We start from the raw sequence: 44337 nt of genomic DNA on the forward strand, positions 1-44337 counted from the left end.
TACGCTTCGGGCCATGAGCACCACCGCACCCACCGGGCCCCTGCTGGGCGCCCACGTCGACCAGACCGACCCGATCGCCGAGGCCGCCGCGCGCGGCACCACGCTGGTGCAGATGTTCCTGGGCGACCCGCAGTCCTACAAGGGCCCCGTCGTGGAGTACCCCGGCGGCGCCGAGGCGCTCCGGGCGGCCGCGCAGGAGTCCGGCGTGCAGGTGGTGGTGCACGCCCCCTACATCGTCAACGTGGCCACCACGAACAACCGGATCCGCATCCCCAGCCGCAAGCTGCTCCAGCAGCACGTGGACGCCGCGGCCGAGATCGGGGCGATCGGTGTCGTGGTGCACGGCGGGCACGTGAACAAGACCGACGACCCGGCGAAGGGCTTCGACAACTGGCGCAAGGCGATCGAGGCCACCGACCTCAAGGTCCCGGTCTGGATCGAGAACACCGCCGGCGGCGACCACGCCATGGCCCGGCGGCTCGACCGCATCGCGGGCGTGTGGGAGGCGGTCAGCAAGGCCGAGGGGTTCGAGCAGGTCGGCTTCTGCCTCGACACCTGCCACGCGCACGCCGGCGGCATCGATCTGGGCGACGTGGTCGAGCAGGTGAAGGCGCTGACCGGCCGCATCGACCTGGTGCACTGCAACGACTCGCGCGACGAGTTCGACTCCGGCGCCGACCGGCACGCCAACGTCGGGGCCGGGGCCATCGGTGCCGACGTGCTCGCCGACGTGCTGCGGGCCGCCGGCGCCCCCGTCGTCCTCGAGACCCCGGGCGGCGCCGCCGAGCACCTGGCGGACTTCGAGGCCCTGCGCGCCCGGCTGTAACGTCACCGCCGTGCCCGCCGAGACCCTTCCCCCGCCGACGCTGCGCGTCGCCGAGATCGACCCCGCGGACCACCTCGCCTTCCTCGAGTCCCGCCCCGCGGCCAGCTTCCTCCAGACCCCGGCCTGGGGCCGGGTCAAGGCGGAGTGGCGCCGCGAGTCCGTCGGGTTCCTCGAGCAGGGCCCGGACGGCGGCGAGCGACTCGTCGGCGTCGCGCTGGTCCTCTACCGGCAGCTGCCCAAGGTGCGCCGCTACCTGGCCTACGTGCCGGAGGGGCCCGTCCTCGACGACTGGGACCGCGACCTGCGCTCGGTGCTGCCGCCCCTGGCCGCGCACCTGAAGGGTCGCGGCGCGTTCGCCGTGCGGATCGGCCCGCCGGTGGTGCTCTCGCGCTGGGACGCCAAGCAGGTCAAGGAGGGCGTCGCGGACGAGGCGGTGCGCCGCCTGCACGACATGGCACCGAGCGAGCGCAGCGCCGAGGGCGCCCGCGTGGTCTCCCAGCTCACCGAGCTGGGCTGGCGCGCCCAGGTGGCGGAGGGCGGCTTCGCCGCCGGCCAGCCGCAGTACGTGTTCCAGGTGCCGCTGACCGGCGCCGACGGCACCCCCCGCAGCGAGGACGAGGTCCTCAAGGGCATGAACCAGCTGTGGCGGCGCAACATCAAGAAGGCCGACAAGCTGGGCGTCGAGGTCGCCTGCACCTCCGGGGTCGCGGAGACCCTCGAGGCCCTGGCCGACTTCCACCCGCTCTACGTGCACACGGCCGAGCGCGACCACTTCACCCCGCGTCCCCTCTCCTACTTCCGCACCATGGTCGAGGCGCTGGCCGGCGAGGGCGAGGCGCTCGGTCAGGACGACCGGCTGCGGATCTGGACCGCCCGGCACGAGGGCGACCTGGTCGCCTCCACGATCTCGGTGCGGGTCGGCACCCACGCCTGGTACTCCTACGGCGCCTCCTCCACCGAGAAGCGGGACGTGCGCGGCTCCAACGCGATCCAGTGGGCGATGATCCGCGACGCGCTCGCCCACGGCGCGCACGTCTACGACCTGCGCGGCATCACCGACACCCTGGACGCCGACGACAGCCACGTCGGCCTCATCCAGTTCAAGGTCGGCACCGGCGGCGAGGCCGTGGAGCTGGCCGGCGAGTGGGACCTGCCGCTGAACCCGCTGCTCTACAAGGCGTTCGACCTCTACATGGGTCGGCGGTGACCCGGCCGTGAGCCTCTCCCTCACCGTGGACGGCGCCCGCTGGCGCACGCACCTGCTCGACGTCGCCGCGGCACTGCCCGGGCTCGTGCCCGTGGCCAAGGGCAACGGCTACGGCTTCGGCCTCGGCCGGCTCGCCCGCCGGGCCCAGTGGCTGCACGAGCGCGCCGTGGCGGGCGACGCCGGCAGCGCCGGCACCCCGCTGGACCCGGGCGTCGCGGACACGCTGGCCGTCGGCACCTACGAGGAGCTGGGCGAGGTCGCCTCCCGCTTCGACGGGGACCTGCTCGTGCTCACCCCCTGGCGCCCGTTCGGTGCCGCGCTGGACGTGCTCGAGCACGAGCGCCTCGGCCGCCGCGTCATCCACACCCTGGGTCGCCTCGAGGACGTGGAGGACCTGCTCACCCGCCGTCCCGACGCCCGCGTCGTGCTCGAGCGGAGCACCACCATGCTGCGCCACGGGTTCAGCGCCCGCGACCTGTGGGAGGCCTCCGCCGCCCTGCGTCGCCACCCCGCGGCCCGGCTGGAGGGCGTGGCGCTGCACCTGCCGCTCGCCCAGGGCGACCACTTCTCCCAGGTCAACCGCCTGCTCACCGACGTCGTCGGCGCGGACCTGCCCGGGGCGGCCGACGGGCACGCCGGCGCGCACCGCGTGTGGGTCAGCCACCTCACCGACTCCGAGCTCGGGCGGCTGCGGCACGACTGGCCCGACCTCACCTTCCGCCCGCGCACCGGCACCCGGCTGTGGCTCGGCGACCGCGACGCCCTGCGCGTGCGCGCGCACGTCCTCGACGTGCACCCGCTCGAGCGCGGCGACGTCTACGGCTACCGCGGTCGCACGGCGCCACGCTCCGGCCACCTGCTCGTCGTCTCCGGCGGCACCGCCCACGGCATCGGCCTGGAGGCGCCCACCGGCTCCCTCGACCTGCGCGGCCGCGCCGGCACCCTGGCCCGCGGCGGGCTGGACGCGCTCGGCCTGGTGCGCAGCCCGTTCAGCATCGACGGCACGCAGCGGCTCTTCGCGGAGCCGCCGCACATGCAGGCCTCGATGCTGTTCGTGCCCACCGGCTCCCGCGTCCCGGCGGTGGGCGACACCGTCGACGTGCGGGTCCGGTTCACCACCACGTCCTTCGACGAGGTCGTGATCGAGGGCTGAGGCCCTGACCCTCTGACGCCCGGCCCGCCGGGTCTCAGGCCCGGACGGGCAGCAGCGAGCGCAGCCGCGGCGCGGCGAGCCGGCCGGCCACGGGCCCGCGCACCGGGTCGTGACGCGGGCTGAGCACGTCGCGGACGACGAGGCTCACGAGGTAGACCTCGCCCAGCACCCGCAGCACGATCGCGAGCCAGTAGAAGCCGGCGTCCCCGCCGCCCGCGGGGGCCAGGAAGCCGCCGAGGTACCACCAGACGAAGGCGAAGTAGAGCACCTCGGTGCCCTGCCACACGACCTGGTCGCGCCACCGCGGCCGGGCCAGCGCCGCCAGCGGCAGCAGCCAGAGCACGTACTGGGGCGAGTAGACCTTGTTGACCAGCAGGAAGCCGGCCACGAGCAGGAACCCGAGCTGGGCCAGGCGCGGCGGCTCGGGCGCCACCAGCCCGAGCACCAGCACCCCCACGCACCAGGCCGCGAAGAAGACCAGCGAGACGTCGTTGATCAGGCCGATGTCGATCGTCGTGCCCGAGGCCTGCTGGGCGACCAGCCACAGGGAACCGAGGTCGGCGCCCCGGTCGTCGTTGAAGGACCAGAAGACGGTCCACGGGCCGGTGCCGCCGAGCAGGGCCGGCACCTGCGCTACGACCCAGGCCGCGACCGCGGCCAACGTGGTCAGACCGAAGCCGGCGAGGTCGCGCCGGGGCACCGCGGCCGGGTCGATCGTGCCGCGGGGGCCGGGGCGCCGGTCGCGTCGCAGCGCGAGCACCAGCACCGCACCGAGCAGGAACAGCGGGTACAGCTTGGTCGCCGTGCCCAGCCCGATCATCAGGCCGGTGAGCACCGGTCGGCCCCGCGCGTGCGCCCACAGCGCGCCGGCGACGAGCACGACCGCCACGAGGTCCCAGTTGACCAGCGCCGTGAGCAGCAGCGCCGGGCTCGCGGCCATGAAGACCGCGTCCCAGGGCCGCCCCGGCGAGACCCCGGCCAGCAGCCAGACCGCGAGGAGCGTCAGCAGCGCGAACCCGGCCGCGTTGACGATGACGTAGCCGCGGATCTCCCGCTGCACGTCGAGGTCGCCGAAGAGCTGGTCGACGGAGAGCGCTGACCGCGCGTCCAGGTCCGGTGCGTCGCCGGTGGCCCCGGCCAGCCACTGCGCGGCCACGGCCGTGCCCCACGCCCAGTAGGAGATCCCGACCGGGTACTCCATCACCTGCGGGTAGCGGTCACGGACGTCCTCGTCGGTGGAGTACGGCCAGGCCAGCTCCGCGAGGCCGCGGCCGGTGTAGAGGTAGGGCAGGTCCGAGTAGCACATGTGCGTGTAGCGCGTCGTGCCGTCGGTCCAGGTGTTCTCGTAGCAGGGCGCCTTCTGGAGCATCCCCAGCGCGAACGTGATCGCGGTGATCGCGAGCAGCACGCGCACCGGCGTCCACCAGGGGTGCCGCCCGGCCCGGGAGCCGACCGGGCCACCGAGGCCCTCGCTCAGCCGACCGGCGACCGGGTCGTCCTGGGTGGGGTGGACGTGCGCGTCGCCGCGCTCCTGGCTACCGGGCACGGGACCCACCCCACCAGAGTCGCTCACGCGGTGCCAGTGCTCATGCGGCCGCACCCGCGCGGCCACCGGTCCGGCGGCGACCGGAGCGGCGGCGCTGACGACGACGGCGCTCGGCCGTGGTCCGCCCCTGCTGGCCCGCGGCCGAGGCGCTGCCGCTGGGCTGCGTGGTCTGCGAGGGGCTGGAGCCGTCGCTGGGGCACAGGACCAGGCCGCACGAGTCGCTCGCGGTCGGGTCCGTCGGGCTCGGCGAGGACGTGGGCGTCTCGCTGGCAGTCGCCGACGGGGTCTGCGACGGCGTCGGGGTCTCGCTCGCGCTCTCGGACGGCGACGCGCTCGGCGACTCGCTGGCCGACTCGGTCTCCGTCGGGGTCGGCGCGGACGTCGTGGGCTCGTGGCCGTCGGGCGCGTCGCCGTCGACGTAGGCGGGCTCCGGGAAGTCCTCGACCTCGACGCCCTCCATCAGCCGCTCCATGACCGCCTCCCAGGTGGAGGCCGGGTAGGCGGAGCCGAAGTAGGAGGGCAGCCAGCCGTCCAGCTGGTCGTCGCCGTCACCGCGGACGTACATGACGGCCGTGGCCATGTTCGGGGTCATGCCCACGAACCACGCGGAGGAGACCTGGTCCTTGTCGTTGGTGGCCGTGCCGGTCTTGCCGCCGACCGGGCGGCCCAGCGCCAGGGCGGTGCGGCCGGTGCCGTTGTTGACGACCTGCTGCATGGCGTAGGCGGTGTCGGCGGCGACGTCCGCGCTCATGGCACGCGTGGTGTCGTCGGCGTCGTAGCGGTAGTCGACGCTGCCGTCGGCGAGCTCGACCTTCTGCACGACGTGCACGTTCGCCCGGACGCCGCCGTTGGCGATGGTCGCGTAGGCGTTGGCCATGTTGATCGCGCTGATCCGCGCCTTGCCCAGCGTCAGGAGCGTGTCGTCGCTGTTGAAGTCGCGGCTGGTGCTCGGCATGCCGGGGTAGCGCTGGTCGGCCTCGTTCGGCGGGATGCCCATCTTCTCGGCCATCCGGTAGATCTTCTGCGGGCCGTTGTCCATCGCGGCGGACATGTCGACGAAGGCGGTGTTGACCGACTGCTCGAGGGCGTAGATCGCGTTGATGGCCGAGCCGTAGTCGTTGCCCAGGCCGTCGTAGCCGGTGCCCTCGTTGCGCACCTCGAGGCCGTCGGGGAACTCGAACGGGCTGTTGCCGTCGAAGGTGTCCTTCAGCGAGAAGCCCTGGCTCAGCGCCGTGGCGAGGGTGATCGGCTTCATCGTGGAGCCGACCATGCCGCCGGCGGTGGCCCAGTTGATCTGGGACTCCAGGTAGTCCTGGCCGCCGTAGAAGCCGCGCAGCGCGCCGGTGCCGGGCTCGACGCTGGCGACCGCGACGTGCAGCTTCTTGTTCTTCTTCATGCCCTCCGGCTTGGCCTCGCGCACCCCGCGCTCGGCGGCGCGCATGGCCTTCTGCGTGAGGGTGGTGGTGACCCGCAGGCCGCCGCCGTCGATCTGGTCCTCGGTGTAGCCGAGCTGGAGCAGCTCCTTCTTCACCAGGGTGAGCATGTGGCCGCGCTGGCCGCCGTAGGTGCTCTCGCCCTCGATCTTCGGGAAGGCGGGCAGTCGCTTCTTGGCCTGATCGGCCTGCTGCTGGGTGATGGAGCCGAGCTTGGCCATCGAGTTCAGCGTGTACTCGTAGCGGCCGATCAGCGCCTGCCGGTTCTCCTTGCCGTTGGCGGGGTCGAACCGGGTCGGGTTGTTGATCACCGAGGCGAGCACGGCGGACTCGCGCAGCGTCAGGTCCGCCGCGTCCTTGGCGAAGAAGGCCTGGGCGGCCGCCTGCACGCCGTAGGCGCCGCGACCGAAGTAGATGGTGTTGAGGTAGTTGGCCAGCAGCTCGGACTTGCTGACCTGGCGCTGCAGCTTCAGCGCGAGCAGGGCCTCCTTCAGCTTGCGGCTGTAGGACTGCTCCTGGGTCAGGTACATGATCTTGATGTACTGCTGGGTGATCGTGGACGCGCCCTGGGTGTCGTTCCCGGCCGCGTTGTTGACCACCGCGCGCAGGATGCCCTTGAAGTCGATGCCCGAGTCGGTCCAGAAGGTCTGGTTCTCGGCCGCGACCACCGCGTCCTTCATGTTCTGCGGCATCTCGTCGTAGGAGATCGAGGTGCGGTCCTGGGTGGCGAACTGACCGATCTGCGAGGAGCCGTCGGCGTAGTAGACGAACGACGTCTGCGTCTCGAAGTCCTCGTTCGGGTCGGGCAGCTCGGTGACCTGGTAGAGGTAGACGAGCGAGCCGACGCCGACCAGCGCCAGCACCAGCCCGGCCACGAGGCCCCACTTGACGACGCTCAGCAGGCGCCGCTTCCACGAGCGCTTCGGCTTCGGCGGCTTCGGCGCCTTGGTGACCGGGGGCCCCTCGGCCCGTCGCTTGCCACTCACTTCGTCGTGCTCCGTCGTTCGGGGACAGGGTGGGTCGGGGCCGGGAAGGGCCCCGAGGACGCTCCAGAACGGGCGCGCCTCGCCGGGGCGCTGACCCCGGACCGTCGTTCAGGGTACGCACACGCACCCGGGACTCCCCCCTCCGCGAGGGCGACGAGCCTCACGTCCGCGGAGCCTGCGGATCTCGGCAGATTCTCAGGACGGGTGACTAGCGCCACACGGATATATCAATACGATACGTCGTGTGACACGCCGTGCGGAGACCATCGAGCTGGCGGTCCTCGGGCTGCTGCACGAGGGCCCGATGCACGGCTACGAGCTGCGCAAGCGGCTCAACCTCATGCTGGGCTGGGGTCGCGTCCTCTCCTACGGGTCGCTCTACCCCACGCTCAAGAAGATGCTGCGCACCGGCCTCATCGAGGAGGCCGAGCTCGGGAGCGTCCGCCCGAGCCGCCGACCCCGCATCACGTACCAGCTCACGGACGACGGCCATCACAGGTTCGAGCACCTGATGACCGAGGTAGGACCGACCGCCTGGGAGGACGAGACCTTTGGCGTGCGGTTCGCATTCTTCGGCCGGACGGACATGGAGAGCCGACTGCGGGTCCTCGAGGGACGACGCAGCCGGCTCCAGGAGCGCCTGCACCGCGTGCAGGCCGACCTCGCGCGCACCCAGAAGGAGGTCGACCGCTACGCGGCCGAGCTCCAGCGGCACGGCGTGGAGTCGGTCGAGCGCGAGGTGGACTGGCTCTCCCGGCTCATCGACGCCGAGCGGCGCGGTGGGCAGCCCGGACCCGTGGATGGCGCCCACCTGCCGGCGGGCACCCCGGACGGGGGCCCGCCGGACCGCACCTGAGAAAGGACACCCACATGGGTTCTGTTCGCGTCGCCATCGCGGGAGTCGGCAACTGTGCCAGCTCCCTCGTCCAGGGCGTGACCTACTACGCCGACGCCGACCCGCGGACCACGGTCCCGGGCCTCATGCACGTCGAGCTCGGCCCGTACCACGTCGGTGACGTGGAGTTCGTGGCTGCGTTCGACGTCGACGACCTCAAGGTCGGCAAGGACCTCTCGGAGGCCATCGGCGCCTCGCAGAACAACACGATCACCTTCGCGCAGGTGCCGACCCTCGGCGTCGAGGTGCAGCGCGGCCCGACCATGGACGGCCTGGGCAAGTACTACCGCCAGACCATCGACGAGTCGCCGGCCGAGCCGGTCGACGTCGTGCAGGCGCTGAAGGACTCCGGTGCCGACGTCCTCGTCTCCTACCTGCCCGTGGGCTCGGAGGAGGCCGACAAGTTCTACGCCCAGTGCGCCATCGACGCGGGTGTCGCGTTCGTCAACGCGCTGCCCGTGTTCATCGCCTCCGACCCGGTGTGGGCCAAGAAGTTCACGGACGCGGGGGTGCCGATCGTCGGTGACGACATCAAGTCCCAGGTCGGCGCCACCATCACCCACCGCGTGATGGCCAAGCTGTTCGAGGACCGTGGCGTCGCGCTGGACCGCACCTACCAGCTCAACGTGGGCGGCAACATGGACTTCAAGAACATGCTCGAGCGCGAGCGCCTGGAGTCGAAGAAGACCTCCAAGACCCAGGCGGTCACCTCGAACCTCACCGGCGAGCTGGCCGGCAAGATCAGCGACCGCAACGTCCACATCGGCCCCTCGGACCACGTGGAGTGGCTCGACGACCGCAAGTGGGCCTACGTGCGCCTGGAGGGTCGGGCGTTCGGCGACGTGCCGCTGAACCTGGAGTACAAGCTGGAGGTCTGGGACTCCCCGAACTCCGCCGGCATCATCATCGACGCCGTGCGCGCCGCGAAGATCGCCAAGGACCGCGGCATCGGCGGCCCGATCGTCTCGGCGTCCTCGTACCTGATGAAGTCGCCCCCGGTGCAGCTGCCGGACGACGAGGGACGCCGTCGGGTCGAGGCGTTCATCGCGGACGCCGAGTAGGTAGTACTGCCCGTCATGCCCCGCCGGCCCGGACCGGTGGCCTCGAGACAGGACCTCGTCCTTCCTCGACCTCCGGTCCGGGCTCACGCCCCATCTCTGGCCTTCCGCTCAGTGAGAGCATGAGGGCATGGCCGGCAACACCTCGACCCCCGGCGCCACGGTCACCTCCCGCGTGATGGCGCTGCTGAGCGCGTTCGACGAGCACCACCGCCGGCTGGGGCTGACCGAGCTCGCCCGGCGTGCCGGGGTGCCGGTGCCCACCGCGCACCGGCTCGTCGGGGAGCTCACCGCGCACGGGGCGCTCGCCCGGGACGCCGAGGGCCGGTACACGATCGGCCGGCGGGTCTGGGACCTCGGGCACCTCGCGCCCGTGCAGTCGGGCCTCGTCGAGACCGCCTCGCCGTTCCTGCACGACCTGTACGCCGCCACGCTCGTCACCGTCCACCTGGCGGTGCGCGACGGCGAGGAGTGCCTCTACCTCGACCGGCTGCGCGGCCACGCCTCGGTGCCGGTGGTCAGCCAGGTCGGCTCGCGGCTGCCGCTGCACGCCACCGGCGTGGGCAAGGTGCTGCTCGCCCACGCGCCGGCCGAGGTGCAGGAGCGGGTGCTCGCCCGGCCGCTGCGCCGCTCCACGCCGCACACGGTGGTCAACGCGCGGGTCCTGCGCACGCAGCTGGAGGCCGTCGTCCGGGACGGGTGGGCGACCACGTCCGAGGAGATGACGCTCGGGGCGGCCTCCGTCGCCGTGCCCGTGCTCCGCCGCACGGAGCAGGGTCCCGACGTCGTCGCCGCCCTCGGGGTGGTCGTGCCGCCCAAGCGGCTCCAGCGCAGCCGGCTGGTGGCGGGGCTCCAGGTGGCCGCGCAGGGCATCGGCCGCGCGCTCGGCCCGGGCTGAGGCTCAGCCCCGCGCGGCCCACCAGGCGAGCAGCTTCTCCCGGGCGACCTCGGGCTCCTGCGGGCCCTCGTCCATGCGCAGCTCGAGGAGCCACGTGTAGGCCTCGCCGACCTCGCGGCCGGGTGCGATGCCCAGGATCTCCATGATCTGGTTGCCGTCGAGGTCGGGGCGGATCGAGTCCAGCTCCTCGCGCTCGCGCAGGTCGGCGATGCGCCGCTCCAGGTCGTCGTAGGTGCGCTGGAGCCGCTCGGCCTTGCGCTTGTTGCGCGTGGTCGAGTCGGCGCGGGTCAGCACGTGCAGACGCTCCAGCTGGTCGCCGGCGTCGCGGACGTAGCGGCGCACCGCGGAGTCGGTCCACTCACCGGTGCCGTAGCCGTGGAACCGCAGGTGCTGCTCGACGAGCTGGCTGACCTGCTCGGTCTCCTCGTTGGAGAACCGCAGTGCCTTCATCCGCTTGCGGGTCATCTTGGCGCCGACGACGTCGTGGTGGTGGAACGTCACCGAGCCGTCGTCCAGGAACTTGCGGGTGCGCGGCTTGCCGACGTCGTGCATGAGCGCGGCGAAGCGCGCGACGAAGTCGGGGCCCTCGAGCCGCTCGGCCTCCAGATCGATCGCCTGCTCGAGCACGGTGAGGGTGTGCTCGTAGACGTCCTTGTGCCGGTGGTGCTCATCGCGCTCCAGCGCCAGCGCCGGCAGCTCGGGCAGGACGCGCTCGGCCAGCCCGGTCTGCACGAGCAGCGTGAGGCCGCGCCGCGGCCAGCGGGCGCACACCAGCTTCACCAGCTCGTCGCGGACCCGCTCGGCGGAGATGATCTCGATCCGGTCGGCCATCGCGGTCATGGCGGCCACGACCTCGGGAGCGACGTCGAAGCCGAGCTGGGCGGCGAACCGGGCCGCGCGCATCATCCGCAGCGGGTCGTCGGAGAAGGACGCCTCGGGGGTGCCGGGGGTGCGCAGCAGCCCCTGGGCCAGGTCGAGCACGCCGCCGAAGGGGTCCTCGACGGTGCGAGCGGGCAGCCGCACGGCCATCGCGTTGACGGTGAAGTCACGGCGGCCGAGGTCGCCGGCGAGGCTGTCGCCGAAGTCGACGTCGGGCTTGCGGGACGACGGGTCGTAGGACTCCGAGCGGTAGGTGGTGACCTCGATCTGGAAGTCGCCCTTGCGGCAGCCGATCGTGCCGAACTCGCGGCCCATGTCCCACATGCCCTCGGCCCAGCCCTTGAGCACCCGCTCGGTCTCCTCGGGGCGTGCCGAGGTGGTGAGGTCGAGGTCGTTGTGGCGGCGGCCGAGCATGGCGTCGCGCACCGGACCACCGACGAGGGCGATCTCGTGGCCGGCCTCGGTGAACAGGCGACCCAGGTCGTCGATCACCGGGCCCAGCCGGTCCAGCTCCGCCGTCACGGCGCGCTGCACCTCGACGATGCTCACGGGGGTGGGGTCGGTCTCCGGCACGGCGGACCACTCTAGTGAAGACACCGCCCGCACGCCGCATGCGCGAGCACCCGCCCCGGTGCGGGTGGCCGCACGGGCCCGTCCGCCGTCCCGGGTGACGATCCTCTCCCCGCCTGGCGGGGCTGGGCGTCAGGGCGTGCCCGCCCCTCTATCCTGCGCACGTGCCTCGCCTGCCCGGACCCGTCGTCGCGCCCCTGCCCGGGCGCCCCGACCGGCGGCGTCCGGACGCGCCGCGGGTGGTCCGGCTGCTCGTGGGGCTGGTGCTGGCCCTCACCGTCCTGCCCGTGCTGGGCGTCACCCCGGCCACCGCGGCCGACGAGGCCGCCGAGCCGCTCACCCTCACCCTCGACGAGGTCTCCCCGCAGATCCCGGCCCGCGGGTCGGTGCGGGTCTCCGGCACGATCACGAACACCGACGACGTCACCTGGACGACGATCAACCTCTACCCGTTCGTGGGCACCGAGCCGATCACGACCGCCGCCGGCCTGGCCGCGGCCTCGGAGACCGCGCTCGACGAGGTCGTCGGCGAGCGGGAGGCCAGCCGGGGGCCGTACCAGGTGATCGACCGGCTCGACCCGGGCGACACCGTCTCCTACTCCTTCCGCGTGCCCGTGCGCCGCCTCGCGCTGACCGGCCAGGGCGTCTACTGGTTCGGGGTGCACGCCCTCGGCCAGGACGACGTCGGCCGCGACGACGTGGCCGACGGCCGGGTGCGCACCTTCCTGCCGCGCGTGGTCGACGACACCGCCTCGGTGCCGGTGGCCGTCGTGCTCCAGCTGCGCCGCCGCGTCCGCTACGACACCGACGGCTCCGTGGCCCGGCTCGACACCTGGACCAGCTCGCTGGACCCCGACGGCCGGCTCGGTCGGCTGCTGCGGATGGCCGAGGGGGCCGGCTCCAGCGGCGTGACCTGGGTGGTCGACCCGGCCGTCACCGACGCCCTCACCCGCCTCGCCGCCGGCAACCCTCCGCGCTCGACCGCCCCCACGCTCACCCCCGAGGAGCTGGACGAGGCGACGGAGAGCCCCGACGCCTCCGCGAGCCCCACCCCCGCGCAGCCGCAGCCCACGGACGAGGACGACGTCGCCCAGGAGGAGCCCTCGGGCAGCGCCTCCCCCTCCGACGAGGACAGCGCGCCCGAGGAGGACGAGCCCGAGCTGGACGCGGCCACCCAGGCCGCGGCCGACGCCGCCGCCGACTACCTCGCCCGGCTCCAGGTGCTCGCCGACCAGGGGCAGGAGTTCCTGTCGCTGCCCTACGGCGACCTGGACGTGGCGGCCGCCGCCCTGCGCGGCCGACCCGGCAACCGGACCGTCGCCGACCCGCGGCAGAGCACCGCGGCCGACCCCTCGGCCTCCGTGTCCCCCTCGGCGTCCGCCTCCGCCTCGTCCAGCTCTTCCTCGAGCGCCACCAGCACCCCCGAGCCCGGGGAGACGGTGACGGTGGAGCCCGACGAGGACGCCACCGACGAGCCCACCGACGGGCCCAGCGACGAGCCGACCGACGACCCGGCGGCCCGCACCGCCGCCTCCTACGTCCCGACGACGGGGCAGGACTGGTTCGACGCCGCCCGCTTTCGCGCCGGCAACCTGCTGGCCGGCACCACCACCCGGACGATGCCGGTGGTGGCGCCCCCCGGCGGCTACCTCTCCGGCCGCGCCCTGCGACTGCTCGGCAACCGCGAGACCGTGCTGCTGACCGACGACGCCGTGCGCGACGAGGGCCTGCGCACCGACGGCGTCGCGCCCACCACCGTCTCGGTCGCCGGCAACCGCGTCGTGCTCAGCGCCTCGGCGGTGCTGGACGGCGGCCCCGACTCCGACGACCGGCCCTCCACCCTCTCGCTGCGCCAGCGGCTGCTCTCCGAGGCCGCCGTGCGCTCCGCGACGGTCGCCGGCGAGGACAGCGAGGCCGTGCAGCCGCTGGTCGTCGTGCTGCCCGCGTGGTTCACCCCGGAGGACCCGGACACGTTCCTGGCCCAGCTCGACCTCCCCTGGACCGACCCCGACGCCCTCACCGAGGCCACCGTGGGCGGCGGCGGCACCGCGCTGCGGCGCAGCGCGCTGGTCTACGGCCGCGCCGCCGCGTCCGCCCAGATCGAGGCCGGCGTCTTCACCTACGCCCAGCGGCTCGCGGCCGCGGGCGCCGGGCTCCAGGACCTGCTGACCTACAACGACCAGGTGGGCTCCGACGTCCTGGACGAGGCGCTCACCGACCTCGGGTACGGCTGGCGCCGCCGACAGACCGCCATCAGCCGCGCCGCCTTCGCGAGCACCGTCAGGCTGCGCAGCAGCATCGGCGGCGTCACCATCAGCGGGCCACCGGGCGTGACCCTCTCCAGCGCCACGGGCAGGTTCTCCGCCACCGTGGAGAACACGCTGGACGAGGCGGTCACCGTGCAGGTCACGGCGTCGACCGACGCCGACCTCGCCGTCGACCAGCCCGACGCGGTGACCGTGGCCGCCGGTGGCTCCGCGACGATCCTGCTCGACGCCACCGCCCTCACCCAGGGCGTGCACACCGTGCGGCTGGTGCTGGTCGACGCGGCCGGCACCCCCACGGGCGCCACCGTCACGGTGCCGGTGCGCGCCGCGGCCGTCAGCGACGTCATCTGGCTGGTGATGGGCTCCGGCGTCGTGCTGCTCTTCGGCGCGATCGCGGTGCGGCTGTTCCGCCGCGTCCGCCGTGCCCGGGCCACCGCCCGCGAGGCGCGGGCCGCCGGCGCCGCCCCGGCCGGGACGGACCACGCGAGCCAGGACCGGGCGGACGAGGCGGACCAGGACCAGACGGACGAGCACGACCAGCAGGACGGACCCGCATGAGCGACCCGCAGGAGCCGAACCCCGACCAGGATCGCCGCTCGCTCCTCTCCAGCTCGGCGGTGATGGCCGCCGGCACGACGTTCTCCCGGCTCTCGGGCCTGATCCGCTCGGTGCTGCTCGCCGCGGCGCTGGGCAACCTGGCGCACGCCGACGCGTTCAACGTCGCCAACACCGTGCCGAACATGCTCTACATCCTGCTGGCCGGCGGCGTGTTCAACGCCGTGCTCGTGCCGCAGCTGGTGCGGGCGATGAAGAACGACGCCGACCGGGGCGAGGCCTACACCAACCGGATCATGACCCTCGCGGTGCTGTTCCTCGGCGCCGTGACGGTGGCGCTGGTCGTGGCGGCGCCGTGGGTCGTGGCGCTCTACTCCGACCCCGACTGGCCGCCCGCGGTCACCGAGGCCACCGTCGACCTGGCCCGCTACTGCCTGCCGCAGGTGTTCTTCTACGGGGCGTTCGTGCTGGTCGGCCAGGTGCTCAACGCCCGCGGCCGGTTCGGCCCGATGATGTGGGCACCGATCGCCAACAACGTGGTCTCCGTGGCTGTCCTGCTGGTCTACCTGGGTGTCTTCGGCGCGGCAGACGCGGCTGAGCAGGTAGGTGGCTACACGCCGGGCCAGGAGGCGCTGCTGGGTCTCGGCTCGACGCTGGGCATCGCGGTGCAGCTGCTGGTGCTGCTGCCGTACCTGCGCGAGGCCGGCTTCGTGTTCCGGCCCCGGTTCGACTTCCGCGGCTCCGGGCTCGGCCACACCCTGCGACTCGGCATCTGGACCGTCGGCTTCGTCATCGTCAACCAGGCCGCCTACACCGTCGTCGTCCGCCTCGCGACGTCCGGCACTGCGGGCGGCACGACCGAGGGCACCGGCTACTCGGTCTACTCCGCAGCCTTCCTCATCGTGATGGTGCCGCACTCCGTGGTCACCGTCTCGCTGGCCACGGCCGTCCTGCCCCGGCTCTCGGCCCGGGCGGAGGACGGCGACCGCGCCGGCGTCGCCGACGTCCTCTCCTCGGTGATGCGGACGTCGCTGGCGGTCATCGTCCCGTTCGCGCTGCTGCTGCCGGCGCTCGCCGACCCGCTCGCCCGGGTGCTGCTCGGCTGGGGCGCCGCCGAGGGCACCGTCGAGAACTACGTGCCCACCATCGCCGTGTTCGGCCCCGGCGTCGCCCTGTTCACGCTGCACTACCTCGTGCTGCGCGGGTTCTACGCGCTGGAGATGACCCGGACCGTGTTCTGGATCCAGTGCGTCGTCGGCGCGGTCAACGTCGCCGTCGCCGTCGCCCTGGTGAGCGCCACCGGCGTCGAGGCCACCGCGCCCTCGCTCGCGATCGCCTACGCCTGCGCGTACGCCGCGGGCTCCGCGGTCTCCTTCGTCGTCCTCGGGCGACGCCTGGGCGGCCTGGGCGGACGACGGCTCGCCGGCTACGGCCTGCACCTGGTGCTCCTCAGCGCGGTGACCGCGGGCGTCGGGTGGGGCGTGGCCCGCCTCGTCGGCGTGGGGCTGGACGACCGGCTGCCCGACAAGCTGTCGGCCCTGGCCGAGCTGGCCGCGGTCGGCGTCGCCGCCGTCGCGGTGTACCTGGTGCTGGCTCGCCTCACCCGCCTGCGCGAGGTCGCCGAGGTGCTCGACACGGTCGGCGTCGGCCGGGTGCTCGCCAAGCTCCGGCGTTGACCCGCCACGCAGCCTGCCCACCTCGTACGGTGGCCCCACCGGGCCTACGATGAGGCCCACGTGACCGGTGCCGTGCACGGAGGTACCGGTCGCACCCCGCGACCACCCCCACGGCGAACGGAGCGCAGCGTGCCCCTGTCCAACCGCCCCGGCGACGAGCTGGTCGGGCGGTACCGGCTCGTGGACCTGCTCAGCGAGAGCAGGGGCGGTCGGTTCTGGCGGGCGCACGACCGGGTGCTGGAGCGACAGGTCGCGGTGCACGTCATCAGCGAGGACGACGACCGCGCCGATGCGCTGCTCGACGCCGCCCGACGCTCGGCCACCGTGCTCGACCCCCACATCCTGCGGGTGCTCGACGCCGCCCGCGCCGACGGCCTCTGCTTCGTGGTCAACGAGTGGGGCAGCGGCACGTCGCTGGACACCATGCTCTCCGCCGGCGGCCCGCTGCCGCCGCGCCAGGCCGCCTGGCTGGCCGGGGAGGTCGCCCAGGCCACCCGCACCGCGCACCGCGCCGGGGTGCCGCACGGGCGCCTGGTGCCCGAGAGCGTGCTGGTCGACTCCTCCGGCTCGGTGCGGATCATCGGCTGGTGCGTCGACGCGGCGCTGCACGGCCGCGGCGCCGGCTCCACCGAGGACGACCTCGCCGACCTGGCCGGCCTGCTCTACGCCGGGCTCACCGCCCGCTGGGGCGGCCCGTCCTCCTCGTCCGTGCCCGCGGCCCCCCGCGACCACGACCGGGTGCTGCGGCCGCGGCAGGTCCGCGCCGGCATCCCCCGCCCCCTCGACAGCCTCTGCGACGCGCTGCTCAACCCCGACGGGGACGAGGCCCGCAGCGCCGAGGACGTGGTGGAGGAGCTGGAGGACTTCGTCGGCGACGACACCGGCCTGCGACGCTCCATCATCGGCCGGCTGGTGACCCCCGAGCCCCGCGTCTCCCTGCCCGCCGTGCCGGACTTCTCCGTGCGCGAGACCGCCGTGGAGCAGCCCACCCAGGCCTGGACGCCGCCCGCGGACCTGGGGGCCCCCTCCGACGACTCCGTGGACACCGGCGACACGGTCGCGGTCGCGGCCGCCGGGGCTGCTGCTGGGGCCGGGGCTGCTGCTGTGGCCGCCGGAGCGCACGCGGCGGCCGTCGGGGACAGCGACGACCAGCCCGACGACCAGCCCGACGACCCGGGCGACCCGGGCGAGGACCTCAGCGGGGGCCAGGGCGAGGCCGCGACCGCCGAGCACGCCGCTGTCCCGGCCGCGGACGACCCCCTCTTCGGCGACGTCCCGCCCGCGAGCGGCGAGGTCCCCGACGACGCCGACGCCGACGACGCCGAGAGCACTCCCGGGGACGAGGCGGACGACCCGGCCGAGGACGAGCCCGACCTGGGCCCCGCCACCGTGGCCACCCTCCCGCCCCAGCCGGCAGCCGCCCCGGGCAGGGAGACGGGCGTGGAGACGGGCGAGGAGAAGGGCAGCCAGGGCCACCACCGCCCCGCCCCCGGCCCACCGCCCGAGCCGCTCGCACCCGTGCCTGCGCGTCCGCTGTTCGCCCCGGACCCCGAGGACGGTGGGCCCGCCCGCCGCACGCGCCACCCCGCGCCCACCGGGCCCGAGCCGGACCCCGAGTACTGGCCGTGGGAGACCGGCACCGGCACGGTGCCGCCGATGCTCCCGCCCGAGGACGACGACGTCCCGCCGCCGCGCAGCCCGGGTCGGCGCACCCTCACGGTCGCCGCCGTCCTGCTCGTGCTGCTGGGGCTCTTCGTCGCGCTCACCGTGGCGTGGAACGTCGGTCGGGGCCGCACCCCGCTCGGCGCCGAGCCGACCACGCAGGAGACCTCGGCCTCGGCGACCGACGGCACCTCCGCGTCCGCCGAGCCCACGCCCCTGACCGGGCTGACCGCCACGGACCTGGACCCCCTGGCCGACCCGCCCGAGGAGAACCCGGAGCTCGCGCCGAACGCGGTCGACGGCGACGCCTCCACCTCCTGGGTCACCTCCACCTACATCCAGGACCTGGGGCCGTCGGGCCTCAAGACCGGCGTGGGCCTCGTGGTCGACCTCCAGGACGTGACGAGCGTCGACAGCGTCCGGGTGCAGCTGCGTGGCCGCCCCACCGGCTTCTCGCTCTACCTGACCGACGACGAGGTCACCACCGACCCCGCCGCCGTCGACGGCCTGGAGCCGGTCGCCTCGCGCGGTCGGGCCGGCACGGACGTCACCGTCGACCTGGACGGGGCCCAGGGCCGCTACCTCACCCTGTGGCTCACCTCGCTGCCCACCGTCGACGGCGGCTTCCGCGGCGAGGTCCGCGAGATCACCGTGCTGGCGGCCGAGGACGGCTCGTGAGCCACCCGGACGCGCCCGGCGACGTCCCCCTCGAGGAGCTCGACGACAAGGAGCTCGTGCGTCGTCACGTGGCCGGCGAGCCCGGGGCCTTCGGCGAGCTGTTCCGCCGGCACCGGGACCGCCTGTGGGCCGTCGCCCTGCGCACCTGCGGCAACCCCGAGGACGCCGCGGACGGCCTCCAGGACGGCATGGTGGCCGCCTACCGCCGCGCCGGCAGCTACCAGGGCCGGGCCGCCGTCACTACCTGGCTGCACCGCGTCGTCGTCAACGCCTGCCTCGACCGGCTCCGCGCCCAGCAGGTCCGCCGGGCCGAGCCGCTGCCCGACGTCCTGCCCGTGCACCTGGAGGAGTACGGGCCCCGCGGCGCCGACGGGCCGCCGCCGACGGACCCGGCCGCGGAGGTCGTGCGCGGCGAGACGCGACGGGCGGTGCTCGAGGCGCTCGCCGAGCTGCCCCTGGAGCAGCGGGCCGCCCTCGTCCTCGTGGACATGGAGGGCCACTCCGTGGCCGAGGCCGCCGACATCCTGCGCTGTGCCGTGGGCACCGTGAAGTCGCGCTGCTCCCGCGGGCGCGCCCGCCTCGCCGTGCTCCTGGCCGACCTGCTCGAGAACGCCGAGACACCCGTCACGCCCCCGCCGGGGAACCCCGAGGGGCGGCGGGCCGTCCCACCCGTGGAGCCACGCGGCCCACCCACCGCCTGACCCCCCCTTCTGACCACCCCCCTGACCACCCCGCTGCCCACCACCCGAGAGGAGCCCCGTGACCACCCCGACCCCGCGCGAGCGCGACGACCAGGTGCGCGCGCTCCTCGCCGGCGTCCGCGAGGACGAGGGCACCCCCACCGAGGTCGCCTCCCGGCTCGACGACGTGCTCGCCCGGCTCGAGGCCGGCGAGGACGTGCCCGGGCCCGCCTCGCCCGCGGCCGTCGTGGAGCTGGCCGCGGTGCGCCGTCGCCGGGTCGTCCGGCTGCTCGCCGGTGCTGCCGCGGTCGTGGTGCTCGGCGTCGGCGTCGGCAACGGCGTCCAGTACCTGTCGGGCGGCTCCTCGGGCAACGACTCCGCCTCCTCGGCGGCCTCCTCGCTCACGCAGGGCGACGCCGCGGACTCCTCCGCCGGCCGCACCAGCGAGGACGACGGCGGCGCCGCCGAGAGCGGGAACGACACCTTCTCCGACCAGTCCGGCCGGGTGCAGGTGCCGGTGCAGCAGGTCCTCTCGCTCGACGGCACCCTCCAGCCCGTCTCCGAGGCCGCGTTCGCGGACGACGCGCGCCGCCTGCGCTTCCGCCTGCGCGCCGGCGAGGGCTCCCGGGCGGCCGGCGCCGGGCTCGGCGCCGACTGGCAGGCCTGCACCCCCGCCGACTGGGGCCGGGGCCGACTCCTGGCCGTCGAGTACGACGGCCGCGCCGCCGTCCTCGCCTACCGCCCGTCGGAGGGCGAGACGCAGGTGGTCGACGTGCTCCAGTGCGGGTCCGGCGACGTCCTGCGCTCGGCCACCCTCACCGGCCGCTGAGCGTGACGTCCACCCGCGGCATCGCGGACCGGGGTGGGGGAATGGCGCTCGCCTACGATGCGTTCGCAACGATGCACCGAGCAGCAGAGGCATCGACCGGCGAGGGACGAGTCCCCCGGTCGTCGAGAGCCCCACGAGGGCTGGAACGAGGAGCGATCCAGGCATGACCCTGAACGAGCAGGAGACGGCCGCGCAGGACACGGCTGTCCGCAACGTCATCATCATCGGCTCGGGTCCGTCCGGGTACACCGCAGCCGTCTACGCGGCCCGCGCGAACCTGAGCCCGCTGGTCTTCGAGGGCTCCGTCACCGCCGGTGGCGCGCTCATGAACACCACCGAGGTCGAGAACTTCCCCGGCTTCCGCGACGGCATCATGGGCCCGGCCCTGATGGACGAGATGCGTGCCCAGGCCGAGCGCTTCGGCGCCGAGCTGGTGGCCGACGACGTCGTCGAGGTCGACCTCACCGGCGACGTGAAGGTCGTCAAGACCGCCACCGACACCCACCGGGCGCACTCCGTCATCCTCGCCACCGGCTCCGGCTACCGGAAGCTCGGCCTGGAGAAGGAGAACACCCTCTCGGGCCGCGGCGTCTCCTGGTGCGCGACCTGCGACGGCTTCTTCTTCCGCGACCAGCACATCGCCGTCGTCGGCGGCGGCGACTCCGCCGTCGAGGAGGCCACCTTCCTCACGCGCTTCGCCTCGAAGGTCTCCATGATCGTGCGCCGCGACGAGCTCCGCGCCTCCAAGATCATGCAGGAGCGGGCCCTCAACGACCCCAAGCTCGAGATCGTCTGGAACTCGGCCGTCAGCGACATCCACGGCGAGGACAAGGTCTCCGGCATCACGCTGACCGACACCGTGACCGGCCAGACTCGCGACCTGGACGCCACGGGCCTCTTCGTCGCCATCGGCCACGACCCGCGCAGCGAGCTGCTGAAGGGCCAGGTCGACCTCGACAGCGAGGGCTACGTCCTGGTCAAGCACCCCTCGACCGCGACGAACCTCGCCGGCGTCTTCGCCTGCGGCGACCTCGTCGACCACCACTACCGCCAGGCGATCACCGCGGCCGGCACCGGCTGCTCCGCGGCCCTGGACGCCGAGCGCTTCCTCGCCGAGCTCGAGACCACCGCCACGTCCCCCGCCGACGCCGAGGCCCGCGCCGAGGCCGAGCTGGGGGTCTGAGACCCGCACCGGGGTCCCCACCAGGGGCTTCCCCACCGCCGGTCGGGGCGGAACAATCGAGGCCCCCGACCGTGTTGAACCCACATCCGACGCCGCGTGAGCAGCGTCGCCCAGGCGCACACCGCTGCGCGACCAGATCAGAAAGGGACATCCTCGTGGCCAAGATGGATGCAGTCACCGACGCCGAGTTCGACACCTCGGTCCTCCTGTCCGAGAAGCCCGTCCTCGTCGACTTCTGGGCCGAGTGGTGCGGCCCGTGCCGCCAGGTCTCCCCGATCCTGGAGGAGCTGAACGGCGAGCACGGCGACAAGGTCACCTTCCTCAAGATGAACGTGGACGAGAACCCGGTCACCCCGGCCTCCTACCGCGTCACCGGCATCCCGACCATCAACGTCTACTCCAAGGGCGAGGTCGTGAAGTCCATCGTGGGTGCGCGCCCCAAGGCCGTGCTGCTCAAGGAGCTCGCCGAGTTCATCTGAGTCCCCGCCCTCCCCGGAAGGCCGCGCTCAGTCCGCGTCCCCGTCGTCCCTGCGGACGGCGGGGACGCGCCGTTCCGGAGCCGGTGCCGGGGCCGGGCGCACGACCCCGGCGAGCCTGCCCAGCGCCGCCTCCACCTCCTCGCGCCAGGTCAGCGCGGTGCGCAGGTCCATCCGCATCCGCGGGGCCACCGGGTGCGGTCGCACGGTGCGGAAGCCCACCCGGGCCAGGAACTCGGCCGGCGCGGCGCAGCCCGGCGCGCTGCCGTGCGAGCCGAACGCCTCCAGGGCCCGCACGCCACGACCGACGAGGTCGCGGGCCGCCTGCTGCACGAGCATCCGGCCGAGTCCCCCGCCGCGGTGGTCGGGGTGCACCCAGAGGCCGGCCAGGAGCACGGCGTCCTCGCCCGCGGGGGCCGTCGGGAAGGCGCCGGCGCCCGGCAGGTGCCCGGCCGGGGCGTAGAGCACGTGGGCCACCTCGACGCCGTCGACCAGCAGCACCCTCCCGCACGACCCCCACTCGCGCAGGCGCTCGGAGACGAGCGCCTGCTTCTCCTCGGCGCGCTCGTCCTCGGGAACCCGGTCGCGACGCACCGGGTCGAGCTCCCAGAACAGGCACCGGGCGCAGGGCGAGCCGGTGGCCTCCAACCGGTCCAGCGTGAGCGGGACTCCTCGTCGTGCCACGTGCCACCTCCGTGTGGGCCGCGACTGACCAGCACCTGACCGGCGCGTGCGATGGCGGGCCTCATCGTTCATGCTAGGGGGACCATGGAGTCCACGCCTGCCCGCACCAGCACCCGCCTCGACTCGTTCGTCGACCGGTACGCCGCCCGCACCAGCGGGATGACGGCGTCCGAGATCCGTGCGCTCTTCGCCGTGGCCTCCCGCCCGGAGGTGGTCTCCCTCGCCGGCGGCATGCCGAACATCTCCGGCCTCCCGCTCGACGTCGTCGGCGACGCCATCGGCAACCTGGTCGCCGAGCACGGTGCCGTCGCGATGCAGTACGGCTCCGGTCAGGGCGTCCCGTTCCTGCGCGAGCAGATCACCGACGTGATGCGCCTGGAGGGCATCGAGGCGCACCCGGACGACGTCGTGGTGACCGTGGGCTCGCAGCAGGCGGTCGACCTGGTGACCCGCATCTTCTGCGACCCGGGCGACGTGGTGATCTGCGAGGCGCCGTCCTACGTGGGGGCGCTCGGCGTCTTCCGTGCCTACCAGGCCGACGTGGTGCACGCCGAGATGGACGCCCAGGGCCTGGTGCCCGAGGCCCTCGAGCAGGCCATCGCCTCCTGCAAGCGCGCCGGGCGCAAGATCAAGTTCCTCTACACGATCCCCAACTTCCACAACCCTGCCGGCGTGACGCTGAGCGCGGAGCGTCGCACGCGGATCATCGAGATCTGCCGCCGCGAGGGCGTCCTCGTCCTGGAGGACAACCCCTACGGCCTGCTCGGGTTCGACGAGGCCCCCATGCGGGCCATGCGCGCCGACGACCCGGACAACGTCATCTACCTGGGCTCCTTCTCCAAGACCTTCGCCCCGGGCTTCCGGGTGGGCTGGGCGCTGTGCCCGCCGCCGGTGCGCGAGAAGATGGTGCTCGCGCAGGAGTCCGCCACGCTGTGCCCGCCGCAGTTCTCGCAGATGGCGGTCTCGGCCTACCTCTCCAACCACGACTGGCAGGGCCAGATCAAGCAGTTCCGCGAGATGTACCGCGAGCGTCGGGACGCGATGATCTCCAGCCTCGCCGACCTGATGCCGGCCGGCACCCACTGGAACGTCCCGGACGGCGGATTCTACGTGTGGCTCACGCTGCCCGACGGGGTGGATGCCAAGGCGATGCTCCCGCGCGCCGTGACCGCACGCGTGGCCTACGTGCCCGGCACCGCGTTCTTCGCCGACGGCTTCGGCTCCCGCTCGATGCGGCTCTCCTTCTGCTACCCGACCCCGGAGCGCATCCGCGAGGGCGTGCGGCGGCTGGCCGGTGTCGTCGAGGCGGAGCTGGAGCTGCGCACCATGTTCGGCGCCACCATCTCCGCGCCGGGCCTCTCCACCGGGTACGACAACCCGAGCGTCGACCTGTCCTGAGGTCGTCCCGGGCCCATCCGCGGTCGTCGGGGTGCCCACGCGGGTTCCCTCGGATGTGGGAGAGTCACCGCATGCGTGACATCACCTACCCGGCGATCATCGTCGCCGCCAAGACGGCGTTCAGGCTGCTGGGTCAGCGGTTCCAGATGACCGGCACGGAGAACGTGCCGCGTGAGGGCGGCGTCATGCTGGCCTACAACCACATCGGCTACGTGGACTTCGTCTACGGCGGCCTGGGGGCCAACCCGTCCGGGCGCCTGGTGCGGTTCATGGCCAAGCGCGAGATCTTCGACCACCCGGTGGGCGGTCCCCTCATGCGCTCGTTCCACCACATCGAGGTCGACCGCGCCGAGGGGCAGGGCTCCTACCTCAAGGCCGTCGACTACCTGCGCAAGGGCGAGGCCGTGGGCATCTTCCCCGAGGCCACCATCTCGCGCTCCTTCGAGCTGAAGGAGTTCAAGAGCGGCGTGGTGCGGATCGCTGCGGCCGCCGGCGTCCCGATCGTCCCCGTCGTCCTGTGGGGCACGCAGCGGATGATGACCAAGGGTCACCCGAAGGACTTCTCCCGGGGCAAGACGATCGCGATCCGCGTGGGCGAGCCGATCCCCACGACCGGGGACCACGACGCCGACCTCGCCGCCCTGCACGCGGCCATGGCGCAGATGCTCGAGGACGCGATCGCGGCCTACCCGGCCGACGAGCAGCCTCCGGGTTCCTGGTGGCTGCCGGCACGTCTCGGGGGCTCCGCACCCACGCCGGACGAGGCGGAGAAGCTCGACCAGGCGGAGAAGAGAGAGCGAGCAGCCCGTCGCGCGGCCAAGCGCGCGAAGAAGTAGCGCTCAGATCGCTTCCTGACGAACTCCCAGGACGCCGAAAGGGCCCGATCCGCACGGATCGGGCCCTCTCTGTGTCTGTAGACCGACAAGTCATTTTGTCGACTTATCGTCTTGTTGCTTAGTCGCTGGATGGATCTGTGGACTCCTGATCGGTGTCCAGGATGCCGAGGATGCGCTGCAGGTCCTCCATCGAGGCGAACTCCACGGTGATCTTGCCCTTGTGCTTGCCGAGGTCGACCTTGACGCGGGTCTCGAACCGGTCGCTCAGCCGGTCGGCGATCTCCGTGAGGCCCGGTGCCTGCGGCTTGCGACGAGCCGTGCGGCGCGGAGCGTCCTCGTCGCCGGAGCCCAGCGCCACGATCTCCTCCAGGCCGCGCACGCTGATGCCCTCGGCGACCACGCGCTGGGCCAGCCGGTCCTGGGAGTCCGCGTCGCCCACCGCGAGCAGAGAGCGGGCGTGCCCCGCCGACAGGACGCCGGCCGCCACCCGTCGCTGCACCGCGGGGCTCAGCCGCAGCAGGCGCAGCGTGTTGCTGATCTGGGGGCGCGACCGACCGATCCGCTGCGCCAGCTCCTCGTGCGTGCAGCCGAAGTCCTCGAGCAGCTGGGCGTAGGCCGAGGCCTCCTCCAGCGGGTTGAGCTGCGAGCGGTGCAGGTTCTCCAGGAGCGCGTCCCGCAGCATGGCGGTGTCGTCGGTCTGGCGGACGATCGCCGGGATGACCTCCAGGCCCGCCTCCTGCGCGGCCCGCCACCGCCGCTCGCCCATGACGAGCTCGTACCCGTCACCCGCGTCACGGACGACGACGGGCTGGAGCAGCCCGATCTCGCGCAGGGAGTGCACCAGCTCCGCCATCGCGTCCTCGTCGAAGACCTGACGCGGTTGGTGGGCGTTCGGCCGGATGCGCTCCAGCGGGAGCTCGGCGAAGTACGCACCCTCGACCGGCGCCAGCGACGTCGTGCCCGGGGACGCGGACTCGACGGACCCCGACCGGGAGGACGAGTCCGCCGCGGTACGCCCCGATGCAGGAGAGCTGCTCACACCCGACGCGTCGGTCGCGCCGGCATCCTCCGTGGCGGGCGGCGCGGTCGGGATGAGTGATCCGAGGCCCCGACCGAGACCGCGCCGCGTGCCGGGACGCTGACCGCCGCTCATCGCTCGACCCCGCGGAAGGCGAACTCACGAGCCGCCTCCAGGTAGGAGAGCGCCCCCGGGGAGGCCGGGTCGTACGTCATGACGGTCTGCGCGTAGGAGGGTGCCTCGGAGACGCGGACGGAGCGGGGGATCGTCGTGCCGAGGACCTGGTCGCCGAAGTGTGCCCGGACCTCGTCGGCGACACCGGAGCTCAGGCGCGTGCGTGCGTCGTACATGGTGATGAGGATGGCGGAGATCCTCAGGTGCTGGTTGAGGTTCGCCCGCACCAGCTCGACGGTCTCCAGCAGCTGACCGAGCCCCTCCAGGGCGTAGTACTCCGCCTGGATGGGGATGAGCATCTCCTCGCCGGCGACCAGGGCGTTCAACGTGAGCAAGCCCAGCGACGGCGGGCAGTCGACGATGACGTAGTCGTACCGGTTCTCGCCCGCCTCCGCGCCGCCCACCCAGGGGTGCGCCTGGATCGCCTTGCGCAGACGGCTCTCGCGCGCGACGACCGACACGAGCTCGATCTCCGCGCCCGCCAGGTCGATCGTGGCCGGGCAGACCCACAGGAGGTCGTGCTCCGGGCTCTGGGTGACGACCTCCTCGAGGGGGACACCGTCCACGAGCATGTCGTACGTCGAGGGCGTGCCCCGACGGTGGTCCACGTTCAGGGCGGTGGAGGCGTTGCCCTGCGGGTCGAGGTCGATGACCAGCACCCGCTGTCCGAGCTGGGCCAGGGACGCGGCCAGGTTCACCGACGACGTGGTCTTGCCGACGCCGCCCTTCTGGTTCGCGATCACCACGACACGCGTCCCGCGAGGCCGTTCCACCGGGGGCCGCGAGCCCGCCTGCCCTCGTGCGAGCAGCGTGCTCTCCGCGGCGCGGGCGAGGGGCGTGTCCTCGTCCGCCATGGCGACGTCGTAGCCGGCCATGTCGGCTGCGGTCCTCACGCGGTAGCCGGTGGGCGTTTCACGTGAAACGTCGGCCTCCGCCGCTTGCTCGGCACCGACCTCGTCGGGCCCCTGACCGCTCTCGCCCTGTGGAAAAATCTCACTCACCTGTGGAATCTCACGCTCAGGGTGCTTCTCGCACCGGTGGATAACTCCCGAGACCGCTGCCGTGGTCACCGACCCTGACGGCCCCGCTTGCGACGACGAGACGTGTCCTGGCGGCGCTTCGCTCCTCCGACGGAGCCCCGAGGGGGCCACGTTACCGACCCGGGATCGGCCCAGGGAACTCGGCACAGCGTCGTGGGGGTGTCGAGGACCTCCTCACCCACGACCAGCACCTCCGGTCTACCCCAGCCGGCGCGCTCGAGAGCGGGGCCGGCCTCCACGATCTCGTCGTCGACCGAGGAACCCTTCATCGCCAGGACGTGCCCCTGTGGCCGCACCAGCGGCATGCACCACTCCAGCAGCGTGCTCAGCCCTGCCACAGCACGAGAGGTGACCACATCGAAGCCACCGAGGTCCACCGCACTGTCCGCACGGCCACGGTGCACCGTGACGTTGGTGAGCCCCAGCTCGTCGACGACCTCCTGCAGGAACGTCGTGCGACGGAGGAGCGGCTCGATCAGGGTCACGGAGAGATCAGGCCGCCGGATGGCCAACACCATGCCCGGCAGGCCGGCACCGGTGCCCACGTCGGCCACGTCGACGCCCTCCGCGATGGCATCGGCCACGACAGCCGAGTTCAGGAGGTGCCGCTCCCACAGACGCGGGGCCTCACGCGGACCGATCAGGCCGCGCACCACCCCGTCCGTGGCCAGCAGCTCCGCGTAACGCTCTGCCAGCGCCACTCGCTCGATGCCGAACACCCCCTGCGCCGCAGCGGGCACAGGGGGTGTTTCACGTGAAACCTCAGGGGGCTCGACGTCACTCAGGGCGGATCACCACGTACCGACGGGGCTCCACGCCCTCGGACTCCGACACCAGACCAGCGGCGGCCACGACGTCGTGCACGACCTTCCGCTCGAAGGGGCTCATGGGCTCCAGCCGCACGGCCTCGCCGGACGACTTCGCCTCCTCCACGGCCGCGGCGCCCTGCGCCTCGAGCACCTCGCGGCGACGGGCACGGTGGCCCGCAACGTCCAGCATGAGGCGGGAACGCTCACCGGTCGACCGCAGCACGGCCAGCCGCGTCAGCTCCTGCAGGGCCTCCAGCACCTCGCCGTCCTTGCCCACGAGCTGACCCAGGTCACCGCCGATGATCGACACGGCGGCGCGGTCACCCTCGACGTCCATGTCCAGGTCGCCGTCCAGGTCGGCGATGTCGAGGAGCTCCTCGAGGTAGTCAGCGGCGATCTCGCCCTCGTTCTCGAGTGCCTCGACGCGGCTCTTCTGGTCGCTCATCGGGACCCTCCGTCCTTCTTCTCGACACCGGCGTCTCCGGTGCTCTTCGCCTGGTTGCCCTGCTTGGACTGGTTGGGCTGGTTGGGCTGGCCCTTGCGGCGCTGGTCACGCGACTGACGCTTGGGCTGCTGCCGCTGGGCCGGCCGACGCTCCTCGGTGGTCTCCTCGACGGCGGCCGTGGCCGTGGCCGTGGCACCACCGTGACGGGCCGCCTTCGCCGCGTCCCGCTTCTCCTTGGCCGCGAACGCCGGAGTCCCGGGCGCGGGGTTGTTGCGGATGACGTAGAACTGCTGGCCCATCGTCCACAGGTTCGACGTGGTCCAGTACAGGAGCACGCCGATCGGGAAGGCCACGCCACCGACACCGAAGGCCACGGGCAGGATGTAGAGCAGCATCTTCTGCTGCTGGGCGTACGGCCCGCTCATGGCGTCGGCCGGCATGTTCTTGCTCATCAGCTGGCGCTGCGTGACGAACGTGGTCGCCGTCATCGCGAGCACCAGGAACAGCGCGAGCAGCATGACGCCCAGCTGGCCGCCGTCCGCGCGCCACACGCCCGCGCCCCAGAAGCTCTCGGCCAGGGGGATGCGCCCGAAGATCAGGGCCGAGCCGAAGGACTCCGCCATGTTCACGTTCAGGAACCCGTGCGGGGTGGAGTCCCGCGCCGCCTCGTTCAGCAGGTGGAACAGGGTGATGAAGATGGGCATCTGCACGAGCAGCGGCAGGCAGGCGGCGAACGGGTTGGTACCGGTGTCCCGGTACAGGTTCATCGTCTCCGCGGCCAGCTTCTCGCGGTCGTGCTTGTACTTCTCCTGCAGCGCGCGCACCTTGGGCTGCAGCAGCTGCATGTTGCGGCTCGACTTGATCTGCTTCACGAAGAGCGGGATCAGCAGCGCGCGGATCACGACCGTGAGGCCGATGATCGACAACGCCCAGGTCGAGCCACCGTCGGGGTCCATCCCGAGGGTGGTGAAGAGCTTGTGCCAACCCACCAGCACGGCCGAGATGGCGTAGTACAGCGGCGTGGCGATCAGGCTCAGCAGGTCACCGAGTGCACCCACGGGTCAGACTCCTTGCTCGTGCGGCGCGGCGTCGTCTGCGCCGCGGTACGTGGTCATGGTGCCGGACGCCTCCGCGTCCACCGGCACCGGTGGGCCGTCGACGTGCCCCGGGACGGGGTCGTAGCCGCCGGGGGCCCAGGGATGACAGCGGGCCAGCCTGCGTGCCCCCAGCCACGACCCCTTCACCGAGCCGTGCAGCTGCACGGCCTCCAGCGTGTAGGCCGAGCAGGAGGGGTAGTACCGGCACACCTGCCCGTAGATCGGGCTGATGAACAGGCGGTAGCCCCGCAGCAGGACGATCAGCACGTACTTCACGACATCACCCGATCAAGGCAACGTGCGAGGTCCGCGCCGAGTTCCGCCGACGAGGCCGACGCCGCGGCGGGCAGCGCCCGCACCACCAACGTGCAACGGCCCGGGAGCAGAGAGATCTGCTCCCGGGCCAGATGACGAAGCCGGCGCTTCACCCGGTTGCGGACGACCGCGACGCCCACCGCCTTGCTGACGACCAGGCCCACCCGGGACTCCCCGGGCAGCCCGCCGTCCTCGGCGAGGTGGACGACCATCGTCCGCGACCCCGCCCGGCGACCACGACGCACCGCCTCACGGAAGGAGGCGGAGTCGGTCAGCCGGTTCGGGGCGGCGAGCACCGGTGGGTGCCCGCGACTCAGACGGCCAGGCTCTTGCGGCCCTTGCGGCGGCGACCGTTCAGGATCGCCCGGCCGGCACGGGTCCGCATGCGGAGGCGGAAGCCGTGGACCTTGTGGCGACGACGGTTGTTCGGCTGGAAGGTGCGCTTGCTCATCGTGAGCTCCTCGTTGTTGGACGTCGGCGGCGTGGTCTCCCCACACCAGGGCCGTCACCCGACCCGATCGGCAGCGCCCCGGCCACGGCGTGCGAGAGTGCTCGCACCCCGTCCCAGGGTTCCCGGACCGCCCTTCGGCCGGCACCGCCCACCCACGCGAGGGCCCGTCTGGTGCGGACCAGCCCCGTGGACATGCGGCACCCGTCGACCTCGGGTGACCGGCCAACGGTACGCGCGGCGCGAGACCAGGGTCAAACCACGCGCGACCCCCCGCCGCACCCCTGTGGATGACGGCTTGCCCGCACCTCCACCACGGGGCTACGTTCGCCCGCATCCCCCACGGCCTGCCGGCCCCGGACCCGTCCGGGGATCTCGCAGTTCGTGGGACGTACCGCCACCGCGCACCTATCCTCTGACCTGCAACGGAGCAGCCGAGGTCGACACGCGGCGGCACTCGGGCCCCTCGCCACGAGTGCCCGGCGGGCATTTCCCACAACCTGTGGACAACGTTGTGGAACACGCATCCTCAGGAAGGCCCCACCTCACCGTGACGGACGAGCCCAGCACCTCGCTCTCGGACGCCTGGAGCGCCGTGCTCGCCGACCTGCAGCCGAACCAGCGCGCGTGGCTGACGGCCTCCGAGCCGGTGACGCTGCACGGCACCACCGCCATCGTCGCGGTGCCCAACGACTTCACCCGGCAGCAGCTCGAGGGGCGTCTGCGCGCCCAGCTCGAGGACGCGCTCTCGGTCACCTACGGCACCGAGATCCGCCTCGCCGTCACCGTCAACCCCGACCTCGACGCCGCCGAGAGTCCCGCGCCTGCGCCGGTGGCGGACCTCGCCCCCGTGGACGCCCCGCCGCCCGCACCCCGGGTCGACGCCCAGGTCACCCTGCCGCCGCCGAGCACCGGCCCGGCCGCGGCACCGCCGGCCGCCGAGAAGGACCGTGGAGCCCCCGAGACCCGGCTGAACCCGAAGTACACCTTCGAGACGTTCGTCATCGGCTCGTCCAACCGGTTCCCGCACGCCGCCGCGGTGGCGGTGGCCGAGGCACCGGGCAAGGCCTACAACCCGCTGCTGGTCTACGGCGACTCCGGGCTGGGCAAGACCCACCTCCTGCACGCCATCGGCCACTACGTGCGCTCGCTCTACACGACCGCCCGCGTGCGCTACGTGTCCAGCGAGGAGTTCACCAACGAGTTCATCAACGCGATCCGCGACGACCGGCAGGACCGGTTCAAGCGTCGGTACCGCGACGTGGACGTGCTCCTGATCGACGACATCCAGTTCCTGGAGGGCAAGACCCAGACCCAGGAGGAGTTCTTCCACACCTTCAACACGCTGCACAACGCCAACAAGCAGATCGTGCTCACCTCGGACCGGCCCCCCAAGCGCCTGGAGGCGCTGGAGGACCGCCTGCGCAACCGGTTCGAGTGGGGCCTGATCACCGACGTGCAGCCGCCGGACCTCGAGACGCGCATCGCCATCCTCCGCAAGAAGGCCGCGATGGACCGGCTCACGGCCCCGCCCGACGTGCTGGAGTTCATCGCCTCGAAGATCCAGACGAACATCCGTGAGCTCGAGGGTGCCCTCATCCGCGTCACGGCCTTCGCGAACCTCAACCGCCAGGAGGTCGACATGACCCTGGCCGAGATCGTGCTGAAGGACCTGATCCCCGACGGCGGCGAGCCCGAGATCACCGCCGGGCTGATCATCGCCCAGACCGCCGCGTACTTCGGCCTGAGCATCGACGAGCTCACCGGCCCCAGCCGGGGCCGGCACCTCGTGATGGCGCGCCAGATCGCCATGTACCTGTGCCGCGAGCTCACGGACCTGTCGCTGCCCAAGATCGGCGCCGAGTTCGGCAACCGCGACCACACGACGGTCATGTACGCCGACCGCAAGATCAACCAGCTGCTCGCGGAGCGCCGCGCGGTCTTCAACCAGGTCAGCGAGCTGACCAACCGCGTGAAGATGCAGGCCCGCCAGGCCTGAGCCCGCGACGGCGCCTCAGCCGTCCAGGTGCGCCAGGAGCCGGCCGAGGTCCGCGCGCAGCCGCTCCGCCTCGTCCCGCTCCAGGCCCATGGCCCCGGCCAGGCGGAGGGGGACGTCGGCCACCTGCTCGCGCAGCGCCCAGCCCTCCTGCGTGCAGGAGACCAGCACCCGACGCTCGTCGGCCGGGTCGCGCCGGCGCACGATCCGCCCCGCCGCCTCCAGTCGCTTCAGCAGGGGCGTGAGCGTCCCGGAGTCCAGGTGCAGGCGCGACCCGAGGGCGGAGACGGACACGGGGGAGTCGGCGTCCCACAGCGCCAGCATCGTCAGGTACTGCGGGTAGGTCAGCCCCGACGGCTCCAGCAGGTCGGCGTACGTCCTGGTCACCGCGCGCGTCGCCGCGTAGAGCGGGAAGCAGAGCTGGGCGTCGAGCGCGAGCTGCGGGTGCTGTGGAGCCACGTCCCCAGGGTAGACGCTTGACAATTAGATTGTGCGCAATACATTTGTGGACATGGAAACTGTGTACACCGCCACCGCACTCGCCACCGGCGACGGCCGCAACGGCCACGTCGCCTCCTCCGACGGCCTCGTCGACACCGACGTCCGCATCCCGAAGGAGATGGGTGGCCCCGGCGGCGCCACCAACCCCGAGCAGCTCTTCGCCGCCGGCTACGCGGCCTGCTTCCACTCGGCGCTCAAGGTGGTCGCCCGCGGCACGGGCGCGGACCTGGGGGAGACCGAGGTCGTCGCCGACGTCTCCATCGGCACGCTCGAGGGCGGCGGCTTCGGCCTCGCCGTCGGGCTCGAGGTCACCATCCCCCGCCTCGACCGCGACCAGGCCCAGCAGCTGGTCGAGCAGGCCCACCAGGTCTGCCCGTACTCCAACGCGACCCGCGGCAACATCGAGGTCACGCTCACGGTCGCCTGACCGCACAGCAGCACCCAGGGCCGGCAACGGCCCGTCTCGAGGCCCCCGACGCCGGCTCGGTGTCGGGGTCCTGTGCCGTCCGGACGCTCCCGCCGGCCGTCCTCGACCCTGTGGAGAACCGGCCCGCCGGAGATGAACTACACGGTGGTGACTTGAGGATCCCGTGGCAGAGCCCTCCACACGGACGAGGATCCCCACACGGACGCCAGGATCCCCACGACGTCCTCCACACCCCCTGTGCACCTCGATCGAGCGTGGCGACCAGGCATTACCCACGTCGTCCACAGGATCCACCGGACCTATGACCACTCTGGATCCATCACCGACTCGATTCCCGGTGCACTTCTGCACCGACCCCTTCCTGGGGACAAACCCTCTCCGCCCCCGGGGGCGACCTGCCGGAACCACCTGGCCCACCCCGACCCCTCGCTGTCGAAGGTGGCAGGTTGCTGCCACAGACGGACAGCCGCACGACCACGACCAGGATCACAAAAGTCCGTGGGATCACCCGCGGCGTGCCGGTGCGCCGACGCGCGTGGCAGGATTCGACTTCCGCGAGGCCGGCCCGCCGCCGGCCCACCACGAGGAGAGGGACGCCAACAGTGAAGTTCCGCGTCGAACGCGACGTGCTCGCCGACGCCGTCGCCTGGGCGGCACGCAGCCTGCCCGCACGGCCGAGCGTCCCCGTCCTCGCAGGTCTGCTGATCCAGGCCGGCGACTCCGGCCTCGTCCTCTCCGCCTTCGACTACGAGACCTCCGCCCGCGCGACGCTCGCGGCCGACGTCTCCGAGGACGGTCGGGCCCTGGTCAGCGGTCGTCTGCTCGCCGACATCTGCCGCAGCCTCCCCGCCAAGCCGGTGGAGATGACCCTCGAGGGCGCTCGCGTCTCCCTCACCTGCGGCAGCGCGCGGTTCAGCCTCCAGACCATGCCGGTCGAGGACTACCCGACCCTCCCGGAGATGCCCACCGCCACCGGCACCGTCGACAGCGGTCTGTTCGCCCACGCCGTCGCCCAGGCCGTCACGGCGGCCGGCAAGGACGACATGCTCCCGGTGCTCACCGGCGTGCGGCTCGAGATCGACGGCTCCAGCATCTCCCTGCTGGCCACCGACCGCTTCCGCCTCAGCCACCGCGAGCTGGGCTGGAACCCGAACACCCCCGACGCCACGGTCGCGGCCCTCGTCCCCGCCAAGGTGCTGGCCGACACGGCCAAGTCCCTGAGCGCGGGCGACGAGATCACCATCGCCCTGTCCGCCGGCAACGGCGGCGAGGGGATCATCGGCTTCGAGGGCGCGGCGGCCGGCGGCGTGCGCCGCACCACGACCCGCCTGCTGGACGGCGAGTTCCCCAAGGTCCGCAGCCTGTTCCCGAACGAGCACCTCACGGTCGCCAAGGTCGACAAGGCCTCGCTGGTCGAGTCGGTGCGCCGCGTCTCGCTGGTGGCCGAGCGCAACACCGCCGTGCAGCTCGCCTTCGTCGACGGCGTGCTCACCCTCGACGCCGGCTCCGGCGACGAGGCGCAGGCCTCCGAGTCGGTCGAGGCCGACATCGACGGCGACGAGCTGACCACCGGCTTCAACCCGCAGTACCTGCTCGACGGGCTCACCGCGATCGACGAGCCCGTCGTCGAGCTGGCGTTCACCCAGGCCTCCAAGCCCGTGGTGATCTCCGGCACGACGGACGAGGCGGAGGGGCCCGGCTTCCGGTACCTGCTCATGCCTCGCCGTCTGCTCTCCTGACGACGTGGATACCGTGGGGTCGTCGGACGGCACCCGCGGCACCCACCGGGAACCGCAGGACCGTCCCGAGCAGACCCGGCAGCAGACCCGGCAGTGACTGACAACGAGGAGCGCGTGCATGGACATCGGACTGGTCGGCCTCGGCAAGATGGGTGGCAACATGCGCACCCGGCTCCGCCAGGCGGGGCACACCGTGGTCGGTTTCGACTTCGACCCGGCCCTGCGGGACGTGGACAGCCTCGAGGCGCTCGTGGAGGCGCTGCCCAGCCCCAAGGTCGTGTGGGTGATGGTCCCGCACGGCAAGCCGACGCACGACACGGTCTCCCAGCTCGGTGAGCTGCTCTCCGAGGGCGACGTGGTCGTCGACGGCGGCAACTCCAAGTGGACCGACGACGCCCGGCACGCCGCCGAGCTCGGCGAGAAGGGCATCGGCTTCGTCGACTGCGGCGTCTCCGGCGGCGTCTGGGGCCTGGAGAACGGCTACGCCCTGATGTGCGGCGGCTCGAACGAGGACGTGGCCAAGGTCCAGCCGGCCTTCGACTCCCTCAAGCCGACCGACGGCGGCTTCGTGCACGCCGGCCGCAAGCCGGGCGCCGGCCACTTCGCCAAGATGGTCCACAACGGCATCGAGTACGCGATGATGCAGTCCTACGCCGAGGGCTGGGAGCTGCTCGAGGCGGTCGACCTCGTCGAGGACGTGCCGGCCACGTTCGACTCCTGGCGCAGCGGCACCGTCATCCGCTCCTGGCTCCTGGACCTGCTCACCAACGCGCTCCAGGACGACGAGCACCTCGAGGCGCTGCGCGGCTACGCCGACGACTCCGGCGAGGGCCGGTGGACGGTCGAGGCCGCCATCGACAACGCCGTCCCGATGAACGTCATCGCCGCCTCGCTCTTCGCCCGGTTCACCTCCCGCCAGGAGGACAGCCCGGCGATGAAGGCGATCGCCGCCATGCGCAACCAGTTCGGCGGCCACGCCGTCCACTCCGGCGCGAAGGGCTGAGGGAGCCCCGCTCCCCCGGCCCCACCACCGGCACTCCCGCCCCGCTCCCCGAGCCCCGCACCCCGGTCGCCATGCACGTCTCCCACCTGACCCTGCACCAGTTCCGCTCCTACGAGCAGGTGGACGTCGCGCTGGAGGCCGGGGTCACGGCGTTCGTGGGGCGCAACGGCCAGGGCAAGACGAACCTGGTCGAGGCGATCGACTACCTCTCGCGGCTCTCCTCCCACCGGGTCGCCGGCGACGCCCCGCTGATCCGCGCGGGCGCCGACCGCGCCCTGGTCCGGGCCGCGGTCGTCCGGGACGGGCGGACCGCCGTGCTCGAGGTGCAGCTCAACCCCGGCAAGTCCAACCTCGCGAAGGTCAACCGGTCCGCCCTCCCCCGTGCCCGCGACCTCGTCGGCCTGGTCCGCACGGTCGTCTTCTCCCCCGAGGACCTGGCGCTGGTCAAGGGCGACCCCGGCGAGCGCCGCCGGTTCCTCGACGACCTGCTGGTGCTGCGGGCACCGCGGCTGGCTGGCGTCCGCAGCGACTACGACCGGGTGCTCAAGCAGCGCTCCTCCCTGCTCAAGACCGCCGGCGCTGCCCGTCGCGGGTCGTCCTCCTCCGAGGGGGCGCTGGCGACCCTCTCGGTGTGGGACTCCCACCTGGCCCGCACCGGCGCCGAGCTGCTGGCCGGGCGGCTGCGCCTGGTCGAGGAGCTCTCCCCCTACGTCGGCCGCGCCTACGAGTCCGTGGCGCGTGGCGCGGGCCGCGACGACGCCCGGATCGAGTACCGCCCCTCCTTCGAGCTGCCGCCGGCCCACGACCAGGAGACGCTGGAGAAGACGATCCTCGTGGAGCTCGAGGCGCGCCGCCGCGACGAGCTGGAGCGCGGCGTCTGCCTCGTCGGCCCGCACCGCGACGACCTGCTGCTCACCATCGGCTCGGACGACGGCCCGCGACTGCCCGTCAAGGGCTACGCCAGCCACGGGGAGTCGTGGTCGTTCGCGCTCGCGCTGCGCCTGGCCTCCTTCGACCTCCTGCGGGACGACGGCGACGACCCGATCCTCGTGCTCGACGACGTCTTCGCCGAGCTGGACGCCGGCCGGCGCACCCAGCTGGCCGAGCTGGTGGCCGGCGCCGAGCAGGTGCTGGTGACGGCCGCCGTGGCCGAGGACGTGCCCCCGGCGCTCGCGGGTGCGCGCTTCGCGGTCGCCGGCGGCGAGGTCTCCCGTGTCGAGTGAGTCGCCCCGTCCCGAGGGGGACGGGGAGGACACGGGTGCCACGGACGGTGGGCCGCAGGAGGTGGCGTCGGACGCCGCCGAGCTCCCCGAGCCGCGCACCGGCCCCGAGGAGGAGCCGCACGACGACGCTGGGCTGGACCTGGCCCGCCGCATCGCGCGCGCCACGGCCGCCGGGGGGCTGCCGCCGGACAAGCGGTCACGCCGGCGTCGTCCTCGTGGTGACGCCCCGAGGAAGGCGCGGGGGGACGACCGGGACCCGCAGCTGCTCGAGGGCTCCCTCTCCCGGCTGGTGGCCGACCACGGGTGGGCGCTGGACCTGCGGGTGCACGGCGTCTTCGCTCGCTGGCCGGACCTGGTGGGCGAGGAGATCGCCGGCCACTGCACGCCGGAGTCCTTCACCGAGGGACGCCTGCTGGTGCGCACCGACTCCACCGCCTGGGCCACCCAGCTGAAGCTGCTCGCCCCCCGGGTGCTGGCGCGGCTCAACGAGGAGCTCGGGCCCGGCACCGTGACGTTCCTGGACGTGCAGGGCCCCCACGCCCCGTCCTGGACGAAGGGGCCCCGCCGGGTCAAGGGACGCGGCCCGCGCGACACCTACGGCTGAGCGGATCGCGGGATGGACCGCGGGCCGTGCCCGGTGGACGGCAAGTGGCCCTCTCTGCCGATCTGCGGGCCTCGCGTCCGTATCCGGGGCCGTTCCCACCCCCGTTCGGCGCTCTGAGCGGCCGTTCCGGGGCGATGAGAGGGGTCCGACGGACGATTCATCCCCCGTGGCGGCGAGGGGGACGTGGCTCAGAGGCGCTCAGCCGCTAGACTGAGCCCGGGTCACGACTGCGTGACCCTTCGTCTTGCGTCAGGCCCGACACCCCCCGGTCGGCGCCGACCCCCGGGAAGAGGTAGCAGTGACCGAGCAGGCCGGAAACCCCGCCACCGACGGTGACGGGAACGTCCCCGAGATCACCACCGACATCGCCACCGGCATCCCCGCCGGCGCCGACCCCGAGGTCGCCTACGACGCGTCGGCGATCACCGTGCTGGAGGGCCTCGAGGCGGTCCGCAAGCGCCCCGGCATGTACATCGGCTCCACCGGTGAGCGCGGCCTGCACCACCTCATCTGGGAGATCGTCGACAACGCGGTGGACGAGGCCCTGGCCGGCCACTGCGACCGCATCGTCATCACCCTCACCGAGGACGGCGCGATCCGCGTCGAGGACAACGGCCGCGGCATCCCGACCGACACCGCCCCCGGCCAGGAGCTGCCGGCGCTGACGCTGGCGCTGACCGTCCTGCACGCCGGCGGCAAGTTCGGCGGCGGCGGCTACAAGGTCTCCGGCGGTCTGCACGGCGTGGGCGTCTCCGTCGTCAACGCGCTCTCGAGCCGGGTCGTGGCCGAGGTCAAGAACCGAGGCCACCTGTGGCGCCAGACCTTCACGCTGGGCGACCCCGACGGGCCGCTGCAGGAGGTGCGCCCCATGGAGGACGGCGAGGCCACCGGCACCACCGTCAGCTTCTGGGCCTCCCCCGACATCTTCGAGACCACCACCTACAACCTCGAGACGATCACCTCGCGCATCCGTGAGATGGCCTTCCTCAACAAGGGCCTGGAGATCGTCGTCCGCGACGAGCGCCCCGAGGGCGTGGCCGTCGCCGAGGTCGTCGAGGGCGAGCCCGTGGAGGAGGCGGTGGAGACCGACGCCCCCGTCCGCGGCGAGGGCGGCGCGCTCGAGCAGGTCTTCAAGTTCGACCGCGGCCTGGTCGACTACGTCGAGCACCTGAACAAGCGCAAGACGATCGCCACGCCGTCGGTGATCTCCTTCGAGGCCGAGACCCCGGCCTCGGTGGAGAACCACATGAGCGTCGAGATCGCGATGCAGTGGAACACCTCGTTCGCCGAGTCGGTCCACACCTTCGCCAACACGATCAACACCCACGAGGGCGGCACCCACGAGGAGGGCTTCCGTGCGGCCCTCACCTCGCTGGTCAACAGCAAGGGCGAGGACTGGGGCCTGATCAAGAAGAAGGAGGACCGGGTGTCGGGCGACGACATCCGCGAGGGCCTCACCGCGATCATCTCCGTGAAGATGGCCGAGCCGCAGTTCGAGGGCCAGACCAAGACCAAGCTCGGCAACACCGAGGCCAAGGGCTTCACCCAGCGCGTCGTCCACGACGAGTTCGGTGCGTGGATGGAGGCCAACCCTCAGGAGGGCAAGGACATCGTCCGCAAGGCCCAGGCCGCCGCGATGGCGCGCATCGCCGCCCGCAAGGCGCGCGACCTGGCCCGCTCCCGCAAGGGCTTCGGCACCGGCGGCTCCCTGCCGGGCAAGCTCGCCGACTGCCAGTCGCGCAACCCCGCCGAGTGTGAGGTCTTCATCGTCGAGGGTGACTCCGCCGGCGGTTCGGCCAAGTCGGGCCGCGACCCGCGCATCCAGGCGATCCTCCCGATCCGCGGCAAGATCCTGAACGTCGAGAAGGCGCGGCTGGACAAGGTCCTGGGCAACCAGGAGGTCCAGGCGATCATCTCGGCGCTGGGCACGGGCATCCAGGAGGAGTTCGACCTGGAGAAGCTGCGCTACCACAAGGTCGTCCTCATGGCGGACGCCGACGTGGACGGCCACCACATCAACACGCTGCTGCTCACCCTGCTGTTCCGCTTCATGCGGCCGCTGATCAAGGAGGGCTACGTCTACATGGCGCAGCCCCCGCTGTACCGCCTGCGCTGGAGCAAGCCGGCCGAGCACGAGTTCGTCTACTCCGACGCCGAGCGCGACGCGCTGCTGCGCGCCGGTGCCGAGGCGGGCAAGAAGCTGCCCAAGGAGAACCCGGTGCAGCGCTACAAGGGTCTGGGCGAGATGAACGCCGACGAGCTGTGGGAGACCACGATGGACCCGGACAACCGGCTCCTGCTCCAGGTCACCCTCGACGACGCCGCCCACGCGGACGAGATCTTCTCGATCCTCATGGGCGAGGACGTCGACCAGCGGCGCTCCTTCATCCAGCGCAACGCCAAGGACGTCCGATTCCTGGATATCTAGGTCTCTAACCCCAGTCCTAGATACCGGTAGAACGAACCAGAGAGATCGAGACACGTGACTGAGACCCCCACCGACGGCATCACCCCCACCCCGGGGCCCGGCGGGCGCATCGAGCGCGTCGAGCTGCAGACGTCCATGCAGCGCTCCTACATCGACTACGCGATGGCGGTCATCGTCGGCCGCGCGCTGCCCGACGTGCGTGACGGCCTCAAGCCGGTGCACCGCCGCGTCCTCTACGCGATGTTCGACGGCGGCTACCGCCCGACCGCCGGCTTCTCCAAGTGCTCCCGCGTCGTCGGCGACGTCATGGGTCAGTACCACCCCCACGGCGACTCGGCGATCTACGACACCCTCGTGCGCCTGGCCCAGCCGTGGGTGATGCGCGCGCCGCTGATCAACGGCCAGGGCAACTTCGGCTCGCCGGGCAACGACCCGGCCGCCGCCATGCGGTACACCGAGTGCCGGATGGCGCCGCTGGCGCTGGAGATGGTCCGCGACATCGAGCAGGACACCGTCGAGTTCGGCCCGAACTACGACGGCCGCTCCTCCGAGCCGCTGGTCCTCCCCTCTCGCTTCCCGAACCTGCTGGTCAACGGCTCCGCGGGCATCGCGGTCGGCATGGCGACCAACATCCCGCCGCACAACCTGCGCGAGGTCGCCTCCGGTGCCATCTGGGCGCTGGAGAACCCCGAGGCGACCCGGGAGGAGCTCCAGGCGGCGCTGCTGGAGCGGATCAAGGGCCCCGACTTCCCCAACGCGGCGCTCATCGTGGGCCGGCAGGGCATCGAGCAGACCTACAAGACCGGGCGCGGCTCGATCACCCAGCGCGCCGTGGTCGAGGTCGACGAGGACAGCAAGGGCCGCACCTCGCTGGTCATCACCGAGCTGCCGTACATGGTCAACCCCGACAACCTGGCCGAGAAGATCGCCGACCTGGCGCTCTCGGGCAAGGTCCAGGGCATCGCCGACGTCCGCGACGACACCTCCTCGCGCACCGGCCAGCGCCTCGTGGTCGTCCTCAAGCGCGACGCCGTGGCCCGCGTGGTGCTGAACAACCTGTTCAAGCACACCGAGCTCCAGACCAACTTCAGCGCCAACATGCTGGCGCTGGTCGACGGGGTGCCGCGCACCCTGACCATCGACCAGTTCATCTCGCACTGGGTCGAGCACCAGGTCGACGTCATCCAGCGGCGCACCCGCTTCCGCCTGAACAAGGCCGAGGAGGACGCGCACATCCAGCGCGGCCTGGTCAAGGCGCTGGACGCGCTCGACGAGGTCATCGCCCTCATCCGCCGCTCCCCCGACGTCGCCGAGGCCCGCACCGGGCTGATCCAGCTGCTGGAGATCGACGAGATCCAGGCGGACGCCATCCTCGCGATGCAGCTGCGCCGCCTGGCCGCCCTGGAGCGTCAGAAGATCATCGACGAGCTGGCCCGGCTCGAGGAGATCATCGCGGACCTGCGCGACATCCTCGCCAACCCGACGCGTCAGCGCACGATCATCGCCGACGAGCTCACCGAGATCACCGACAAGTTCGGGGACGACCGGCGCACGCAGATCGTGGCCGCGGCCGAGGGCGACATCTCGATGGAGGACCTGATCCCCGACGAGGAGGTCGTCGTCTCCATCACCCGCGGTGGCTACGCCAAGCGCACCCAGCGGCACGCCTACCGCGTGCAGAAGCGCGGCGGCAAGGGCGTGCGCGGGGCGACCCTGCGGGGCGACGACGTCGTCGAGCACTTCATCGCCACCACGAACCACCACTGGCTGCTGTTCTTCACCACCGCCGGTCGTGTCTACCGCACCAAGGTCTACAACCTGCCCGAGGCGGCCAGGGACGCGAAGGGCGGCCACGTCGCCGGCCTGCTCTCGTTCCAGCCGGACGAGCAGATCGCCCAGGTGCTGGCCATCCGCGACTACGAGCAGGCGCCGTTCCTGGTGCTCGCCACCCGCGCGGGCCTGGTGAAGAAGACCCGCCTGGGCGACTACAACTCTCCTCGTCAGGCCGGCGTCATCGCGATCAACTTCCGCGAGGACGACGACGCCCTGATCGGCGCGGAGCTCGCCTCGGGCGAGGACGACATCCTGCTCGTCTCCCGCCACGGCCAGGCGATCCGGTTCCGGGCCGAGGACAGCCAGCTCCGCCCGATGGGCCGCGCCACCTCCGGCGTCACGGGCATGAAGTTCCGCGACGACGACTCGCTGCTCTCCCTGTCGGTCATCCGTGCCGCGCAGGTGGCGGCCGAGGAGGCCGCCGGCCTGGCGGAGACCACCGAGGACTCCGCCGACGTGGAGGTCAGCTCCGAGGCCGTGGAGGAGGTGAAGGCGCAGTTCGTCTTCACCATCACCGACGGCGGCTTCGCCAAGCGCAGCCGCATCTCGGAGTACCGCCTGCAGTCCCGCGGCGGCCTGGGCATCAAGGCGATGGCCCTGACGAACGCCGACCGCGGTGGCCTCGTCGGCGCGTTCATCGTGGAGGACGGCGACGAGATCATGTCGATCACGGCCACCGGCCAGGTCGTCCGCTCCCCCATCGACGCGGCCTTCCGCGCCACCGGCCGCTCCACGCAGGGCGTGAAGTTCGTCAACCTCAAGCGCAACGACTCCGTGGCCGTCGTGGCCCGCTCGGTCGAGGCGAAGGAGGAGCCCGCCGAGGACGAGGTGGAGGGTGCCCCCGAAGGGGTGGACCCGGCCACGGACTCGGGTGCCACGGCAGAGGGTGCAACAATCGCAGAGGGTGAGGCGTCGCAGCAGGTGAGCGGCGACGAGCCCGCGACCGACACGGCCCCCGCGGCCACCGACGAGCACGACGAGGATGACGACTGATGACGGAGCGTCCCACCCAGGAGCGAACCGCCCCCGCCGAGCAGACGGCGGCGTTCGGCAACGGGCTGACCTCGTCCCGCCCGGCGGAGAAGCCGCAGAAGGCGCCCGCGCCGGCCAAGGACACCGTGAGCGTCGCCCCGTCGCGTCGCGCCCGCCTGCGCCTGACCCGCGTGGACCCGTGGTCGGTGATGAAGACCGCGTTCCTGCTCTCCATCGCCGCCGGCATCGTCACCGTGGTGGCCGTGCTGATGGTGTGGAGCGTGCTCGGCGGCGCCGGCGTGTGGGACTCGATCAACCAGACCGTCGCGGACGTCGTCGGTGAGGACTCGATGGGCGGCTTCGACATCGAGGCCTACCTCGGCACCTCCCGCGTCGTCGGCTTCACGATGGTGATCGCCGCGATCGACGTCGTGCTGCTCACGGCCATCGCGACCCTCGGCGCGTTCCTCTACAACATGGCGGCCGCGCTGCTCGGCGGCATCGAGATCACCCTCGCCGAGGACCGCTGAGCCGCACCCCCCCACCCGCACGTCGATCTCGGGTGCCGCCGCGTTTTGTGGCGTCAGCGGCACCTCGGGTATCGTCCACTCTCGGTTCAGGGCACGACATCGTGCCTGATCCGGGCGGTCGTGAGAGCGACCGACGGGCCTATAGCTCAGACGGTTAGAGCGCTTCCCTGATAAGGAAGAGGTCACAGGTTCAAGTCCTGTTAGGCCCACCCAGCACCACCATCTCTGGCCCGCGACGCTCGGCAGGAGCAGCCATGAAGAAGATCCTCCTCGTGGCCCTGGCCGCTGCCGCGGCCGTCGTCGCGAAGAAGCAGCTCGACCGCACCAAGGCCGAGCAGGCGCTCTGGGCCGAGGCCACGGACGACGTCACGTCCCACTGACCCACGCGGTCAGTCCAGCACTTTCCCACCGCGGCCCCGGCCGCACGGGGCCTTGGCGCAATTGGTAGCGCACCTGCTTTGCAAGCAGGGGGTTAGGGGTTCGAGTCCCCTAGGCTCCACCAGCTCCCTCACCGATCGGCCGGCAGGGCTGATCAACCGAGCGCCAGCGCCACCGGCGCGGCGAGCGCCGAGAACCGGGCGATCCGCCCGACGAGCACGAGGGCTCCGAACTCCCAGCGCGGCTGCGCCGTGGCACCGGCCGCGACGCTGACCACCATGAGGGGTGGCAGGCCGACCGTGGCCGCGGTCAGCACCAGCGGAGCGCGCGTGGCGCGGTGACCGAGGTGGGCCGCCACGTGGGTGGCCCACCGCGAGGACGGTCGCCGGCGGTGCCGGGCCAGGAGCGCCGAGCCGCGCCGGGCCGCCTCGAAGAGCCCGACCTTGGCCAGGGTCTGCCCCACGGCGAGCGCCAGCACCAGCCCGGTGGTCACCGACGCGCCGTGCCGGCCGGCGGCGACCGCGAACAGCTCGGCGTTGGCGACGGGCACGAACGCCGAGAGGGCACCGAAGCCCAGCGCTCCCAGCAGCGTCAGCACAGCGGTGCCGCGGCGGTCGCGAGGATGGTCATGCCCGGGAGATCGGCACCGCCGCGCAAGCGTTGACGTCCCTCACGAGAACTTTACCGAGACGCACCGGCGTGTCGCGGCGTGTCGTGGTGGCACGCGGGCGCGGCTGGTCTAGCGTTCTTGCAACGGCTGCGGCCGGCCTGGGGAAGGGCCGTCCGTGGCCGTTTCCACGTCCGGACGCGGTGCGCCCGCCTCGTCCGCCTGTCCCCGGCGGACGGCGCGGGCCGCGTGAGGACGAGGAGCAGGGACGGTCGCCGGCCACCGCCGTGTCGTGGTGGCACGCAGGACGGCGGTGCGCGGAGGCCCGTGGCCCCCCTCCGGCGGGGCGGGGCGCACCCCCGGCCGGGGGGGGCG

The 44337-nt window shown here is 72.6% G+C and carries 39 protein-coding genes and 2 tRNA genes; 27 read left to right on the forward strand and 14 right to left on the reverse strand.

What is annotated here, in order from left to right; all coding sequences use genetic code 11:
- Window positions 1–13: 13 nt before the first annotated feature.
- The 3 genes from M8316_RS14925 to M8316_RS14935 are packed head-to-tail and all read left to right on the forward strand — an operon-like array spanning window position 14 to window position 3186.
- Window positions 14–826 (forward strand): deoxyribonuclease IV, encoded by an 813-nt coding sequence (locus tag M8316_RS14925; protein WP_250055842.1) that lies wholly within the window; start codon window positions 14–16, stop codon window positions 824–826.
- A 10-nt stretch (window positions 827–836) separates the two neighbouring features.
- Complete coding sequence (locus M8316_RS14930) at window positions 837–2033, forward strand: lipid II:glycine glycyltransferase FemX (protein WP_308196032.1); 1197 nt, start codon at window positions 837–839, stop codon at window positions 2031–2033.
- A gap of 7 nt (window positions 2034–2040) precedes the next feature.
- Window positions 2041–3186, forward strand: coding sequence for an alanine racemase (locus M8316_RS14935; protein WP_250055844.1), 1146 nt, complete (start codon window positions 2041–2043; stop codon window positions 3184–3186).
- A 34-nt stretch (window positions 3187–3220) separates the two neighbouring features.
- Here M8316_RS14935 and M8316_RS14940 read toward each other — a convergent pair whose 3' ends face one another.
- Window positions 3221–4732 (reverse strand): glycosyltransferase family 87 protein, encoded by a 1512-nt coding sequence (locus M8316_RS14940; RefSeq protein WP_250055846.1) that lies wholly within the window; start codon window positions 4730–4732, stop codon window positions 3221–3223.
- A 40-nt stretch (window positions 4733–4772) separates the two neighbouring features.
- Window positions 4773–7151 carry a transglycosylase domain-containing protein gene (locus tag M8316_RS14945; RefSeq protein WP_250055848.1) on the reverse strand — a complete coding sequence of 793 codons (2379 nt, stop codon included), beginning with the start codon at window positions 7149–7151 and terminating at the stop codon, window positions 4773–4775.
- Window positions 7152–7395: 244 nt separating this feature from the next.
- On the opposite strand from M8316_RS14945, the gene M8316_RS14950 reads away from it, so the two are divergent.
- The 3 genes from M8316_RS14950 to M8316_RS14960 all read left to right on the forward strand — a co-directional run bounded on the left by M8316_RS14950 (window position 7396) and on the right by M8316_RS14960 (window position 10002).
- A complete protein-coding gene (locus M8316_RS14950) occupies window positions 7396–8007 on the forward strand; it encodes a PadR family transcriptional regulator (RefSeq protein ID WP_250055850.1) in 612 nt (203 codons plus the stop codon).
- 14 nt (window positions 8008–8021) lie between these two features.
- Window positions 8022–9107: an inositol-3-phosphate synthase gene (locus M8316_RS14955; protein WP_250055852.1), complete on the forward strand. Its 1086-nt coding sequence runs from the start codon at window positions 8022–8024 to the stop codon at window positions 9105–9107.
- A 127-nt stretch (window positions 9108–9234) separates the two neighbouring features.
- Window positions 9235–10002, forward strand: a complete 768-nt coding sequence (locus tag M8316_RS14960) for an IclR family transcriptional regulator (RefSeq protein ID WP_250055853.1) — start codon at window positions 9235–9237, stop codon at window positions 10000–10002.
- Between the two features lie 3 nt (window positions 10003–10005).
- On the opposite strand, the gene M8316_RS14965 is transcribed toward M8316_RS14960, so the two are convergent.
- A complete protein-coding gene (locus M8316_RS14965) occupies window positions 10006–11454 on the reverse strand; it encodes a CCA tRNA nucleotidyltransferase (RefSeq protein ID WP_250055854.1) in 1449 nt (482 codons plus the stop codon).
- Between the two features lie 161 nt (window positions 11455–11615).
- Between M8316_RS14965 and M8316_RS14970 the strand changes: the two genes are divergently transcribed.
- The 7 genes from M8316_RS14970 (at window position 11616) to trxA (ending at window position 21460) form a co-directional block, all read left to right on the forward strand.
- On the forward strand, window positions 11616–14276 hold the full coding sequence (locus tag M8316_RS14970) for a DUF6049 family protein (RefSeq protein WP_250055855.1): 2661 nt from the start codon (window positions 11616–11618) through the stop codon (window positions 14274–14276).
- The gene (murJ, locus tag M8316_RS14975) at window positions 14273–15949 is read left to right on the forward strand and encodes a murein biosynthesis integral membrane protein MurJ (protein ID WP_250055856.1); all 1677 of its coding nucleotides are present in this window, start codon (window positions 14273–14275) and stop codon (window positions 15947–15949) included. Before M8316_RS14970 ends, murJ begins: the two co-directional genes overlap by 4 nt.
- A gap of 129 nt (window positions 15950–16078) precedes the next feature.
- Window positions 16079–18289 (forward strand): hypothetical protein, encoded by a 2211-nt coding sequence (locus tag M8316_RS14980; RefSeq protein WP_250055857.1) that lies wholly within the window; start codon window positions 16079–16081, stop codon window positions 18287–18289.
- Window positions 18286–18990: an RNA polymerase sigma factor SigM gene (sigM, locus tag M8316_RS14985; protein ID WP_250055858.1), complete on the forward strand. Its 705-nt coding sequence runs from the start codon at window positions 18286–18288 to the stop codon at window positions 18988–18990. The genes M8316_RS14980 and sigM overlap by 4 nt, the downstream gene beginning before the upstream one ends.
- Window positions 18991–19048: 58 nt before the next feature.
- The gene (locus M8316_RS14990) at window positions 19049–19798 is read left to right on the forward strand and encodes a hypothetical protein (protein ID WP_250055860.1); all 750 of its coding nucleotides are present in this window, start codon (window positions 19049–19051) and stop codon (window positions 19796–19798) included.
- Between the two features lie 163 nt (window positions 19799–19961).
- The gene (gene trxB, locus M8316_RS14995; RefSeq protein ID WP_250055862.1) at window positions 19962–20981 is read left to right on the forward strand and encodes a thioredoxin-disulfide reductase; all 1020 of its coding nucleotides are present in this window, start codon (window positions 19962–19964) and stop codon (window positions 20979–20981) included.
- A 164-nt stretch (window positions 20982–21145) separates the two neighbouring features.
- A complete protein-coding gene (gene trxA / locus M8316_RS15000; RefSeq protein WP_250055902.1) occupies window positions 21146–21460 on the forward strand; it encodes a thioredoxin in 315 nt (104 codons plus the stop codon).
- 27 nt (window positions 21461–21487) lie between these two features.
- Here trxA and M8316_RS15005 read toward each other — a convergent pair whose 3' ends face one another.
- Window positions 21488–22141, reverse strand: coding sequence for a GNAT family N-acetyltransferase (locus tag M8316_RS15005; protein WP_250055864.1), 654 nt, complete (start codon window positions 22139–22141; stop codon window positions 21488–21490).
- A gap of 84 nt (window positions 22142–22225) precedes the next feature.
- Between M8316_RS15005 and M8316_RS15010 the strand changes: the two genes are divergently transcribed.
- Both M8316_RS15010 and M8316_RS15015 read left to right on the forward strand, forming a co-directional pair.
- Window positions 22226–23539 carry an aminotransferase-like domain-containing protein gene (locus M8316_RS15010; RefSeq protein WP_250055866.1) on the forward strand — a complete coding sequence of 438 codons (1314 nt, stop codon included), beginning with the start codon at window positions 22226–22228 and terminating at the stop codon, window positions 23537–23539.
- A gap of 71 nt (window positions 23540–23610) precedes the next feature.
- Window positions 23611–24375, forward strand: a complete 765-nt coding sequence (locus M8316_RS15015; protein WP_250055868.1) for a lysophospholipid acyltransferase family protein — start codon at window positions 23611–23613, stop codon at window positions 24373–24375.
- A gap of 118 nt (window positions 24376–24493) precedes the next feature.
- Here M8316_RS15015 and M8316_RS15020 read toward each other — a convergent pair whose 3' ends face one another.
- From M8316_RS15020 to rpmH, 8 genes are all read right to left on the reverse strand, one after another.
- On the reverse strand, window positions 24494–25528 hold the full coding sequence (locus tag M8316_RS15020) for a ParB/RepB/Spo0J family partition protein (RefSeq protein ID WP_272495303.1): 1035 nt from the start codon (window positions 25526–25528) through the stop codon (window positions 24494–24496).
- Window positions 25525–26460, reverse strand: a complete 936-nt coding sequence (locus M8316_RS15025; RefSeq protein ID WP_250055872.1) for a ParA family protein — start codon at window positions 26458–26460, stop codon at window positions 25525–25527. The genes M8316_RS15020 and M8316_RS15025 overlap by 4 nt, the downstream gene beginning before the upstream one ends.
- A 173-nt stretch (window positions 26461–26633) precedes the next feature.
- Window positions 26634–27347, reverse strand: coding sequence for a 16S rRNA (guanine(527)-N(7))-methyltransferase RsmG (gene rsmG / locus M8316_RS15030; RefSeq protein WP_250055874.1), 714 nt, complete (start codon window positions 27345–27347; stop codon window positions 26634–26636).
- 37 nt (window positions 27348–27384) lie between these two features.
- Window positions 27385–27861: a Jag family protein gene (locus M8316_RS15035; protein ID WP_250055876.1), complete on the reverse strand. Its 477-nt coding sequence runs from the start codon at window positions 27859–27861 to the stop codon at window positions 27385–27387.
- Window positions 27858–28919: a membrane protein insertase YidC gene (yidC, locus tag M8316_RS15040; RefSeq protein ID WP_250055878.1), complete on the reverse strand. Its 1062-nt coding sequence runs from the start codon at window positions 28917–28919 to the stop codon at window positions 27858–27860. Before yidC ends, M8316_RS15035 begins: the two co-directional genes overlap by 4 nt.
- A 3-nt stretch (window positions 28920–28922) precedes the next feature.
- Window positions 28923–29234 (reverse strand): membrane protein insertion efficiency factor YidD, encoded by a 312-nt coding sequence (gene yidD / locus M8316_RS15045; protein ID WP_250055880.1) that lies wholly within the window; start codon window positions 29232–29234, stop codon window positions 28923–28925.
- Window positions 29231–29569, reverse strand: coding sequence for a ribonuclease P protein component (gene rnpA, locus M8316_RS15050; RefSeq protein ID WP_250055882.1), 339 nt, complete (start codon window positions 29567–29569; stop codon window positions 29231–29233). Before rnpA ends, yidD begins: the two co-directional genes overlap by 4 nt.
- 17 nt (window positions 29570–29586) lie before the next feature.
- Window positions 29587–29724 carry a 50S ribosomal protein L34 gene (rpmH, locus tag M8316_RS15055; protein WP_250055884.1) on the reverse strand — a complete coding sequence of 46 codons (138 nt, stop codon included), beginning with the start codon at window positions 29722–29724 and terminating at the stop codon, window positions 29587–29589.
- 511 nt (window positions 29725–30235) lie between these two features.
- On the opposite strand from rpmH, the gene dnaA reads away from it, so the two are divergent.
- Window positions 30236–31720 (forward strand): chromosomal replication initiator protein DnaA, encoded by a 1485-nt coding sequence (gene dnaA / locus M8316_RS15060; protein ID WP_372490599.1) that lies wholly within the window; start codon window positions 30236–30238, stop codon window positions 31718–31720.
- 15 nt (window positions 31721–31735) lie between these two features.
- Here the strand turns inward: dnaA and M8316_RS15065 are convergent, their stop codons facing one another.
- Entirely contained in the window at window positions 31736–32176 is a 441-nt protein-coding gene (locus M8316_RS15065) for a MarR family winged helix-turn-helix transcriptional regulator (RefSeq protein ID WP_308196033.1), read from the reverse strand.
- Between the two features lie 52 nt (window positions 32177–32228).
- Between M8316_RS15065 and M8316_RS15070 the strand changes: the two genes are divergently transcribed.
- The 11 genes from M8316_RS15070 (at window position 32229) to M8316_RS15120 (ending at window position 43479) form a co-directional block, all read left to right on the forward strand.
- Complete coding sequence (locus tag M8316_RS15070) at window positions 32229–32645, forward strand: organic hydroperoxide resistance protein (protein ID WP_250055890.1); 417 nt, start codon at window positions 32229–32231, stop codon at window positions 32643–32645.
- Window positions 32646–33247: 602 nt separating this feature from the next.
- A complete protein-coding gene (dnaN, locus tag M8316_RS15075) occupies window positions 33248–34384 on the forward strand; it encodes a DNA polymerase III subunit beta (RefSeq protein WP_250055892.1) in 1137 nt (378 codons plus the stop codon).
- Window positions 34385–34502: 118 nt separating this feature from the next.
- Window positions 34503–35387: a phosphogluconate dehydrogenase (NAD(+)-dependent, decarboxylating) gene (gene gnd, locus M8316_RS15080; protein ID WP_250055893.1), complete on the forward strand. Its 885-nt coding sequence runs from the start codon at window positions 34503–34505 to the stop codon at window positions 35385–35387.
- 71 nt (window positions 35388–35458) lie between these two features.
- Window positions 35459–36610 carry a DNA replication/repair protein RecF gene (gene recF, locus M8316_RS15085; protein WP_250055894.1) on the forward strand — a complete coding sequence of 384 codons (1152 nt, stop codon included), beginning with the start codon at window positions 35459–35461 and terminating at the stop codon, window positions 36608–36610.
- Between the two features lie 61 nt (window positions 36611–36671).
- A complete protein-coding gene (locus M8316_RS15090) occupies window positions 36672–37214 on the forward strand; it encodes a DciA family protein (RefSeq protein ID WP_372490602.1) in 543 nt (180 codons plus the stop codon).
- A gap of 298 nt (window positions 37215–37512) precedes the next feature.
- Window positions 37513–39642: a DNA topoisomerase (ATP-hydrolyzing) subunit B gene (gyrB, locus tag M8316_RS15095; protein ID WP_372490600.1), complete on the forward strand. Its 2130-nt coding sequence runs from the start codon at window positions 37513–37515 to the stop codon at window positions 39640–39642.
- Window positions 39643–39777: 135 nt separating this feature from the next.
- Window positions 39778–42468, forward strand: a complete 2691-nt coding sequence (gene gyrA, locus M8316_RS15100) for a DNA gyrase subunit A (protein ID WP_250055905.1) — start codon at window positions 39778–39780, stop codon at window positions 42466–42468.
- Complete coding sequence (locus M8316_RS15105; protein ID WP_250055896.1) at window positions 42468–42977, forward strand: DUF3566 domain-containing protein; 510 nt, start codon at window positions 42468–42470, stop codon at window positions 42975–42977. The genes gyrA and M8316_RS15105 overlap by 1 nt, the downstream gene beginning before the upstream one ends.
- A gap of 135 nt (window positions 42978–43112) precedes the next feature.
- A tRNA-Ile gene (locus tag M8316_RS15110) sits at window positions 43113–43186 on the forward strand.
- 45 nt (window positions 43187–43231) lie between these two features.
- Window positions 43232–43357 (forward strand): DLW-39 family protein, encoded by a 126-nt coding sequence (locus tag M8316_RS15115; RefSeq protein WP_250055897.1) that lies wholly within the window; start codon window positions 43232–43234, stop codon window positions 43355–43357.
- A 46-nt stretch (window positions 43358–43403) separates the two neighbouring features.
- Window positions 43404–43479, forward strand: a tRNA-Ala gene (locus M8316_RS15120).
- A gap of 30 nt (window positions 43480–43509) precedes the next feature.
- On the opposite strand, the gene M8316_RS15125 is transcribed toward M8316_RS15120, so the two are convergent.
- On the reverse strand, window positions 43510–43953 hold the full coding sequence (locus M8316_RS15125) for a hypothetical protein (protein ID WP_250055898.1): 444 nt from the start codon (window positions 43951–43953) through the stop codon (window positions 43510–43512).
- Window positions 43954–44337: the final 384 nt, after the last annotated feature.

The sequence above is a fragment of the Nocardioides bruguierae genome, from assembly GCF_023554635.1.
Classification (GTDB): Bacteria; Actinomycetota; Actinomycetes; order Propionibacteriales; family Nocardioidaceae; genus Nocardioides; species Nocardioides bruguierae.

Bases quoted from the DNA above. Each gene is read 5' to 3' on its own strand.
- M8316_RS14925 (WP_250055842.1), top strand. From the start codon at position 14: ATGAGCACCACCGCACCCACCGGGCCCCTGCTGGGCGCCCACGTCGAC.
- M8316_RS14955 (WP_250055852.1), top strand. From the start codon at position 8,022: ATGGGTTCTGTTCGCGTCGCCATCGCGGGAGTCGGCAACTGTGCCAGC.
- M8316_RS14960 (WP_250055853.1), top strand. From the start codon at position 9,235: ATGGCCGGCAACACCTCGACCCCCGGCGCCACGGTCACCTCCCGCGTG.
- murJ (WP_250055856.1), top strand. From the start codon at position 14,273: ATGAGCGACCCGCAGGAGCCGAACCCCGACCAGGATCGCCGCTCGCTC.
- trxB (WP_250055862.1), top strand. From the start codon at position 19,962: ATGACCCTGAACGAGCAGGAGACGGCCGCGCAGGACACGGCTGTCCGC.
- trxA (WP_250055902.1), top strand. From the start codon at position 21,146: ATGGATGCAGTCACCGACGCCGAGTTCGACACCTCGGTCCTCCTGTCC.
- M8316_RS15010 (WP_250055866.1), top strand. From the start codon at position 22,226: ATGGAGTCCACGCCTGCCCGCACCAGCACCCGCCTCGACTCGTTCGTC.
- M8316_RS15015 (WP_250055868.1), top strand. From the start codon at position 23,611: ATGCGTGACATCACCTACCCGGCGATCATCGTCGCCGCCAAGACGGCG.
- M8316_RS15020 (WP_272495303.1), bottom strand. From the start codon at position 25,528: ATGAGCGGCGGTCAGCGTCCCGGCACGCGGCGCGGTCTCGGTCGGGGC.
- M8316_RS15035 (WP_250055876.1), bottom strand. From the start codon at position 27,861: ATGAGCGACCAGAAGAGCCGCGTCGAGGCACTCGAGAACGAGGGCGAG.
- rpmH (WP_250055884.1), bottom strand. From the start codon at position 29,724: ATGAGCAAGCGCACCTTCCAGCCGAACAACCGTCGTCGCCACAAGGTC.
- M8316_RS15070 (WP_250055890.1), top strand. From the start codon at position 32,229: ATGGAAACTGTGTACACCGCCACCGCACTCGCCACCGGCGACGGCCGC.
- gnd (WP_250055893.1), top strand. From the start codon at position 34,503: ATGGACATCGGACTGGTCGGCCTCGGCAAGATGGGTGGCAACATGCGC.
- recF (WP_250055894.1), top strand. From the start codon at position 35,459: ATGCACGTCTCCCACCTGACCCTGCACCAGTTCCGCTCCTACGAGCAG.
- gyrA (WP_250055905.1), top strand. From the start codon at position 39,778: ATGCAGCGCTCCTACATCGACTACGCGATGGCGGTCATCGTCGGCCGC.
- M8316_RS15105 (WP_250055896.1), top strand. From the start codon at position 42,468: ATGACGGAGCGTCCCACCCAGGAGCGAACCGCCCCCGCCGAGCAGACG.
- M8316_RS15115 (WP_250055897.1), top strand. From the start codon at position 43,232: ATGAAGAAGATCCTCCTCGTGGCCCTGGCCGCTGCCGCGGCCGTCGTC.